Here is a 56,680-nt window from a genome sequence, read left to right on the forward strand (position 1 = left end):
GGAATCGGCGCCGTCGAAGACCACCCGGTTGAAGAAGGTCTCGCCGGCGCCGGCGTGGTCGAGCACCGCCAGGGTGTGGGCTGTCGGGAACATGGTGTTGGGGGGCAGTTCCATGTCCTGGGGCTCCGGCTTGGAGAAGGCGGCGGTGCCGCTGCCGTCCTTGGCCAGCCGGGCGTCGCCGCGCACCTCCTCGTCCTCCTCCCCGTTGATCAGCTTGCGGACGTTGAAGCGGTAGCGCTGCCCGTCCTTGGCCTCCCACGTCGTGTAATTGGTGGTCATCGCCATCTCATCGCCCTCGGCGTAGACGAAGCGGAGCTGGAAGCGCTGCTCCGTCGTCCAGCCGTCGCAGGCGTCGGCCCATTCGAACAGCATGCGGCCCCGCACGTCGCTGACCTTGGAGCTGTTGCGGGCGGACAGCAGCGACATCTTGTAGACGGCACGATGAGGCAGGATGTTCGCCGCGGCACCGGCCGCCGCCCCCACCGCCGCGCCGGCCGCGTTGGCCGGGGCCGCCTGGGCCGCGCCGGTGACGGGAAGGGCGGTCAGGGACACCAGGAACGCGCCGAAGGTCGCGCAAAGGGCGAGGCGGGCGGCGGAGCGGCGGTTCTGCAAAGCGACATCCACAGGTGATTGGCAGCGTCGGATGGATTATGGGTGTTTCGGCGTCGGAGCGGAAGGCCCGACCCCCCGAATAAACGGAAGGCTGAGGACAGTTTCATGCGCAGCGACCCTCCCGCATCACGGCCCGTACTCCTGGTGACCCGACGCCTGCCCGACGCGGTGGAGGCCCGCGCCGCGCGCGATTTCGACACCCGGCTGAACCCGCAGGACCGCGCGCTGTCCGGCGCCGACATCGCCGCCCTGGCGGGGGAGACCGGCGCCGAGGGCATCCTCTGCACCGCCGGGGACCGGCTGGACGACGCGGCGATTGCGGCCTTGCCTGAGGGCGTGCGGATTGTCGCCACCTTCTCCGTCGGCACCGACCACATCGATCTGAACGCGGCCAAGGCCCGCGGCCTGATCGTCACCAACACCCCGGACGTGCTGACCGATGCGACCGCCGACATCGCGCTGCTGCTGATGCTGGGCGCGGCGCGCCGCGCGTCGGAGGGCGAGCGGATGATCCGTGCCGGCGCCTGGACCGGCTGGACGCCGACCCAGCTTCTCGGCACCCATCTGGGTGGAAAGCGGCTGGGCATCATCGGCATGGGCCGAATCGGGCAGGCGGTGGCGCAGCGGGCGCGGGCCTTCGGCATGACCATCCACTACTCCAACCGGCGCCGCCTGCCCGCCGAGCAGGAGGCCGGGGCCGTCTATCACGCCGATCCCGAGGCGATGCTGGCGGTCTGCGACGTGCTGTCGCTGCATTTCCCGGCGACTCCGGAAACCACCCATTGGCTGAACGCGGAGCGGATCGAGCGCCTGCCGCCGGGGGCCATCGTGGTCAACACCGCCCGGGGCTCCGTCGTCGACGACGAGGCCCTGATCGCCGCCCTGGCCAGTGGGCGGCTGGCCGCCGCCGGGCTGGACGTGTTCGAGAACGAGCCGAACCTGCACCCCGGCTACCGCGGGCTGGAGAACGCCTTCCTGCTGCCGCATCTGGGCAGCGCCACGGTGGAAACCCGCAACGCCATGGGCTTCAAGGCGTTGGACAATCTGGACGCCTTCTTCGCCGGGGCGGCGGCGCCGGACCGCGTGGTGTGATGACGTCGCTTGCGGGCCTGTCGGGAGCCCGACGGACCGTTTGTTCGAAAGCCGTTCAAAAGAGAAAATAAATCAAAAATAGATAAAATTTTCCGTAATGGGCTGTTCTCCGGGCAGAATCTGCCCAGGGGGCGGCCTTGCCCGGCAGAAGTTGCCGGGACGAAAGGCCTAGGCTCCTGGAAATCCTCATGTGGCACGGCGATTGCTGTGAATTCGGCGCAGCCAGTGCCGATCATGTGGAGAAAGCCCATGAGCGCCGTCGTGACCACCCAGGACCCGGACGTCATTGCCGCCGAGCATCACGACGGACTGCCTTTCGACCGTGGGACCCACGACCGTCTGCTGCGAATGCCCCCTTTGCGCGGCTCCCGCATCGCCCATTCGGCGGTGCCCGTGATCGTGGACGCTTCGGCCCTGGAGAGCCAACTTGCCGAAGCCCGCGCCACCATTGCCGAGCAACGTGAACGGATCGCCTATCTGGAAAGTCTGTCCATGACGGACGAGCTGACGGGGCTGCTGAACCGCCGCGGCTTCTTCAGCCATTTCCGGCGCGAGATCGCAGCCGCGCGGCGGCAGCGGGCCAAAGGAAACGGCAAGGGCGGCGGGGTGCTGGTCATCATCGATCTGGACGGCTTCAAACGGATCAACGACACCCATGGCCATATGGCCGGCGACGCCTATCTGCGCCAGATCGCCCGGTTGCTCGTCGGTGCGGTCCGTGAGGAGGACGTGGTGGCCCGCCTGGGCGGGGACGAGTTCGCCCTGCTGCTGACGAACACCGACGCGGCCTGCGGCGCCGCCCGTGCCCGGCAGATCGCCACGACGGCGTGCCGGCGCGGCGTCCCGTGGAGCAACGCCGAACTGCCGATCCGTTTCTCCTTCGGGGTGCAGCCCTATGGGGCCGACGACCGTGAGGAGGAGGTGGTCCGCCTTGCCGACTCCCACATGTACCGCAACAAGGCCGGACGTCGCCCACGCTCGCCGGGGCGTAAGGCTGGTCAGGCCGTCGCACGTTCCACGGCGAACCGGCGGGCCACCGCCTGAGCCGGGCCGGGGCGCGCGACGGCCGGATCGGTCAGCCTGTCGCACCCCCCAGGCCGCGCTTGACCGGACGGTGATCCCACCGCAGCATCTGCACCTTTCCGTCGCAAAGGTGCCCGCTCTGAACACGTCTTCGGATCGCCCGAATCCCCCGTCGCCCCACCCCCCGGCCGAGCAATCTTCCATCCACGCTGCCGCCGACGCGATACAGCCGCACGGCGCCCTGGTGGCGTTGCGCAGCGATGGCGCGACGATCCTGGCCTGCAGCGCCAACACGGCGGAATTCCTCGGCTTGGCTCCGGAGCGGCTGTTGGGCCGCAGCGTCGACGTGCTGGAACTGCCGGAGCTTGCGGCGCTGCTGGAGGGATTGGCCGCCTTGCCGCCGGGCCTGCGGGCTCTGGGGCTGCAGGCGGTCGTGACGCCGCCGGGTGGGGAATCGCTTCCAGCGTTTCTTCACGAGCATGGCGGGCGGGTGATCCTGGAGGTGGAGCGGCCGTCCGCCGGACCGGAGAGCCGCGGCGCCGCGGCACCGCCGCCCGGCCCGATGCCGGGGATTGCCACCCTCCGCGACGCCGCGGGGCTGGAGGCGATCGCCGCCCACACCGCCCACACCGTCCGCCGTCTCACCGGGCTGGACCGGGTGATCGTTTGCCGCTTCGACGCCTCGGGCAACGGCGAGGTGGTTGCGAAGGATCAGGCGCCGGATTGGAACCAGGCTGCCCCGGACCTCCATCCCGGAGCGGCTCTGCCGGCGGCCGCCCTCGATGGCGCCCCGGACGCGAGCCCACGGGTGCGCGTGATCCCCGATCATGCGGCGGAGCCGGTTCCCCTGCTGCACGCCGACGCCACGGTTCCGCCGCCCGATCTGGCCCACGCGCAGTTGCGCAGCCCGGCGCCGGCCCGGCTGGATTTCCTGCGGCGGATGGGGGCGGGGGCGGCCCTGACCGTGCCGGTCGTCCATGGCGGAAAGCCGTGGGGAGTGATCTCCGGTCATCACCGGCGCCCTCATGGGGTGCCGCTGGCCACGCGGATGCTGGCGGCCATGGCCGCCGACGCGCTCAGCCTGATGCTGGACACCGCCGAACGCGCCGTGGAGCGCGAGCGCCGCGTCGCGCAGGCGGCGCGGCAAGCCGAGGTGAACCGGGCCAAATCGGACTTCCTGACCGGGATGAGTCATGAGCTTCGCACTCCGCTGAACGCCATCATCGGCTACGCCGACTTCCTGCTTCATCCGGGAATCGGCCCGCTGACCGACCGGCAGCGCGATTGCATCGGCAACATCCGCGCCTCGGGAGCCCATGTTCTGGAACTCATCAACGACGTGCTGGACCTGTCGAAGATCGAAGCGGGGCACGTCGCGTTGCACGAGGAGGATGTGGACGTCGCGGTCGTGGTGGGCGAGGTCTACGCCCTTCAGGAACTGTCGCTGACGTCGGCGGGGTTGACCTTCGACGCTTCGTTTCCCCGGCCGCTGCCGCGCTTGCGCGCGGATCGGCGATCGCTGCGGCAGATCCTGCTGAATCTGCTGTCCAACGCGGTAAAGTTCACCCCGGCGGGCGGGCGCATCGCCATCGACGTGATGCGCGCGGAGGATCTGACCGGAACCGGCCTGCGCATCGCCGTGATCGACACGGGAATCGGCATCCCGGAGGAGCACCGCCTCACCGTGCTGGAGCCCTTCCGTCAGGTGCCGGGCGAACGCATCCGCAACGGCGCCGGAACCGGTTTGGGCCTGTCGATCGTGCGCTCCCTGGTGGAGGCCCATGGCGGGCGGCTGGCACTGTCCAGCACGCCGGGGCAGGGCACGCGCATCGACCTGCACTTCCCGCCAGAGCGGGTGATCGCATGACGGAATCTGTGGAATCATGGGGTCTTCGCGGCCGGCGGCGGATCGCGGGCGGCATCGCTAACGACAATTTAACCGTCGCGGCGGGACAGTGAACGGGCTATACCGGTCTCTCCGGGTGTGGTCGCTGCAAGCAGGAGCGCGGGTGGCACGATGCTCGCGGAACCGAACAGCCCCAAGAAGGCGCCGATGGACGACCGAACCGTGAAGCGTGTCCTGATCGTCGAGGACAACGAGCTGAACATGAAGCTCTTCCACGATTTGCTGGAAGCGCACGGCTACGCGACGCTTCAGACCCGCAGCGGGATGGACGCCCTGGCCATGGCGCGGGAGCACCGTCCGGATCTGATCCTCATGGACATCCAACTGCCCGAGGTGTCAGGGTTGGAGGTCACGCGTTGGATCAAGGACGATCCGGCGCTCAAGTCCATTCCGATCATCGCGGTGACCGCCTTCGCCATGAAGGGGGACGAGGAGAAGATCCGGGAAGGCGGTTGCGAGGACTATATCGCCAAGCCGATCTCGGTGACGAAGTTCCTGGAAGCCGTTCAGAAGTTCCTCCGCTAACCTGTTACGGGATCGGTCGCACGTTCCATGTCCGCTCGCGTCCTCGTCGTCGACGATGTCCTTCCGAACGTGAAGCTGCTCGCGGCGAAGCTGACGCGCGAGTATTTCAACGTCATCACCGCCAGCAATGGTCCCGAGGCGCTGGAGATGGTCCGGCGGGAGTCGCCGGACATCGTTCTGCTCGACGTCATGATGCCCGGCATGGACGGGTTCGAGGTGTGCGAGAAGATCCGCTCCGATCCCACGACCATGCACATCCCGGTGGTGATGGTCACCGCCCTGTCCGACGGCGCCGACCGCGTGCGCGGGCTGGAGGCCGGAGCTGACGATTTCCTGACCAAACCGGTCAACGATGTCGCGCTGTTCGCGCGGGTGCGGTCGCTCGTCCGCCTGAAAATGATGATGGACGAGTGGCGGCTGCGCGAGACGACCTCCGGCCAGCTGGGGGTTCTCGAGCCGACGGGCACGTTGAACAGCGAGTCCTTCGAGAGCGCCCGCGTTCTGGTGCTGGAGGATTCGCGTCTCGATCTGGACAAGGTCACCGAGACGCTGAGACGCGACCACGCCCACGTGATGGCCGCCGACACCTGCGCGGCGGCGCTGGAGCGCGCGCTGGGCGACGATCTCGACCTCGTGGTGATCAGCCTGACGCTGATGAACGAGGATGGCCTGCGGCTGTGCTCCCAGCTCCGCTCGCACGAGCGGACCCGGCAGCTACCGATCTTGCTGATGGTGGAGGAGGGCGACCTGACCCGCGCCGCCAAGGGTCTGGAACTCGGCGCCAACGACTACATCAGCAAGCCCATCGACCGGAACGAACTGCTGGCCCGCGCCCGCACCCAGATCCGGCGCAAGCGCTATCAGGAACGTCTGCGCGCGAATTACGAGCAGAGCCTGTCCATGGCGCTGACCGACAGTCTGACGGGCGTCTTCAACCGCCGTTACATCAACGCGCATTTGCCGCGGCTGCTGGAGCGGGCGATCGACAACCACAAGCCGGTGGCGATCCTGCTGTTCGACATCGACCATTTCAAGGTCGTCAACGACAGCTACGGCCACACCGTGGGCGACGAGGTGCTGAAGGAGGTGTCCAACCGCGCCAGCCGCAACCTGCGCACCTTCGATCTGGTGGCGCGGCTGGGCGGCGAGGAGTTCGTGGTCGTCCTGCCGGACACCGATGCCGAAGCGGCGCTGACGGTGGCGGAGCGGCTGCGCGCACGGATTGCCGACACGCTGTTCAAGGTGTCCGCCGACGTGGGCGAGATCCCGGTCACGGTGTCCATCGGCGTGACGGTGGGCGGCCGGCTGGGCGACACCGCCGAGGGGCTGATCCGCCGTGCCGACGAGGCGCTGTACGAGGCCAAGCGCGCCGGGCGCAACTGCACCATCGCCGATCCTCCCGCCAAAGCCCTGCTGTCGCCCTGACGGATACCGCCCTGACGGAAGTGGGCAGGCCGGGGAGGCGAGGCAGCATACGGACAAGCAAAAGGCCGCCAGAAGGCGGCCTTTCTGATTCCGGCAGTCCGGGAAACCTTACTTGATCTTGGCTTCCTTGAACTCGACGTGCTTGCGCGCCACCGGGTCGTACTTGCGGAACGACAGCTTCTCGGTGGTCTTCTTCGGGTTCTTCTTCTTCACGTAGAAGAAGCCGGTGTCAGCCGTGCTCACCAGCTTGATGAGGACGGTGTTCTGCTTCGCCATGATCTCAATCCCGACTAAAAATCCGTGACCCGCCAGCCCGGCGGGGCGGCGTCGTAGCGGGGGAAGATACCCGCTACAGCCGCGATGTCAAGCCTTTGTAAAGTGGTCGGAAGGGCCGATCCGAGTCCTTTTTTTACCGCAATTCGGGGCGGAAAACGACTTAGCGCTCCGCCACCGTGTTGGTGGAGGACAGGGCGACCGCGCGCTGGTAGAGCGCCGGTTCGGCGAGGAGGCGCAGCGCCACCTTCAGGTCCAGTTCCGGCTCATGCTCCTTCCAGGGACAGGCTTCGCGCAGGCGGGCCAGCGCCTCCTCGTCGTCGGCGGCGCGGGCGCGCCAGCCGGCGAACTGGGTCATCGGACGCGCCCGCCCGTCGCGCAGGTCGGACAGCAGGGCGATGGGGTCGTCCTGGCCGGTGCGGCTGGTGCAGACCGTCGGCTGCACGCCCTGGCGGTGCAGGGTGTAGCCGGCGGGCGTGTAGATGCGGCTCCAGGTCAGGAACAGTTCGCCGTCGTTGGGCAGGCGTGTCACCGTCTGGACGCTGCCCTTGCCGTAGGAGGAGGCACCCACCACCACCGCGCGGCCCGAATCCTGAAGCGCCGCCGCCACCACCTCGGCGGAGGAGGCGGAACGCCCGTCCACCAGAACCACCAGCGGCATGCCTTCGGCGATGTCGTCGGGGCCGGCCTCGAAGCGCTGGCGGCTGTCGGGGTGACGGCCCTCGGTCGTGATGATCTTGCCCTGGGCGATGAACAGGTCGGCCACGGCGACCGCCTGGTCGAGCAGGCCGCCGGGGTTGCCGCGCAGGTCGAGCACGAAACCGCGCAGGCCCTTGCCCATGCTCTGCCGCGTCGACAGCACGGCCTCGCGCAGATTGGACGCGGTGGCGGCGTTGAAGCGGTCCACCTTCAGCACGCCGACCTGCTCGGACACGCTGGCGTTCACGGTGTTGGGAACCACGCGCTCCCGCCGGAGGGGGGCGCGGCGCGGCGGGGTGTTGTCGCGCGCCACGGTCAGCAGGACCATGGTTCCGGTCGGACCGCGCAGCCGGTCGCGCATGTCCGCCTCGCTCAGGCGCGCGGTCAGATCCCCGTCGATGGCCAGAAGCTGGTCGCCGCTGCGGATGCCGGCGCGGTCGGCCGGGCTGCGCGGCAGCACGTTGCGGATCAGGGTGCGCCCGTTTGCCGTCTCCAGCGACAGGCCGATCCCGCCATAGCCCTCACGTTGGGCGCGCTCGCTGGTGGCGCGCTGGGTGCCGGTGTAGCGCGAGTAGCCGTCCAGATCCGTCATCACGGAATCGAGGACCACCTGATAAACCCGCTCCGGCACCGCCTGATAGAGGGTGGGGGAATAGAGGCGGGTGCGCTCCACCGCCTTGGTGGTCAGGGCGGCCCAGCCGGCGGCGTCGGACAGCGACGGGGCGGCATACTCCCCGATCAGGCTCCCGGAGACGTACAGGCGTACGGTGTTGCCCTGGCGCTCGGCGCGGGCGGTCGGGTCGATGGTCGCGAGCCCCTTCAGCCCGTCCAGGCCAAGCCGACCGAAATCGACCTGTTGAAGATAGACTTCGGCGATCTTGCCGTACGCGACGGCGAAGACCTGCTCGCTGATGAAGGCGGGCTCGGTCGCGGCGGCGACCGGACGGGGCAGAGTTCCGCCGAGGCTTCCGAGGCCAACGGCGAACATGGCAGCCGCGAGTGGGACCGACAGACGCCCTCGCGGAGAAAATCCTCGTTTTCGTATGCCCATGGCGCGCCGTACGCGGCCTCCTTTCCCACAGGCGGACCCGGACGGTTGCCCGCCGGATTCGAATGGATAAGGGATAGCACTTCAGAAATGAGGGCTGGCGGGACAAAAGACGGGGGCAAGACTCTTTGTCGTGGAATGTCCACCACTGTGACTCAGCGGCCACGCTTCCGTTGCTTTTGGGTTGCGCGTCCCGCGAAACGGGCATTTCCCAGGGGACGATCCGGGTGGCCGGACTGCAACGGATGATCGGTGCCGCCAACCAAGCTTCCGGTCAGCTCGCCCTCGGTGCGGGACAGGGCGAACAGGGTGCTGCCGGTCAGCGGGTCGGCCTCCATCAGCACCACCCTCACCGCGGCGCCCAGCCGGTAGCTGCGGCCGGTGCGCTGGCCGACCAGGGCGTGGGCGCGCTCGTCGTGCTCGTACTGGTCGTCGGGCAGGGTGCTGGCGGGGATCAGCCCGTCGGCTCCGTTCTCGTCGAGCCGGATGAACAGGCCGAAGCGGGTGACTCCGGAAATCCGCCCGGTGAACAGGGCGCCCACGCGGTCGGCCAGGAAGGCGGCGGTGAAGCGGTCGATGGCGTCGCGCTCGGCCGTGGCGGCGCGGCGTTCGGTCATCGAGATGTGCTCGCCGATGTCGGCCAGACCGGCCATGGCCGCGTCGTCCAGCCCGCCCGGTCCCAGCCCGTGCGCGCGGATCAGCGCCCGATGGACGATTAGGTCGGCGTAGCGGCGGATCGGCGAGGTGAAATGGGCGTAGCGGTCGAGCGACAGGCCGAAATGGCCGATGTTCTCCGGGCTGTACTCCGCCTGCGATTGGCTGCGCAGGATCACTTCGCTGACCAGCTGCGAGTCCGCCGTCCCGGCGGCGCGGTCGAGGATCGCGGTGAAATGGGCCGGGGTCAGCCGCGGCGCGCGCGGCAGCGTGTAGCCGATACCGGTCAGGAACTCCCGCAGCGCCTCCTGCTTGTCGAGCGACGGCTGGTCGTGGACGCGGAACAGACCAGCCATGCCCGCCCGTTCCAGGCTGTCCGCCGCCGCGACGTTGGCGCAGATCATGAACTCCTCGATCAGCCGATGGCTGTCGAGGCGCTCGCGCGCCGCGATCTCCGCCACCCGTCCGCGCTCGTTCAGCCGCACCCGCCGTTCCGGCAGATCCAACTCCAGCGTGCCGCGGCGCAACCGGGCCGCCCACAGGCGAGCGTAGGCACCGTAGAGCGGGGCGATGACCGCCTCCATGAGCGGCTCCGTCGCCTCGTCCGGCGCCCCGTCGCGGGCCGCCTGCACCTGCTCGTAGGTCAGGCGCGCGGCGGAGCGCATCAGGCCGCGCACGAAGCGGTGCCGCAGGAGCGCGCCGTGGCGGTCGATCCATAGATGCGCCGCGACACAGGCGCGGTCCTCGTGGGGGCGGAGCGAGCAGAGGTCGTTGGACAGCGCCTCCGGCAGCATCGGCACGACGCGGTCGGGGAAATAGACGGAGTTGCCGCGCTCGAAGGCCGCCCGGTCCAGTGCCGAATTGGGACGCACGTAGAAGGCCACGTCGGCAATGGCGACCACCATGTGCCAGCCGCCTTCGTTCGCGGGGTCGGGGTCCGGCTCGGCCCACACCGCGTCGTCGAAATCGCGGGCGTCGGCGCCGTCGATGGTCACCAGCTGCAGGTTGCGCAAGTCGGTGCGCCCGGTCAGGGCGGGCACTGCGGCGTGCGACGCCTCGCGCAGGGCGGCGGGCGGAAAGTCGGTAGGCAGCCCGTGGGTGTGGACGGCGATCAGGCTGACCGCGCGCGGCTCCGCCGTGTGCCCCAGCCGCTCCGCGACGCGGGCCTGCGGCAAGCCCATCCGGGCCGCGGGCAGCAGATCGGCCAGCACCAGCTCGCCCGGCTCGGCGTCGTTGCGGTTGGCCGGCAGGACCAGCAGTTCGGTCTTGTTGCGCTTGTCCGTGGGGACGATGCGCCCGCCGTCCGCCGCGGGATAATAGACGCCGAGAACGCGCCCCACCGTGCCGTCCAGCCGCCGGATGGTGCGCGCCTCGTAGAGCCGGTCGTTGATGCGGCTCAGCTTCGCCAGCACCCGGTCGCCGGTTCCCAGGGTGGGATGGCCCTTCCTCTCCGGCATCATGAAGATGCGCGGCGGGTTTCCCTCGCCCGTCCAGGTGACCGGGCGGGCGCTGACCTCACCGTCCGGATCGACGCCGGTCACCTCCAGCACGGCGACTTCCGGCAGCGACTGCGGTGGGGCGACGCGCTTGTTGCGCCCACGTTCCACGGCGCCGTCGGCCTCCAGTTCCTTGAGAAGCTCCTTCAGTCTTTCGCGGTCGTCGCTGCCCGACAGCTTGAAGGCACGCGCGATCTCGCGTTTGCCGACCGGCGTCGTGCTGGAGCGGATGAAGGAAAGGACCGTGTCCTTATCGGGAAAGCTGCCGGAGCGGCGGGGCGTGTCGTTCAAGGAAATTCGTGCCGTGGAAGGTGGACCGCATAAGTAAGTCTTGGAGCCGGCAAATCCAACCGCGCCACCATGGCGCCACGACAACAACGCTTCAAAAGCGCTCGTTGGCCGCTTTAAAATGGCTAGGTGTTGCGGAAGGCGATGCCAACCGGCCTCTGGTTCGGCGCGAAAACAGAAAGATGAAGGAGAAAGTTGGTTGGGGGACTAGGATTCGAACCTAGGCTGGCGGAGTCAGAGTCCGCTGTCCTACCGCTAGACGATCCCCCAGACCGTCACCGGGAGTGGCGCTGCGCCGCGTCCCGTCGTGGGCCGCCCTTTTAGCAAAGCAGGCAGGGCTTGTATAGCCCTTTTTTCACCTCCGGTACCTTGGTGTGAGCGCGTGGACACAAATCAATGCCATTCGTGGGCTTTCGCTGGGACGTGAAACCGGGTTAAGATGACTCCCTTAAGCATGGCGGGGAGGAGACGTGGACCTTCAGGTGCACAGTGAACGGCAGAACGACACCGGACGGTTGCGTTCGTCGGCCCCTGCGCGCCCGGTCTTCGCGGCCCTCGATCTCGGAACCAACAATTGCCGCCTGCTGATCGCACGCCCGATTCCCGGCGGCTTTCGCGTCATCGATGCCTTCTCCCGGATCGTCCGGCTGGGCGAGGGGTTGACCCGCAACGACCGGCTGTCCGACTCGGCGATGGAGCGCACCCTCGCCGCCCTGAGGATCTGCGGGTCCAAGATCGAGCGTCGCGGCGTCACCGCGGCGCGTGCGGTGGCGACCGAAGCGTGCCGCCGCGCCCGGAACTGCAGCGAGTTCGTCGATGCGGTGGAGCGGGAGACCGGCATCGCCATCGAGATCATCTCCAGCCAGGAGGAAGGGCGCCTTGCGCTCGCCGGCTGCGCGTCCCTGCTCGATCCGAACGTCCCCTATGCCGTGGTGTTCGACATCGGCGGCGGCTCGACCGAGCTGATGTGGCTGGCGGTGGAGCGCGGGCGGCCTCCGCGCATCCTCGACCAGACGTCCATCCAGTGCGGCGTCATCGGCCTGACCGAGCAGTTTGGCGGCGCGGACGCCGACCGCGGCATGTACCGGCGCATGGTGGAGGAGGTGGCGTCGGCCATCGCCTCCTTCGAGGCGCGCAACGGCATCCGGGAACGGGTGCTCGCCGGGCAGGTGCAGATGCTCGGCACCTCCGGCACGGTGACAACGCTGGCCGGGGTGCATCTCGGCCTCTGCCGCTACGACCGGCGGGCCGTGGACGGCAGCTTTCTGCGCATCGACCACGCCCGCGCGGTCATCGAACGTCTCGTCGCGCTGGACTTCGACGGGCGGGCGCGGCATCCCTGCATCGGACAGGACCGCGCGGATCTGGTGATCGCCGGATGCGCGGTGCTGGACGCGCTGTGCGACTGTTGGCCGGTGGAGCGCCTGCGCATCGCCGACCGCGGCCTGCGCGAGGGCATCCTCGTGGAGCTGATCGGGTCGACACGGCAGATCTATTAAGGAAATGTGAGACCATGGTTGGAAAGCCTCCGTCCTCCTCGACGCCGGGTGGGCGCCGCGCCACCGTCCGCGTGAAGTCCGCGGCCAAGCGCACCACCTCCTCGGCCCGCTGGCTGGAGCGGCATCTGAACGACCCTTACGTGCACGAGGCGACGAAGCGCGGCTTCCGCTCCCGCGCCGCCTTCAAGCTGCTTCAACTGGACGAGAAGTTCCATCTGCTGGGGCCGGGCAAGCGCGTGGTCGACCTCGGCGCCGCTCCCGGCGGCTGGACCCAGGTGGCGGTGGACAAGGTGCAGACCGCGCGCGAGGGCTGGAAGGTCGTCGGGCTGGACATCCTGCCCATGGACCCGGTGCCCGGCGCCACCACCATGCAGGCCGACTTCCTGGAGGAAGGCGCCGCCGAGCGGCTGAAAGAGGCGCTGGGCGGCCCCGCCGACGTGGTGCTGAGCGACATGGCGGCGCCGACCATCGGGCATCAGTCCACCGACCATCTGCGCATCATGGCGCTGGCCGAGGCCGCCTACGACTTCGCGGAGGAGGTGCTGGCACCCGGCGGGGCGTTCGTCGCCAAGCTGTTCCAGGGCGGGGCGGAGAAGTCGCTGCTGGAGCGGCTGAAGCGCGACTTCGCCACGGTGCGCCACGCCAAGCCGCCGGCCAGCCGCGCGGAATCCTCCGAAACCTATGTGGTCGCCACCGGTTTCCGTGGGGCCAACGCGAACGACTAGGTTGAGCTCCGGCTGCGGCCCGTTCGCGCAGGTCATGGCTGGCTTGCGCGGATGAGGCCCGGCACACGACAGTTTGTGGTTCAGGCGCCTTCACAAGCCCACGGTCTTGTGTATAGTGCGCCAAATTTTTTTCCGGCCCCTTTTTATCTCCCGGGAGACCGCCGATGGCCCGCTCGTCCACGATTCGCGAAGCTCTGACCTTCGACGACGTCCTCTTGGTTCCGGCCGAAAGTTCGGTCCTGCCGAACGAGGTGGACACCCGGACGCGCCTGACCAAGACCATCGAACTGGGCATCCCCCTGATGTCCTCGGCGATGGACACGGTGACCGAAAGCAGCCTCGCCATCGCCATGGCCCAGGCCGGCGGCATCGGCGTGGTCCACCGCAACCTGACCATCGAGCAACAGGCCGAGGAGGTCCGCAAGGTCAAGCGGTACGAGTCCGGCATGGTGGTCAACCCGATCACCATCACGCCGGGCCAGACGCTGGCCGACGCGCTTCAGCTCATGGCCGACTACCGCATCTCCGGCATTCCGGTGGTGGAAAGCCGCGACTCCCGCGGCAGCGGCAAGCTGGTCGGCATCCTGACCAACCGCGACGTGCGCTTCGCCACCAACCCGAACCAGCCGGTCAGCGAACTGATGACCAAGGACGTGGTGTCGGTACGCGAGGGCGTCAGCCAGGACGAGGCCAAGCGCCTGCTCCACCAGCACCGCATCGAGAAGCTGCTGGTGGTGGACGAGGCCCATCGCTGCATCGGCCTCGTCACGGTCAAGGACATGGAGAAGGCCCAGGCCTATCCCAACGCCTGCAAGGACGCCCAGGGCCGCCTGCGCGTCGCCGCCGCCACCGGCACCGGCTCGGACGGGCTGCGCCGCGCCGAGGCGCTGTTCGACGCGGGCGTGGACGTTCTGGTGGTCGACACCGCGCACGGCCACTCGCTGAAGGTGCTGGATCAGGTGCGCGCCGCGCGCAACATGTCCAACTACACCCAGGTGATCGCCGGCAACGTAGCAACCGCCGAGGCGGCGAAGGCGCTGGTCGATGCCGGCGCGGACGCGGTGAAGGTCGGCATCGGCCCCGGTTCCATCTGCACCACCCGCATCGTCGCGGGCGTCGGCGTGCCGCAGCTCACCGCGATCATGGATGTGGTCGAGGCCTGCGAGAAGATGGGCATCCCGGTGATCGCCGACGGCGGCATCAAGTTCTCGGGCGATCTCGCCAAGGCCATCGCGGCGGGCGCCAGCGTGGCGATGCTGGGCAGCCTGTTCGCCGGCACCGACGAGAGCCCCGGCGAGGTCATCCTCTACCAGGGCCGCTCCTACAAGAGCTACCGCGGCATGGGCTCGGTGGGCGCCATGGCCCGTGGTTCGGCCGATCGCTACTTCCAGCAGGAAGTTTCGACCATGAAGCTGGTGCCGGAAGGCGTCGAAGGCCGCGTGCCCTACAAGGGTCCGGTGTCGGCGGTGATCCACCAGCTCGTCGGCGGCCTGCGCGCGGCCATGGGCTACACCGGCAGCCAGTCCATCGCCGAGATGCAGACGAAGTGCGAGTTCGTCCGCATCACCAACGCCGGCCTGCGCGAGAGCCACGTTCACGACATCACCATCACCAACGAGTCCCCGAACTACCGCCAGGGCTGATCAGCCGTTCCTTGGAGTGAGGTTCGAGAAGGCGAGGGGGCGTTCCCCTCGCCTTTTTCATGTCCGCGTTTCAGCGGTTGGCGGCGAAGTGGCTGAACAGTGCCACGCTCGCCGCGACGGTGGCGTTGAGGGATTCCACGGCGCCCGTGGTCGGGATCGACAGGCGCTGGACGGGCAGAGTAGCGGGCACGCCCTGGCCTTCCTCGCCCAGGACGAGACGGACGTCGTGCGGCCAGCGGAAGGCCGCCATGTCGGCGCCCCCGGCGTCCAGGGCGACCATCGGTCCGGCGGCCCGCGTCACATCCTCCCATCGGCCGCCGCGCAACAGGGTCAGCTCGAACTGGGCGTTCGACGCGGCGCGCAGACATTTGGGGTGGTAGGGGTGCGCCGCTCCATCGAGCAGGATCACCCGCCGGGCGCCGAAGGCGGCGGCGCTGCGCAGCAGGGCGCCGAGGTTGTTGGGATCGCCGAGCGCGCAGATCAGCTCCAGCCCTTGCGGCGATTGCGACAGGTCGATTGACGGCGTGTCCGGCACCGTGCCGACGAGCAGGGGGAAGCCGGTGCCGGAGGCGTCCAGCGTGCGGAACAGGGCGGGAGCGAGTTGGACAATCTCCAGCCCAGCGGGAAGGCGCCAGCCCTCGGCCTGCGCCGGATCGGTGACGAGCAGGGTGGAAAAGCGGTCCGGCCAGCGGGCCAGCGCCTCCGGCACCGTCTTCAGCCCGGCCAGCAGGAACTTGCCCTGTTTTTTCAGGCCGCGGCTTTCCAGCAGCGACTCCCACAGCTTGAACTGCGGATTCTGCAGGCTTTCGATCAGGCGCGGCGGGCGGGTCATGCGGGGCAGGCTTTCCAGGGCGGGCGTTCGTCGTGATCGCGGACCTTACGGCGCGGGGCGCCGCGATGGGAAGGCCGATCCGTCGCCTCCCATTCTCCCGCCGTCGCGCGGCTGCTATCATCGCGGAACCACGGAAAGGCGATGCCCATCATGCTTGCGCTGCGGCCCAACTGCGAATGCTGCGACCGGGATCTGCCCCCGGACTCCCGCGATGCCTACATCTGCTCCTTCGAATGCACCTTCTGCGGCGATTGCCGGGATGAGGTGCTGAAGGGACATTGTCCGAACTGCGGGGGTGAACTGGTGCGGCGGCCCGTCCGCCCGGCGGCGAAGCTGGCCAACAACCCGGCGTCCACGCAACGGGTGCTCAAGGCCGGCGGCTGCGCCTCCGCCTTTTGAAAGGCGCTCAATCCAGGCGCCGGCCCAGGAACAGCAGCGGCCCCCGCTGGATCGCCGTGGTGAAGCCGGCACGCTGGTAGAAAGCGACGTTCCGCGCGAAGACCCCGGTCACCAGATGCAGGCCAGGCAGGCCATCGGCGCGGCAGTCTTCCGCGAAGCGGTCCACCAGCGCCCGCCCGATCCCATGATCACGGAAGCCGGGCCGGACGTTGACGTGGAGATGGGCGGGAAAGGCGGCGAAGCGGTCGGTGAAGACCTCGTACTTCGGAATGATGCGGGCGAGATCCACCGCCCCGGCGCTGTCCTTGCAGCCGGTCAGATAGCCGATGACGGTGCCGTTGTCATCCAAGGCGAACCACACGTCGTTCGGTGCCCGCTCCACATACCAGCCCGTCCAAGTGCGGAAGAAGGCCGCGCGCTCCTCCGCCGAGGCGAAGTCCTTGCGCAGCGTGGACAGGAAGAAGATGTCCTCCAGCGCGGCGAGGGCGGCCCCGCGGTCGGGCAGGGCGGACAGACGAACCAGCATCGACAACCAGACCTCAGCGGCGTTGCGCCAGCGTGAAGGACGTGGTGCGCGGTGCTAGCATTGTGTAGCGGCCCTTGGCCTTCATCACGCCGGCGCCCTCGGCGGCCTCCGCCCCATGACCCCAGAACAGGTCGCCGCGCACCGCCCCCTTGATGGCACCACCGGTGTCCTGGGCGACGACGATGCGCTTGATCTCGCCCTGCGGCACCGGGGCCTCGCGTACGTCCAGCCACAGCGGCACGCCCAGCGGGACGTAGCCGGGGTCCACGGCGAGGCTGCGGCCCGCCGTCAGTTCCATGTTGCGCGCGCCGCGGGCGCCAACATCCGAGCGGAGCTGGAAGAAGACGTAGGACGGGTTCATGTTCATCACCCGCCGGGCCTCGCCGGGATGCTCGGTCAGCCAGCGGCGGATCAGCGGCATGGTCACCTGCTCCGGCGTGGCGTAGCCGATGTCGATCAGGTGCCGCCCGATGGGGACGTAGCGGTGGCCGTTCTGCCCGCCGTAGCCCAGAGCCACCACCGACCCGTCGGTCATCCGCACCCGGCCCGATCCCTGGATTTCCAGGAAGAAGGCGTCGATGGGGTCGTCCACCCACAGGATCTCCAGCCCCTTGCCCTTCAGCGCGCCGTCGGTGATGCGGGCGCGGCTGGGCAGGCCACGCTTGGTCCGCTTGGGCGCCTTGTAAAGGGGAACGTTGTAGCGCTCGGTCCGGGTCCAGCTGCCGCGCAGCTCGACTTCGTAATAGCCGGTGAACAGCCCTTCCTGCCCCTCGGACAGGGCGACGGGGGTGAAGTGATCCTCGAAGAAGCGGCGGGCGGTTTCCGGCTGGGCGTCGGGCAGGCCGCGCAGCGCCTCGCAGATCGGGCGCCAGTCCGAGGTGGTGCCGGCGGCGGGGTTGGGACCGAGCGGCTTGCCGGCGGGCTGAGCCGCCACCCAGCGGCAGGTGCGCTGCAACGCGGGCAGGGCCTGCGCGTGGTCGTCGTCGATCCAGCCCGGCAGGCCGCGGAAGTCCGCGGAGACCTTCTCCATCCCCGGCCGCCAGGACGCCGCGGTGACGCCGCCGCCCGGTCCCGAACCGGTCGCCGCGTCGCCGGCACAGCCCGCCAGCAGGCCGAACGCAAGAAGGGTGGAGACGCGCGCCACCGCACGCGCCATGACACTGCTGACCGCAGCCGCCATCGCGGACCCCGCACCAAGATTCAAGGAAGACGATAAAGACGAGGGATGGCTGGACTTGCCGCGGCCAAGATGGCTCGAACAAGAACAACTACCCCTTTTTTGCCTCATTCGCAGGATTGCGGTCAACCGCTCTTCGCGCGGATGGTTTCAATTCGGTCGTCTTGTCACAGGGGCTGCGCCTGGATCGGCGACTCGAAAGGCTGCCGCGCGTGCGCGGGGGATGACAAGCGCCCCCCGCTCGGGTTATCGAGCAGGGAATCTATCCGAGGATCATCCCATGACCCCCGCCGCCCGCCTTCAGGCGGTCATCGACCTGCTGACCGAGATCGACGAAACCCCGCGCCCCGCCGACGCGGTGATGAGCGCCTATTTCCGCGCCCGCCGCTACATCGGGTCGAAAGACCGCACCGCGGTGGCGCAGACGGCCTACGCGATCCTGCGGCGGCATGCCCGGCTGTGCTGGTGGCTGGAGCGTCAGGGCCACCCGCCGACCCCGCGCGCCCGCGCGCTCGCCAACGAGATCCTGGCCGAGGGCAAGGCCGCGGCGACGGTCAAGGCGCTGTTCGGCGCCACCAAATTCGCCCCGGACCCGCTGGCGCCGGAGGAGGCGAAGCTCGCCAACGAGCTGGACACCCACACGCTGGAGCATCCGCAGATGCCGGAAAGCGTGGCCGTGGAATGCCCGCCCTGGGCCGAGGAGCCGATGCGCGCCGCCATGGGCGACCGCTTCGCGGTGGAGATGCGGACTCTGCTGGACTCCGCGCCGCTCGACCTGCGCATTAACCCGGTGAAGGCCAACCGCGAGAGCGCGATCAAGGCGCTGGCCCGCGCCCACATCACCGCGGAGCCGACGCAGTGGTCGCCGCTGGGCCTGCGCGTCCAGGGCCGTCCGCCGCTGGGCACCGTGGACGCCTTCAAGGACGGCTTGGTCGAGATCCAGGACGAGGGATCGCAGCTCGTGGCGATCGCGGTGGCGCCGAAGCCGGGGCAGCAGGTGGTGGACTTCTGCGCCGGGGCCGGCGGCAAGACGCTGGCCATCGCCGCGCTGATGAAGAACAAGGGCCGCGTCGTCGCCTGCGACGTGCTGGCCGGACGTCTGAAGCGCGCCGCCGAGCGGTTCCGCCGCGCCGGTCTGCACAACATCGAGGCGCACCCGCTGTCCAGCGAGCGCGACCCCTGGGTGAAGCGGCACAAGCGCAAGTTCGACCGTGTGCTGGTCGATGCGCCGTGCAGCGGCACCGGCACTTGGCGCCGCAACCCCGACAGCCGCTGGCGCCAGCTCGGCCCCGGCCTGGCGGAACTGGTGCCGCTCCAGGCGAACATCCTGGACAGCGCGGCCCGGCTGGTGAAGCCCGGCGGGCGGCTGATCTACGCCACTTGCTCGCTGCTGCCGGAGGAGAACGAGAAGCAGGTGGCCTCCTTCCTGGAAACCCACCCCGACTTCACCGTTCTGCCGGTCGCCGAGGTCTGGGCGGAGGAGGGGGCGGGCACCCCGCCGGCCGAGGGGCCGTACCTGCGCCTGACCCCGGCCCGCCACGACACCGACGGCTTCTTCGCCGCCGTGATGGTGCGCAAGGCGGAGGAGGACGCTGTGGCGGAGGTGGACCAGATGGCCGAGGCTGATCCGGCGCCTTCGGAGGGGTAACATCGGCGGGGGAGCCTTCCCCGGTGGGATGCGTCAGGCCGGCGGTGTGTCGCCGGTCTGCGCGTTTCCGGTTGGCGGCTTTCCCGCTCCGGCCTTCAGGGCTTCCAGCAGGCCGCTGGCGACCGTGTTCTGGCCTTCGTTGGCGTTTCCGGCAACTGCGCCCAGGACGCCGGTTCCGCCTTTCGACGCGCCCGACCCAAGCGCCGATTGGAGCATGGACAGCGCCGCCTGCGCGTTGCCAGGGTCGTTCGAAGCTGGCTTGCTGGTATCCGATGGCGGCGGGCTTTCGGCGGTCGGCTTGTTCGTGACGACTGGCGTCTCCGTGGCAATCTTGCTTTCCGCGGCGGGCGCCAAGGGCGGAGCGACGCCGTCAGCCTTCGGGGCAGCGGATTTGGGCCCGATGCCGGGAATGTCCACGGTTTCCGCAAATTTCTGGAACGCGTTGCCGAAGACGGTCCGATCGAAGCCGAGTTCCTGAAGCTTCTGCTCGGCGGCCTCGCCGTCCGGCGCGTACAGTTCCGCGAAGCCAGCGTCTTCCCCCATGGATGCCAGCGCGGATTTGAAGCCTTGCATGTTTTTCGTGAATCCGCTGGCGTCGCTGAGAATGGCCGTCTGATCGGTCGGCTTTCCATAGGCGCCACGGGTCGCCGCGATCTCGCCCTTGAACGCGTCCCGGACCGGCTTCAGGCGTTCGTTCATCTCGTCCGTCGAGATTTCGCCGCGCTGCTGGGCTTCCTGAATCTCCTGGGTTTTGCGCCCGACCTCGGACAGCACGCCGGACATCCGGCTGCCATAGGCCTGCAGTTTCTGCCAAGCGGCCTCCGAGTCGGCGAGCCGTTGCTTGTCCTCCTCGTCACGGGGGCGTTCGGAGACGTAGCGGTTGAAGGTCGCCTTGGTCGCCATCGATTTCAGCCCGGTTACGACGTCTTCGGCGCTGATCTCGCCCGAGTTGACGAGTCCTTCCAACATGCCGCGCGCCTTTGAGTCGAGTTGCTTGAACACATCGGCGGCGGCGCCCTTCAAGGCCTGCCCAAGCTTGCTCAGGGACACGGCATCCGTCTTTTCGCCGCTCCCGACGCTTGAAGATTGATGCCCAAAGGAACCGGTTCCGGACTGTACAGGCTTCCAGTATCCGGTGGCGGATAGAGGAAGAGAGGAGCTGATTGTGCTGCTGGTCATTGATCTGCCTCCTGGCCGTCATCGCCCATCATTTCCGGGCATCCGTATGGAGTAGAGGAAAATATTATTTCAAGTTAACGATATCTATACTTTTAAAAATTTCAATATTATTGCAAATATGATTGCGTTTCCTTTGGTGATGTAGATTTGTGAAGGGTCTTATTTACTTTTTGTACAATTAATCTATGAGGGAATTGGCGGCGAAAGACATGAGCCTAACGGTAATCGAAGGCCCCATTGCCGATCAGACGACGGACGGCGTCGCCGAAGGCGGCAAACGGACTCAGGTTGATGCCGAAATCGGCGATCTTCTTTGACGCATCGTCGCCACCATCCTCAACGGCGAGGAAGTAGGCGTTGGCCTGAGCGTCCCTGCTCGTCGCCGGGGAGGGCGATGCCGAAGATTTGTCGACGCGGATCGGGGAATTGTCCGGCTGTGTCGGCGTGTCGGCGTGTCGGACCGGCGCTGGCCGCGCTGAAGGAGCACCGCTCCGCCGAGAGCGCGGTTGGCGGCCTCCGAATCGAAATCGACGGTGGCGACATCGACACCGGACTGCGCGAAGCCGATGCGTTTCAGACGTGTCGTCAAACCCTTCGCCACCTCATCGCCGGTCAGAGTGCCGGCGCGCACGGCGTCGTCCAGTTTCCGACGGTCCTCGTCGCCCAGCGCCTCGTTGAACATCGTAAGAGCATTGCCTTTTAGGGCCGTTGCCAGAGCGCTGAGATCCACGCTGTCGTTGGCTCCGCCATTTCGGACGGTCGTCGTGGCAATGGAAGGTGTCGATGTGTTCGTTGAGCGCGATGCCGATCCAGTGCGGAAATATGCGGGAACATCGGCGGGTGATGTGACGCTTGTCGGAGCCATTGGAAAACTCCATTGATCGATGGTCGATGTCATCGTGGTAGGAAATAGATATTTTTGACCTGTTGATTTAAAAGTTTCAGCGAAGATCAATAATGAAATATTAAAGTTCGAGTCCGAAGCATTCGCTCGATAATGAACTATACGAATACTGGGGTATGAGGTGGGTATTTGGTGTCCGGACTCGCGTCGGAAGGTGACCGTTGGCGACCCGCTAAGAATTTGGCGAAACCAACATGGTAAGAGAGATCGATGGTGGGCCGAAAAATCGGCGAATGCGCGGCGGCCCGAGAAAGGACGAGCGCCGCCACTCATGCGGGGACACACGGACCGGCCTGCTGATTTCGTGCGGGTCAGAGCGCGAGGTTTGCGGCTAGGGTGCAACCTTTCCCCGCATGTTGGAGCGCAATGATGTGGAACACGTCCCGCTGGCGGAGCGCCGCCCTGTCCGCCCTTTTCCTGCTGGGGCTGGGCACCTCCGCCGAAGCGGCTGAGCCGGTCAAGGTCAAGGTGTTCGTCGGCGCCATGTTCGAGATCGGCAAGAACACCGGCGACCGCGCCGGCGAGTTCCAGAACTGGTACGAGCGCTACTGGCAGTCCGCCGAACCGATCGCCGTGAAGGGCGCGTTGAACCCGGTCTACTGCAACGCCGACGGCGTCTGCGGCGCGGTTCTGGGGATGGGCAAGGTCAGCTCCTCCGCGTCCATGCAGGCGATCCTGCTGAACCCGCAGCTCGACCTGTCGCAGGCCTATTTCATCATCTCCGGCGTGGCCGGCACGCCGCCGTCACGCGGCACCATCGCCGAGGTCAACTGGGCGACGTGGCTGGTGGATTACGATCTGGGCCACCGCTGGGCGCCGGAGGAGGGCAAGCCGGGCGAGCCGACCTTCATGCCGCGCAAGGGCTACGAGTCCGTCCGCCTGTTCCAGCTGAACCCGGCCCTGGTCTCCTGGGCGATGAAGCTGACCGGCGACACGCCGCTGAAGGACTCCGACAGCGCCCGCGCCTACCGCCAGCGCTACCCGCAGGACGCCGCCCGGCGCGCGCCCTTCGTCGGCACCGGCACGCACATGACCGGCGACACCTTCTTCCACGGCCCCGGCATGTCCGAGCAGGCGCAGTACATCGCCAAGCTCTACGGCGCCGACGATTACGTCATCACCGAGATGGAGGCCGCGGCGATCACTCTGGTCATCAAGCGCACCCTCGGCTCGGACCGGGTGATGAGCCTGCGTGGCGCCGTCAACTTCGACCAGGGCAACCCCAAGGAAACCACGCTGGAGCATCTCGACCCGAAGCCGGGCGAAACCGCTGGCGGCTTTGCCGAGACGGTGGAGAACGTGGCGCTGGTCGGCTCGCGCATGACCGACCACATCGTTTCCCACTGGGACCAGTGGCAGGCGGGTGTTCCGGCCCTTCCGGCCCAGTAACCCGAAGGCCGGTGGCGCGGCGGCCTTCCACCGTCGCCCCGTCCCGGCCCTTTTGGCTGACTGGACATCCTCCGGCCCGGCTCCCAGTTTCCATTGGGGTGGGCAACGGGTCCGGAGATGTCCCATGGATGAAGCGCTGGTGATTCGCGACGCGCGCCCGTCGGACGCGGTGGGCATCGCCAAGGTCCATGTCGCCACGTGGCAATCCACCTATCCGGGCCTCGTCCCCGATGCCTATCTCGCCAACCTGTCGGAAGCCGCCGCGGCGATGCGCTGGCACAACGCCGTCCAGGCGCACGGGCCGGGGCAGGGCGCCCTGGTCGTGGTGGACGGTGCGGACTCGGTGGTGGGATTCGCCACCTACGGCGGGCGCCGCATTCCCGTGGAAGGGTACGAGGGGGAATTCTACGCCCTCTATCTGCTGGACGAGGCTCAGGGGCAGGGGTTGGGCCGTCGCCTGATGGCGACCATGGCGGAGCGGCTCCAGGAGGGCGGCAAGCGCACCGCCGTGGTCTGGTGCCTGCGCGACAACCCGGCCCGCTGGTTCTACGAGCGGCTGGGCGGTGTCCGGGTGGCGGAACGGCCCATCCGCTTCGCCGGGGCGGAGCTGGTGGAGATCGCCTATGGCTGGCGCGACCTCGCCCCGCTTGCACGCTTGTCCGCGGGGCCTGAAATGCGGTAGTCAGGGGCTTGTCCCCCCGCATCAGGTTGTCGTCCATGTCCGCCGAGCGCGTTCTCATCCTCGATTTCGGGTCGCAGGTGACCCAGCTCATCGCCCGCCGCGTCCGTGAAGCCGGCGTCTATTGCGAAATCCATCCGTTCAGCATGAGCGAGGAGCGGATTCGCGACTACGCGCCGAAGGCGATCATTCTGTCGGGCAGCCCGGCCTCCGTCACCGAAGAGAACGGTCCGCGCGCGCCGGAGGTGGTCTTCACGCTGGGCGTTCCGGTCCTGGGCATTTGCTACGGTCAGCAGACGATGTGCCACCAGCTCGGCGGCGCCGTGTCGGGCTCCGACCACCGCGAGTTCGGGCGCGCCTTCATCGAGGTGAAGCAGACCTGCGCGCTGTTCGACGGCCTCTGGGATGTGGGTTCGCGCGAGCAGGTGTGGATGAGCCACGGCGACCGCGTCACCGCCCTGCCGGACGGCTTCCAGGCCGTGGCGGTCAGCGACGGTGCGCCCTTCGCCGCCATCGCCGACGACGCCCGCCAGTTCTACGGCGTGCAGTTCCACCCGGAGGTCGTGCACACCCCGCACGGCGCGCAGCTCCTGGCGAACTTCGTGCACCGCGTCGCCGGGCTGAAGGGCGACTGGACGATGGCCGCCTTCAAGCAGCAGGCGATCGAGAAGATCCGCGCCCAGGTCGGCAGCGGCAAGGTGATCTGCGGCCTGTCGGGCGGCGTCGATTCCTCGGTGGCCGCCGTGCTGATCCACGAGGCCATCGGCGACCAGCTCACCTGCATCTTCGTCGACACCGGCCTGATGCGCGCCGGTGAGGCGGAGGAGGTGGTGACGCTGTTCCGTGACCACTACAACATCCCGCTGGTCCACCGGAGCGCATCCGACCTGTTCCTGGGCAAGCTGGCCGGCGTCACCGACCCGGAGCAGAAGCGCAAGATCATCGGCGGCCTGTTCATCGAGGTGTTCGACGAAGAGAGCGCCAAGGTCGGCGGGGCGCAGTTCCTGGCCCAGGGCACGCTGTATCCCGACGTGATCGAGAGCGTATCCTTCACCGGCGGTCCTTCGGTCACCATCAAGTCGCACCACAACGTCGGCGGCCTGCCGGAGCGCATGAAGCTGAAGCTGGTCGAGCCGCTGCGTGAGCTGTTCAAGGACGAGGTCCGCGCGCTCGGCCGCGAACTCGGCCTGCCTGCCGCCTTCATCGGGCGCCATCCCTTCCCCGGCCCGGGCCTCGCCATCCGCGTTCCTGGCGAGATCACCCCGGAGAAGCTGGACATCCTGCGTAAGGCCGACACGGTCTATTTGGAGGAGATCCGCAACGCCGGCCTCTACGACGCGATCTGGCAGGCCTTCGCGGTGCTGCTGCCGGTGCGCACCGTGGGCGTGATGGGCGACGGGCGGACCTACGACCATGTGCTGGCCCTGCGCGCGGTGACCTCCACCGACGGCATGACCGCCGACTGGTACCCGTTCCCGCACGACTTCCTGGCCCGCGTGTCGAACCGCATCGTGAACGAAGTCCGCGGCGTCAACCGCGTCGTCTACGACATCACCTCGAAGCCGCCCGGCACCATCGAGTGGGAATGATCCGCGGCGGTCGCCGTCGATAAGGATTGAACACGGAAGGCCGTCAGGAGCAGCGAAGCTCCTGACGGCTTTTTTTATGCGCAATCGGCGCCTGGAATGGTCCGGTGGAGGCGGCTCGTGCGCCCTTGTGAGGTACGCCTCCGGTAAGCACCGCCTTGGCAAAGTAGGGGCCGGCGTCTGAGGTTTGCGTGGCGCGTCATCGCGCGGACGCAAACGAGTTGCAAACGTCATGGCTTATCAGCGGGTCGAGGTTCTGACAGGAACGGAGCGGCGGCGGAATTACACGCCGGCGGAGAAGGAGCGGATGGTCGAGGAGGCTTTCCGCCCCGGCGTGGTGGTGACGGAAGCGCCCCGCCGGCTGGGCGTGCACGAAAGTCTGCTGTACCGCTGGCGGGGGCTGATGAAGGCCACGGGAGCCGCCGTGGCCGAACCGTCCAGCTTCGTCGCGGTGACCATCACGCCGGAGCCGACCGTAACGGAACCGCCGGTCGCGGAGCCCCCTGGACCATTGCTTCCTCCGGTGCCGCCGGCCACGAGCCCGGCGCTCCTCGAGGTCATCCTGCCCAGCGGGGCACGCCTGCGTCTGGAAGGGCCGGTCGACCCCGCCCTGGCGGCGGCCGTCGTCGGTGCCCTGGCATGATCCCGGTGCCGAGCGGGGTGCGGGTGTGGCTGGCCACCGGGCACACCGACATGCGCAAGGGTTGGGCGAGCTTGGCGTTGCTGGTTCAGGAACGCTTCTCCCAGGACCCGCACAGCGGCCATCTCTTCATCTTCCGCGGGCGCCGCGGCGATCTGGTGAAGATCATCTGAACACCTCGATAAACCGGCCTTGATCAACGGTTGAAGCCGCTGAAAGGGTGTGCACCGATGAGAATCCGGCGATTTTGGCCGCCGAAGTACCAATTTCGTGCGAGAATGCGGAAATATGCAGCGGTGTTGGCGCTATGCGGGCGCAGTTCGCCCCTCGAGCCAAGCCAAGCGTCGGAAGTTGTAGGCGAGGTTGGCGATGCCGATCTTCACCGTCGCGCGGCCGAGGCCGATGGTGCGGATGAACAGCCCCATGCGCGCCTTCTGGTCGGCGAACACATGCTCGACGGCCGAGCGCACCGCCGAGCGGGCGCGGTTGGCACGCTGGTGGGGCTCCGGCATCGGCCGGCCCTTCGGCTTGCGGAAATGCACCATGCTGCGGCGCCCCGCCGCCGTGATGGCCGCTTCGTTGGTCTTCGAGCGGTAGGCGCTGTCCGCCCATACCCGGCTGTCGAAAGCGTCCGGGTTGAGCAGGCCCGGCAGTTGCGCGCCGTCGTGCCGCGCCGCGTCGGTGACGATGAAGCGCCGGATCAGACGGAACCGGCGGTCGATGGTGATGTGCGACTTGTAGCCGAACGCCGGGATCAGAAGTCCCTCCACGATGGAAGCGTCGATGATCTGGCCACCCAGAGCAAAGTAGCCACGCTCCTTCAGGTCCGCGTCGAAGCGGGCGAACAGACCCTCCATCGCTCCCGCTGTCACCAGCGCCTCGCCGAACAGCCAGATCGTCGTCCGGTCCGGAACCCGGTCGCCCAATCCCAAACCGAGGAACCGCATGAACGACAGCCGGTCGCGCACCTGATACTCCGCCTGCTCGTCCGACAGGCCGTACAGCGCCTGCAGCACCAGGATCTTGAACATCATCACCGCGTCCAGCGGCGGCCGTCCACCCCGGGAGCGATCCTTGCGCCCCAAGGCCGCGTCCAGCGTCGGGCGGAAAACCTCGAAGTCCACCACTGACAGCAGCCGCTCAAGCGGATCGCCGCTCTTGCTCAGTTCTGCGTAGCGATCCTGCAGATCGAACAGTCCAGGTTGCCCAGCCATGCTCCCTCCACATCCCACTTCAAACCAAGGGAATCACGGGAACACCGACTGCGCTACCGTTTTTCGAGGTATCCATCTGCTCTCATGATTAAGGGACGAATTTCAGAATGCGCAAGGACGATTTGCAACGATGATGATGGCCGCCGCAGCGAGCAGCGCGAGTATGATCCGCCCCAACCTGTCCTGTCGTCGATCCAAGCGCTTGTTCGCCTGCAGCCATGAGTAACCATGCCGGCCACCGCTCCGGCCAGCCTGGAGGGCCAGGGGACGGCGCCAAGCACCCCGATCCCATCGGGACACTCATCCGCCGACCTGAAGCTTTCGCACCTGCATTGTGATAATCGGAACGCAGGTCGCCAGCCGGGCAAGAGCGCTGTCCCGCCCCACTGGCGCTGGGGATCGTCTCGACCTCCCGGCTGGTTGCTTCTCATTTCGCTCCGCTCAATGTGGCCCCTGTCCTAATGATCGGATATTCAATGGTTGCTACTCCATGCCAAGCTGATTAGCGGGCCGAAGGGAATATCGCCGTGGCCGACCATCCCCTACGGTACCGAATCGTGGCCCCAGCCGGGCTGCAAGTGGACGGAGCCGGCTATGATCACGCTGTACACCTACCCCCATCTTTATGGCTTAGCGGACAACAATCCCTACGGCCTCAAGGTTGTGGCGTTTTTGCGCCTGTGTGGATTGTCCTATCAGCAAAAACATATCATCGACGCCCATGACGCCCCTCGCGGGCAGCTGCCGTATATCCTGGATGACAGCACTGTGATCGGAGACAGTGATCTCATCATCGCGCACCTGATCCGACAGCATCACTTGTCGATCGACGACGACCTTAGTGAGGCCGAACGACGCATCGTCCATATGATCCGGCGCACGCTCGATAATCTGTATTGGGTAATGTCCTTCTCGCGGTGGTCCGATGAGCGTTTTTGGCCCTTGTTTCGGAGCCAACTGCTCAACACGCATCCAGACCTCACTGAAGCACTTCTAGAGGCAGCACGGGAATACAACCTGAAGCGCTACTATTTCCAGGGTATCGGCCGTTATGATCGTGACCAAGTCTACAGCCGCGGTCTCGCTGATCTGAATGCCATCGCTGGCGCCTTGGCAGACCGGCCCTTCCTGTTCGGCGACACCCCACACAGCGTCGACACGGCGCTGATGGGCTTTCTGCCCAACATTTACTGGTACGAAATCGATACCCCGTTGCGCGCTTTTGTTACGGCACAGCCCAACCTAGTCGACTTCTGCCATCGCACGGCTCCGTTGGTGAGTTTGGCGCAGCCCGTATAGGGGAAGCCTTGGCTGGCGAATCTGGACGGGAACCAGCGTCACGTCGGCGTGGCCGTTAGATGGAGGCAATCCGTGCCCTTCGCTCGTGCTTTGGCCTATATGGTCTACACGCTGTGGGTTTCGGTTTGCGCTTTCGCCCCGGAGTTGCTCTGGCAAGGGTTTGTGTTGATGCGTGGCCATTTCGGGGCCGCAGAACTGTTTTCCGCACTGTTCATTGGTACGCTCTTCGCCTTCTTCGTCGAACCGCTGATGGAACGGCTCAAGGCCGGGCGATGGCATTTGGCGCACGCACCATCCGGTGGAATGCTGCTTGGTGTTCTGGTGTCGCTGGCCTTTGGGATTGTCGTCGTGTGCATCCACGAAGCGATGATTGCGTATATCGGCGCTGAACACGCCGGTGACGAGGCTAAGAAAGCCAGTTTGGCACGAGCGATCGACAGCGCTTGCGAGTGGGCTTCGATTCCGGCAGCGGTCACGGCCGCTTGGTTCGTCTCGGGCACGTCTCGCCGGCTGGCTCTTCCGGCGACGGGCTTAGCGTGCGTATGGATTGTCTTCATCGGCCACTCTTATGGATGGGGTTGGCCGATCGTGGTGACGAGCGCAGTGCCGGGCTTTTTGATCGCACTGATTGGCAGCAGAATCGTTCTTCGCCGTTGGGATGCGAGCACCATTCCGGTGTTAGCGCAGCTCACGGCGTGGGTAGCAGGGAGTTGGATGCTACTGGCTTGGGGAGTTCAGGCGGGTTCCGAATTGATCGACAGCCCAGGCCTACAGCTTTACACGCCGGAGGCCTTCTACGAGGATCTTCGCTTTTACCTTGGCTGGTGTCTGGGCCTCTCGGTCGCCCCCAACCCGGTGCCGGACAATGGGGCACAAAACGGTCGCGCAACCTGAAGCGTCCACTGGCTTACGGTCGAGTTCGGAGCCCCAAACATCCATACCACGAGCACGCTGGTCGGGAATTGTCAACTCGTCGTGTCGGCCGTCGACGATTTCGCCGGCTGGTGCACGGCGAGGCCGGTCCGGCGGCTGAAGAGGGGATGTTGATTCGCCCGCGGTGCAGCTGAACGCCCGATTCGCTCAACGTCGCCGCTCAGGCCTAGACAAGTCCAAATCAGGCTGCTCCGTGTGCACATGGTGTGCACGGGAAATTTTCGTACAAAATTGGAAAGTGAGGATTCTCAAGGGGTTCGATTACCATGTGTGCACAGCCTTGTGCACACGAAAAAGGACCCCAACCAACCCAAAAGCAAGAATAAAAACAGTGGGTTAGGTTGGCTGGGGCGCCAGGATTCACAGCTGGATCGGTCGCACGGACGCGATCCCGCGGAAACATTGGAGTTCCGAACGGTTCGTCAAGGACTGTAGCACCGGAAAGTGCTACAGTCGAGGGTACAATCCGTGCGGCGGCGGGAGACGGTCTGCGCACCGGTGATCCGCTCGGTGCCGCCGGCGAGGGACCCGGCCCGCCGCTGGAAAGGCCGTCACCGCTTCGGGCGAACGGCCGCTCGATCCCGCACCCGGCGTTGGCGGCCCGGGCGTCACGGCGTGTCGCGCCGCCCAGCGCAGACGCCTGGACGGACGGACGACAGCGCGCATTCTGCCGCGGCGTGCACTTGCTGTCCGCCCGGACGGTGAAACCGGAAGCGGCCAATCCGGATACCCAGACGTGCCACATGACGCCATCGCCGGGCCGCGTTCATCCAAGGAGCGATTCAGGGCGGAGCGATTCAGGAAGGCTCTGTTATCGAAATATGTTGAACACCGCTCCTCGCTGCAAGGCACCTTAACAATAGCCAACATGTTACGTAACATATTCCGTAAGATCGATATGGAGGTGGCTATGCCGCAAGTGAGTTCGGGGGACGTGCAAAAGAACTTTGGCGAGTACCGGGTGCTCGCCGAGAAAGAGCCTGTATACGTCTCGCATTACAACAAGCCGTCAGTCGTCATCGTGTCGGCCGAAGAGTACGCGCGCCTGAAGAAGCGCGACAAACAAGTCATGGCAACCGATGATCTGCCTGAATGGCTGGTCGAGCAGATCGCAAATTCGGAGATGGAAGCGAGATTTAATTACCTCGACGAGGATGCCTGACCATGCCGCTGCCGAAACTGGATCTCGGCTTGGTCGCTCAGTACGAATACAAGTGGCACCAACGAAAGGACGCCCCGACCGCCGATAACGACCATCCGGCGTGCGTTGTTGCGACATTCAAGAAGAAGTCGCAGGACGATACCGACCCGAATGCCGAACAAGATCAGTATGTTGTCTATCTGCCAATTTCCCACACGCCACCATCCGGTGACGAGGTTGGGATCGAACTTTCCGATCATGCCAAGCGAAAGGCTGGACTAGGTTCCGCCCCACAATGGCTATTGATCTCGGAGTGCAATCTCGACCTCTGGCCGCAAGACTTGCGGAACCTTCCGCGCCAGCCCGGTCGTTTTCACTACGGCCATCTGCCGCCGAGCGAGTTCCGTCGCATCCGGGACGAGTTCGTCGAACGCTACCAAGCCAAGAAGGTCTTGCAGATGCGACGGTACTGATGTCTGGTCAGGCCATGGCCGCCGCGAGAACACTCAGCGGAGGCGCTCCGTTGCCGTGCCGGTCCACCATGCGCCGCCAGCCCAGGCAGTTGGGCAGGTGCTTGGTGGCGACGCCGCGGAAGCGGCGCATCCAGCCCTTCAGGCGCTCGTGGCAGGCGTTGACGTGTTGGATGTGGAACACCCGTTCCTTGACCCGCGTCCCGGCCTTCACGTTGAGCGGCTGATGGGCGAAGCCCTCGGCCTTGGCTGCCGCCTTGTAGAACGCCGCGCCGTCCGTGCAGAGGAGCGTGTCGCGGTTGAGGATCGGCTTGAGGACGGGCGTCACGCTCGCTTTGCTCAGCGACGGCAGCATAGCATCGGTGGTCGCACCGTGGCGGTCGCGAACGACGATTACTGCCACCTGCTCAGCGGACAGGCCCCGTTTCGACGCCTTGCCGCCACGCTTGCGCGGCTTGCGGTCGGGCGGCGGCGTGGTCGGCTTGCCCTGTTCGGCCCGCGCCCATGCCTTAGCCTTTGTGGCTCTCCAGGAAGAACGTCTCGTCGGCCTCGACGATGCCCGTGAACGTGGCGTCCTTCTGGTCACGCGGCGCGGCCAGCCAGCGATGGCGCCAACGGAAGGTGGTGGTGTAGTGGACGCCGCGCTTTTCGGCGGCCTTGCGCACGCTCAACCCGTCGCGCAGCGCCTCGCCATAGGCCGACCACGCCTCGCGGTGGTGCAACCGCGCCAGCGGCGTGCCGGTCAGCGCGTTGAAGGTCTTGCGACAGCCCTTGCAGCGGAACCGTTGGATGCCCTGCGACTGGCCCCACTTCTGGATGGCGTCACCCTGACAATGCGGGCAGCGCGGCGCGTCAGCGACGCGGGCGTTGACCGTGCTCACCACCTCGTCCAGCGCCGTCGTCTGCGTCAGCGTTCCGACCACCGTCCGGCGCTACCGAGGCGTGTGGTCGCCCAGCCGCGCCACCATCGCCCTGAACTTGCCTTCCTGCATATCCAGCTCTCCTGGCGTCAGATATGTGGAGGTAGGGAGGCGTCAACAATGACTGCTGACAGAGCCTTCAGGAATGTCGCCTCTCCGCGGATGACCGCAGCTGTCGGGCTGTGCTCACAGTCGCTTCAGGGTGCACTGATTGAAGGCTTGGATCGCGTCTCCGGCGGTTCGGGTCGGCACGTCGAGCATGCTGCCGCGGCCATCGCTCAACGAGATGTTGGTCGAATTGCCGAGGTGACGCATCAGGCTGGATGCGTCGAAGCTGCCCGGGGGGATCCAGGCAACGTGCTGGGCCACGGCCTGAAACTGCTGCCGCATCGTGATCCCGTTGCTGACGCGGACGGTTCCGGAAAAAAGCGGGGCTTTCTCGCTGAAAGACCGCTTGTTTGTCTCAAGAATTACGCGCAGACCACTGTCCTGGCTGACCTGAAAGGTGACGCCACCCGCACCGCCGGCGGTCCAATCCATCGCGCAGTATCGAAACGGCGGCTTTCCCGGATTCCGGATGTCGGCATAAATCACCTTCCATCCCTCACCGGTTTGCGCCAGGAGCGTTTCTCCGGGTTTCATTGGCGCGGATGGTGCCGCCGTGGGGGTGGAGGCGTCGGCGCGTTCGAGCATTTGGGCGAGGGTGGGCCCCGTCGCCGGCGTGGCGCCGTTCTGGTGGGTCTGGCAGGCGGTGAGCGCCAAGGCGCCTGCCGCCACCGCGATCAGACCGGAAATGCGCTGCATGGGGGTACTCCGTAAAACGACATCGGTGGCGGAATTTTTTGAACCGGGCAGGCGCGGAACGCGCGGTGTCTTCGTGCCCGGTGATCAAGAGCCGTCTGCGGTGGTGACGTGGAAGACCCCGTCCGTTTCGTTGCGGGCCAGGACCGTTCCGCCGTGGCTCCAGAACTCCAGGCATTCCGTATGGGAGGCGCCCGCAAGGCAGAGCCGGTTGTCCTGAAGGAACCAGCGCTCCGGCCTCGGTTCAGGCGGCGCGGCGAACAGCGAACGGCCGGCACGGTGGTCCGGAGCGAGATGGATCGTCCATCCGGGCGGGTTGCACATCGCCGACCGGCACAGGGCCGACGAGATGAAGAACCACGTGGGCCGGTCGGTCGGTGCGAAGGTTTCGGGGGAGACGCGGGTAGCGTCCGCGGGAATTCCGCCGAACAGAGACTTTGGAGCGACGGATTGCGCCCCGGTCGTCTGACGGTTGCAGGCGACAAGACCCACGCACAGCGCCAGCAGCGCGGCGCGGCGGATCACCCTGAGACGTGTCACCGCCTTCTCCTTGCAGTACGTGCAGGGACAGGACGGGTGGGCTGCCCCCGTCCTGTCCGCCCCCTATTTGCCGAGCTTCGCCTTGGTCGCGCCAGCCGTCATCCGATCGCCATCCACCCAGCCTTTGGCGGTCTGGAAGAGAACCTGCGTGATCTCGGTCGGCTCGTGCGTGTCGAGCGAGAGGTTCAGGATCGACGCCACGGGCGAAGCCGCGACCCAAGCCGGAACATCCTTGGCGTAGAGTTGCGCCGTCACCATGGATGCCTGCACGCCGTCGCGCGCGGCCGGCACCGTGTAGTTCGTCACCACGGCCCGGACGCCGCCGAAGCAGAAGGCCTCGCGCGCCGCGTTCCAGCTTTTCTGCCCCTCGGCGGTGAGGTCGATGTTGACGACTTGCTGCGTGTTGCCAAAGCCGGCGTTGCGCTGTTCGGTGCCGGCCACGCGGACCAGACCGCCGGCGGTCAACGCCTCCAGCTTCGACGTGTTCTGACTCCAGGGTCCTGAGGCGACCACCGGCAGAGGCCACTGGTTCTTGGGGTGGGTGTACCCCGTGGTGGCACAGACGAGCCGCCCGTCCTCGATCCCGGCGGCCATGTCGGCCTTCGTCGCTTCCTCGCTGTTCGGGTCGAGCAGACGGGGAAGCCGCCGCCAGTCCTCCATGAGCGACTGCCAGACAGCCGGCTGCACGTCCACCGACTTGCCGGCGGCCTCGACCGCGACGCCAACCAAACCCTTGCCCTTCTCAAGCTCCTTCAGGCTCACCCTGGCAGGCGTCTTTCCGGACAGGGTCAGCGTGTGGGTCCGGCCGAACAGGCCGGGCGCTTCGTACCCGGCGACCTGCACCGGGGCGGACGGATCGGCGGCCAAGGCGCAGGTCAAATCCCGCAGCGTCCGTGTGCCGTCGGTGACAGCCAATGCAACGGCGGGCGCGCCATCCTTCAGGTTCGCTTTGCCAATGGCCTTGTCGCAACTCGCCTGCTTCTGCTGGGCGCGAATGGCGACGATCCGGTCGTTGGCCGCCATGGCGAAGCGTTGCGCCACCGGATCGGGCAACTCGTTCCCTGTCCGGTCGCGCAGCTCGACGATCTGCGACACCCCCTCGTCGGAAGCGGGAATCTCGGCCAGCTTGGCGCGGATTTCGGCGTCGAGCTTGGCCAGGATCGCGTCCGCCCGGTCCTTGCCCGCCTTGCGGACGGCCGCAATTGTCGGCGCGTCCAAGCCGACGATCGGGCCGCCGGCGAGGTCCATGGCGTCGGTGTAGCCCTCGGGGGTTTCGGGCAGCTCGGCCAAATTCTTCAGGATGGTGGCGTGAAACTCCTTGCCGATCTCCGCCTTGCGCCGCGCGATGGCGTCGGCAATCCGGGTCGCCGCGTCCTTGGGCAGCGTCGCGGCATCCGCCGACCGCGCCAATTCCTCGATCCTGCCCAGCCCGATCCCGTCCGCGCCGACGGCGGCGATTTCCTTGCCCAGCACCTCCTCCATGACGGTTGTGCGGCGCTGCGATGCGGCCTCCGCGAAGGGCTTGGCGATCGCTTCGGGCAGGGCGGCGATGCTCGGCCGCGCCATGAGACCGTCGATGATCTCGAGGCCGTTCCTCTCGGCCGGAACGGCGGCAACGGAGGCCCGGAACTCGTCGACGGCCTTGCCGGCGATGATGCCGCGCCGATCCTCGAATGCCTTTTCCAGACCCTGCGCGGTGTCGGACCACAGCGCCGGGGCGGAGGAGCGAACACTGTGCGCCACGGCCTGAAGCCGGTCGAGGCCCTCCAGCGTCTCCGGAATCTGCGCCAACTGCTCCTTGATGGCCGCGGCGACGCGGGCGGCGTGGACCTCGCCGAACGCCTTCAGCTCCGCCGTGGCCGCCTTGCCCTCCTCGATGGGGAGAGCGGTGAGGATCGGGCCGGTGCGGCCGCCGTCACGCAGTTCGGCCATCGCCTCAATGGTCGGCGGCAGTTCCTTCAACCGCGCCAGTTCGCCGGCCAGCGCGGCGCGCTGCTTCGGGATGTCGCGCAGCCGTTCGATGTGCGGGGCGAGCGGCTTCAGAAGCTTGATGTTTCCGGCGATGAGGTCGGCACGCCGGGTTCCCGTCATGCCGCGCGCGCAGATGTCCAGCTTCTGCTCCACCTCGGTCACCTGCGCCGGTTCCCAGTTGGTTGCCGGAACGCCGAAGCTGGCGCTTGAGAGCGGGTCGAGCACGCCCTTCGGAATGGGCGGCTTGCCGCCGAGCACCAGGTCCAGCGGAACGCCGTCCAGCGCCCAGGACAGGGCGGAGGCGCAATCGCCGCTGCCGAAGCTCCCTGCCGCGGGCGGCTTGCCCTTGGCGAGGTCGGGTTCCGGCAGGGCGGAGGCGAAGCTGCCCAGATCCTGCCCCTGATACACGAAGCCCGTCGGCTTGTGGCTTTGGAAGGCGTCGAGCAGCGCCGCGCGCTCCTCCACCGTGACGTCGGGCGTGAGGTTCGGCAGCAGGATGGGGATCAGCGTGTGGATGTGGTCGTACTTTACCCCGCGCAGGATCGCCGCGAACTCCTTGGCGGGCAGCGGCTTTTGCAGCGCGGGAACCAGATGGAGATACGCCTGCCGCCGGTGGTGCTCGTCCTGCGGCAACCCTCCGATGTCCAGGAACTCCGCGGCGGACAGGCCGCTCCGCCGCGCCGCGATGGCCTTGATCAGGTTGGCGCGCGCGTCGGCGTGGAACGGCTGCATGTACAGCGCCAGTTCGTTCGCCTTCAGTCCGGGGTCGAGCCGGGCGGCCAGCGCCGCCAAGGCGGAGAGGCGCGGGTGGTCGGACAGATTGCCCAGCAGCGTCGGAAGGTCGCTGGGCTTCAGGTTGTCGACCATGACCGGGGCAAGGACGTCAATGGCCTGCGCGCGGCCGTGAGCCTGCAGCGCACCCAGAATGGTGGCGGCGTCGGCCACCGTGAGGTCCGGCCTGAACAGCGGGGCCAGCGCCGTGATGGCCTCGATCCGCTCATGGTCCTTGATGCCGCCGAGAAGTGAACGCGCCGCCTCGGGCCGCTCACTCGACGGTATCGGTAGCATCAGCGGCGCCAGCGCCTTGATCCCCTGCGAACGGTTCCGTTCCTGCATGGAACCCAGCGCCGTGCTCACCTCCGCGACCGTGAGGTCCTGGCCGAGCTGATGAAGGATGGTGTGCAGGGCGTTGTTGCGATCACCGTCCTTGAGGTTGCCGAGGAGGTCCCGAACAACGGCGCTGCGTTCGGCGCCGGGGATCGGCGCCATGATGGGGGCGAGCCCCCGTTGCAGGGCCTGCACACGCTGATAGCCCTCGATACCCTGGAGAAAGGCGATGGCGGTTCTCGCCGGCAGTTCGCCGCCAAAGGCGGGCGCAAGCTGTTCGACCGCAGGGACGCGGTCGCCTTCCTTGATGCCGGCCAGAAGGGTCGTCGCCGCGGCCACCTGCTGATCCACCGGAACGGGGCTGAGCTTCGTCACCAGCTCGCGGATCGCCCGCACGCGGCCGTACCCCTGGATCCGATCCAGCAGCGCGGCGATCTCCGCCGGGGGCAGGCCGCGCTCGGGCAGGCGCGGAGCCAGCAGGGCGATGAGGTCCAGCCGGGCGTCGCCCGCAAACTCACCCAGCACGAGGCTCAGGTCGGCGAAGGACAGCCTGTTCGGAAGCTTGTCCACCCCCTGGCGGATGCTGCGGTGGCGTTCGGAGTCCTTGGCCGGCAGCGTGGCGACGAACTGGCGGATCTCGTCCGACACGGCGGTGGCTGGAGGCGGCAACGGCGTGTCCTTGGGCGCCGGAGGCACCGCCGACGCTTCGGCCGCCTTCGGCTGGGGCTTCGCCTCGGCTTTCGGCTCCGGCTTGGCTTCGGCCTTCGCCTCCGCTTTGGGTTCGGGCCTCGCCTCGGCCGGTGCGGCGGCTTTGGCCTCGGCGATCAGGCGCTCGATGTCCTTCGGGTCGAAGGCGCCGATCTTCTTGCCTTCGGCCAGCAGCCTGCCGAGTTTGGTCTCCGCGTGTTCGGCGACGATGCGTTGGACGTCGGCCTGTGCCTTCGTCAGCAAGTCCAGACGCTTGGCCGCGTCGGTCTCGGCGCGCGCTTTGGCGGTCAGGTTCATCGCTTCCACGAAGAGTTCCTGCGCCGGGTCGGCGGCGAGAACGGTCTGGATCGGCGCACCGGCCGCGGCGGCCAGCAGGAACACCGCCGTCCCCCGGCCCAGCCATTTCTTGCCCAGCGGTGCCTTGCTTCGCGTGGTCATGGGTTTGTTGTCTCCGAACTTGGGGCGGCGCGGATCAGGGGCGCTTCTTGGGGATGAGCGTTTCCCAAGGGGTGTTGTTGATGGTGATGCTGCCATCGGGGTTGATGTCGACGCGGTACGCGTGCGCGCTGCGGTCGCCGAGCTTCGACGGTTCGCCCAGGCCGCGCAGCCCGACGACGACCGGCACCATCTCGGCAAGCCGCGGCTGGGTGGCACCGTCCTTGTCGAGACGGGCCTTGATGAGGTCCAGGCCGGCGACCTGCACGTCGAACCCGCCGGACACCATCAGCTTCGCCATGGGATTGATCATGACGGCACCGGTCGTGCTGATCTCCGCCTGCTTCGCCGCGACCGTCAGCGTTTTGACTCCCAATTCCGGCTTCGCCTCGAACACGGCGTTCTGCATGGCGGAGAGGGGGTTGGCCGCGGCGGTCTGTCCCGTGCTGCCCAGGAACCACGACTTGGCCAGTTCGGCGACGGTCTTGGCGGGCAGACGATCGAGCCGCATCGAAGCGGTCAGGCCGTGGGGAAGCAGCTCGTCCGGGACCTCCTTGACCTCCTGAAGCGCGGTCGTGACCTTCTGCACGTCCACGCCGATCTCGATGGCGGCCAGGGCGGCCTTGTTGTCGTAGCCTATGTCGAGGCCCAGGCGCTCCGCCGACAGGATGGTCTGCGCTCCCTCGGCGACGGCGAACCCGTCGACCGTGTAGCTCAGCTTCATGCCGTCCCATGCGGCCTGCGCGAGGATGTCGAGAAACTGCGAGGCGGCGTGGTCCTTATCCTGCTTTGCGCCGATCGCCTGAAGACCGCCGAGGTCCTGAAGCCGCTTCATGGTCTCGACGCTGATGCCCCGGCCTTCGCTCCCGATGACGAAGCGCTTCACCGAGAGGCGCCGATCGCCGGGTTCGGGCGGAGTCACGAGGAGGGCATTGATTTCCAGAAGGCCGGTCATCGACAGGGTGCCGTCGGCCTCCTTCGTCGCCTGCCGCCCTTTCAGCGAGTCCAGGCGGTAGATGTCAACGACCGCGTCGCCCTTGTGGGCGTGGGCGCGTAGGTCCATCAGGTCGAGGTCGCCGTCGGTCAGGAAGCCCAAGTCCGTGCGCCACGTTCCGGACGCCTTGCCTTCTCCGATGGTGAAGGACATCAGCTTCTGCGTATGGCTGACGAACATCGCCACTTCGGGCGGGACCTTGAAATCGACGAGGTAGCCTTTGTCTCCGGCCAGGCGCTTCACGCCGACGTCGACGTCGCCGAACTCGAGCCGCGTGCTGCCCATTTCCACCTGAAAGCCGCGGAGTTGGACGACGATCCGGTCTCCCTGCTCGACCGCGCGCAGCGGCTCGCGCACGCTGGGGGAGAGTGGCACTGTCCGCGTTGCCAGGAAGGTGTCGATCCCGACGGCGATGTCGGACAACATTCGGCCAGTCGGGGTGGCTGGATCGGCGTCGATGGGCAACCCGCGCACGCGGGCCGGACGCGGCGGTTCCGAAGCCGCCGGTTCCGGAGCCGGGGCGGTTGCCGGTGCCGCATCCGGCGCGGCGGCGACCTGCGGCGCCGGATGCGGCACCGGCTGGCGTTCCGCGGGCTGCGGCGCGGTCTGGCCGCCGGCCTCCGCGAGAAGCTGTTCGACCTGCTTGCGTTCGAAGGCGCCGATGCGCTGGCCGTCGCGGAGCAGGGCGGCGAGCTTGGTGTCCGGGTGCTCGGCGACGATCTTGTCCAGGTTGCCGATGACGCGCTTGAGCATGTCGGCCCGCTTGGCGGCGTCCGGCTCGTTGCGGGCCTTGGTGGTCAGCGTCAGCGCTTCGGAGAACAGGGTCTGCGCCGGTTCGGCCGCCGATGCGGCCATCGGTTCGCCGACCGCGGCGGCGGCCAGAATGAACACCGCCGCACCCCGGCCCAACCACGTCTTGCTTTGCGTTTTCATCAGTCGTCTTCTCTCTGCTTCTGGCGTCCTGGGCTGGACGGCGGTTCAGTCGTCACGGTTGGCCGGCCGAAGCGGCGCCGTCGGATCGGTGGCGTCGTCGTGGGCCGGTGGTGGGGCTGCAGCGGCTTTCGACGGGACCTTCGGAGCGCTCCGCGTGGGCGCCGGGCGCGTGATGGCAGCCGGGGAGACGGCTGCCGGGGCGGCCGGCGGTGCGTGGCGCAGGTCGAGCGGGCTCGTGACGGTTCGGGCCTGCTCGCGCCGCACGGCGGCGGCGGCGGCGGCGGGCAGCGGCGGCATCAGGCACAACTGCCCGCCGCCCGGCCCGTTCAGCACGACCGGCCGCATCCGGCCGAGGCCGTTCTTCCAGCCCAGTTCGTCTTCCGCCTGCGGGGCCGCCCGGCGGTCCGGCAGAGGGGCGACCCGGCACACGACCCGCGCGTCGTCGAGGAAGGCGTCGAGCGTGCGCAGCACCTGCGCCGTGTCGTGGATGTTTCCGGCCACCGGCAGGTCGGGGTTGAGGCCCTTGCCCGCGCAGTCCACACCGGCGGGGTCGAGGATGCGCGCCGTCGTCAGCACCAGCCCGCCGCCGTCGGGCAGCGGAAAGGTTTTCTGGGCCACGCACTTGCCGTAGGTCGTCTGGCCGATGGTGAAGCCGTACCGCCAGTGCGTCAGGGCGCGGACGAAGACCTCGGCGGCGCTGACGGTCTGCGGGCCGACCAGGAGGTAGACGACCGGGGCAACCACGTTCTGGCCGGTGCGACTCCGGAACGGTGTCTCCTGGCCGGTCGCGTCGCGCGTCACGGCGACCGGCACGGCGCGGTCGAGGAGCAGCGACACGGCGTCGATGGCTTCCAGCAGGTCACCGCCCTTAGCGTACCGCAGATCGAGAATGGGGGCGCCGGGTCCCGCGGCGGCGCGGGACAGCGCGGCGCGCAAGGCCGGCACCGTCCGTCCGCTCTCGAACACGTGCAGGCGGATGATGGTGCGCCCGTTCATCATCAGGGTCTCGACCGGCGGTATCTCGAACGCGCGCAGGGGAACGCGGCGCGTGGCGCGCTGGCCGGTCACGAGATCGCGCAGCGTCAGTTCCACCTCGCCGAGGGTGTCGAGCAGGATGCGCAGATCATCGACGTCGGCGGGCGGTGCCCGCCCGTTCACGGCGAGAAGGAGCGACGGGCCGGAGATTCCGGCCGCCGCCGCCGGGCTGCCCTGGAGGGGAACGACCAGCAGGCCGTCCGGCGTCTCCGTGACCAGGGCGCCCATGCCGCGGTGCGTGGCGCCCACCGGCTTGCGCGCCGCGACGTCCTTCGGTGTCAGATAGCGGGAATAGGGGTCCAGCGTCGCGAGATAGTCCTGGAACGCCGCCACGGATCGGCGCGGGATGCGCGCCGGCTCCGGCTGGGCCAGATGGTTGGCCGACACGATCAGCGCCGCCGAGTCCAAATCGACCCCGGCCCCGGCCAGGACCGGGGGCGCACGCCACGCCGGAGCGGCGGCCAGCAGCAGGCTGGACAGCAGGATGGCACGCTTCACCGCGCCACCTCGCCCGAGCGACCGCATTGCTGGACGATGAGGGCGGCCAGCTGGTTCTCCCAGGACCCGTTTCCGGACAGGATGCGGCTGGGGTGGAAGCCGACCACGGCGCCCGGCCGCTGCTTGCCACCCCAATCGGTGAAGCTGACGGGGCTGTGGCAGATGCGCCGGTGCGGGACGCACCACCAGTCCGTCGAGTCGACGCCGTCGGGCGCGTCAGGATGATGGCGGAAGCCCAGCCGCCGGTCGATGCGGACCGGAACCAGGCCGTTCGGCGCGGACAAGCCGGCCGACCGTTCGCCCTCATAGATCAGCGCCCAGTCGCCGGACGTGTCTTCGCAGCGAAGCTCCTCGACGACCATGACCCGGTTCTCCCGCGCCGCGCCGGGCGACGGCGCGCTGCCCAGCCGGCGTTGCAGGGCCTCGTCCACCAGCGGTCCCTGGGTGGGCAGGCCGGAGTCGAGGCGGAAGGCCCGCACCGCCGCAACCAGACGGGCGGCGTCCGGGCTGTCCGTCGCTCCACCGTAATAGCCCAGCCGGGCCATCTCCTCGGCCAGCCAGCGCAGGGTGGCCGCGTCCATGCGGTCGGTCTGGTGACCACCGGCCGCCGGTGTTGCGGCTGCCTGCGCCGGCCGGTTCGGCGTGACCCAGGTGATGGTGCGCGATGCGGCCCCGTCCGGAGCGGCAGGGGCCGCTCCGGGGTCGGAGCAGGCAACCACGCCGCCGGCCAGGAGACCGCCGGCCACGCCGGCGAGGATCCGCTTGCGGAAAGCGCGCATCATTGCCCCTTGAGCGCCGCCGCGATGTCGTCGCTGAGGGCGTCGCGCTGCCGCGTGAGGCGTTCGACCTCACGCTGCACCTCCGCGTCGTCCGCTCCGCCGGCGTTCGCCTTGGCGCGGGCTTCGCCGATGCGGCGGTTGATGTCGGCCAACTGCTGGTTGAGCGCCTTCTTGCGGCTGGCCTGCTCCTCCGTCGATGCCTTGAGGCCGTTCAGACGGCGCTGGAGCGTCGCGTTGTCCTTGTCCAGCGAGGCGAGCTGGGCCTGGGCCCGGGTCCGCTCGCCGGCCGAGGCGGTCTTCTCGCCCTGAAGGCGGTTGTTCTCGGACTGAAGCTGTTGGGCGATGCTCTGCGCCGAGGACAGGGTCTGCTTGCGCTCCTCGACGCGCTGTTCGTAGCAGCCGCTCATCAGGCCGGCGGCCCCGCCGATGAAGCCGCCCTGCCGCGGATCGCATTGCTGGGGCGTGGACTGGCAGGCCGAAAGGGCGAGCAGGGCGGCGCTGGCGGTCAGCAGGACGCGCGTCCGGGTCGCGATGCGAACGAAAACCATGTCGGATTCCTTGGAGTCGTGGGCTTACAGGTACTGGCCGAGGGTCGCGCTCTGCGTGCCCATGTCGTTGACCATTTTCTGAAGCTCGCCGATTTCCTTCTCCAGCGCGGCGACCTGGACCTTCATCGCCTGCGCGCGCGGGTTGGCGGCGCCGCCCGGCGCGCTTTCGGCCTTGGCCAGCACTTCCTTCTGGACCAGCAGTTCCTTGTCCAGTTCAGCCATCACCTGTGTGTTCTTCTGGCGCCGCTCGTCGAGCGAGGACTTCTGGGCGACCAGCTGGTCCTTGCGGGCCTTGCCGGCCTTGGCCTGGGCGGCCAGACGCTTGGTTTCCTTCTGGTCCAGGGCGATTTCCTCGCGCAGAAACCCGTTGCGCTTGCTGACTTCGGTGTTCAGGGCGCGGGTCTGCGCGATCTGCCCGTCGTAGAAATCCTCGTCCGACGCATAGGCGTTCCGGCGCTCGTCGATGACCGAGCCGGCGACCAGACCGACGCCGCCGCCGATGGCCGCGCCGATCAGGGCGCCCTGCCGGCCGCCGACCAGCGCCCCGATGAGGCCGCCGATGGCCGCGCCGCCGACGCCGCCCTGGACGGTGGCGTCGTTCTTGCCGGAGGTGGCGCAGGCGGTGAGCAGCAGCGACCCGATCACGGCCGTGCAGACGGACATCTTCAGGGTGCGTTTCATGAGAATTCTCCTTCCGACCGGGCTGCGGTCAAAGCTGGTTGAAAACGTTGGTGTCCTTGAAGCGCTGGATGATGGCGTCGCGCCACGCCTCGAAATCGGCCTTTTTGGTCGTGAGCGCGGCCAAGTGGTCGGCGAAGAGGTCGAAGGCGACCTTGCCGGCCAGGTTGACCTTGCCGGCGGCGATCTGCGCCTTGAAATGGTCGGCGCTGGCGGACGCCAGACGGTCGCCGCAACCGCCGACCTCGCTCAGCTTCTCCTGGTACTTGGCGAAATAGATGTCGGCGTCGACGCGGTTGCTGGACGCGTTCTTCAGGATGTCGGCGACCTGCTGCTGGTCGGTGGCGCTGAGATCGGTGCGCTTCGACCGCAACGCTGCGAAGCGCTCGTAGAATTCGGCCTGACGGACGGCGCGGCCGTACAGCGTGGCGAAGAACACGCCTTCCTCGAGCGACTTGGAGCAGACCTCCTGGTTGCGCAGATCGAGCTGCTTGGAGGCATCGGTCAGCGCCGAGCGGACCTGGGCCAGTTCGCGTTCGAGCTTCGGGTCGCGCGTCTCGTTCATGGTGCTGGAGATCTGCACGAGGCTGGTCTGTGCGGTCTGCAGCGCGTTCGACGCCTGCGCGCCGCCGTTCAGCAGGGATTGGCCGGCCGGAGTCTTGGCGCGGATCGTCTCCATGTAGGCTTGGTGCTCGCGCTGGAGCTGTTCCATGTAGCCCTTGGTCGGCAGCACCGGGCTGCCGATGGCCAGACGGAAGCCGGTGGTGGGCGAGCGCACCTCGACGATGGCGTCGCCCTTTTCCTGGTAGAGACCGACCTCCGACCGCGCCGCGGAACGGATGCTGCGGTCGGTGTCGAGGAAGCTGCCGCCGCGCGCCACCAGCGCGCCGGCCTTGCCCTGACCAAGCTCGGCCTGGAACAGGTTGGCGGTCAGCTCCTGCACGTTGCCGAACATGTCGTGCAGCCCGCTCACGCCGTCCAGCGAGCCGATGCGCCGGGGCTTGCTCTTCGCGTTGGGCTTCACGAAGGCGTAGGTCTTCCATTCCTTGCGGTCGAAGGGCAGGGCGGCGGCGAAGTTCGGGTTGTCCACGCCGCCGCGCGCCGCGTATTCCCACTCCACCTCCGTCGGCAGGCGCAGGAAGCCGGGCATGCGGTAGTTTTCGCCCTGCGCGCCGATGGTTGGCAGCTTGGACCGGCAGTTTTTGTCGGCGTAGCACCAACGGTTGTACTCGGCGAGGACGTTCTGGACGTCGTACCAGGAGATCCAGGCCATGGGCATGGACAGCTCGCGGTCGAGGTCCTCGCCGGTGAGCTGGGCGAGGTCCTTTTCGTCGGGGTTGCCGGAGATCTCGATCAGGCGCTGCACACCCTTGGCCATGTCGCCCTGGCCGAGCACGGCGGCGACCTGGGCCTTCGACACCTCGTACTTGCCGATGTGGTAGACCCAGCGCTTGCCCTGGTCGTCCTGGAACGAGCCGCCGACCATGGCCTTCTGCGGGGCTTCGAAGATTTCGCCTTGCGGATCGCCGATCTGCACGACGCGCTCGAAGCTGCCCCAGAAGTTCTCGCCGGGCACGGCGATCTTGCGGAACACCATCTGCAGGCCGCCAGGCATCGGCAGCAGGAAATCGTCCGGGGCCGGGCACGGGTCGAAGCGGGAATCGCCCTCGCCCTCGTGGGCGCATTTCGCGAAGGCCGGCGCCGACAGGCCGGTGACGACGGCGGTCAGCGCGGCCAGGACCGCGAAGCGTTTATTCGACACGAATTGCCTCCGCAGGATCGATGCGGGTGGAGCGCCACGCCGCGTACAAAGACGCCAGGACGGCGCCGACAACGGTGGCCGACGCGGCGCCGGCCAGGATGGACGGGGGCAGGTGGCACAGCCGCTCGCCCAGCTCGAGATCGCCCGCGAACACCCCGTTGATGACCGACGCCAGGGCGTAGAAGCCGCCGATGGCGAAGCCGGAGGCCAGCAGCGCCAGGACGGCGCTCTGCCACACGGGGAAGCCGAACACGGAGCGTGGCGGCAGGCCCATCAGGCGGATCAGCGACAGGTCGCGCCGTTTGCGCTCCACCGCCGCATAAAGGCTGGCGACCAGCGCCGCCATGCCGCCCAGGATGCCGACCACCGCCACCAGCCAGAAAATGCGTGTCAGGCCGCGGTCCAGGGTGCGGATGCGCTCGATGGCCTGAACCTTGGCGTTGGTTTCGATCCCCTGGTCCCGCAGATGCCGGTGCAGGCTGGCCACGTCGTCGATGCTGCGGGCGTAGAGCCGGAAGCCGCGGTAGCCCGCGGGGGCCAGGAGCAGCGCCCCCTGCGCCGGGTCGTGGGCGACCTGACGCTGGGTGGCGGTGCGCAGCGCGCCCAGAAGCTCGGACGGAACGATGGCGCGCGGCCCGGCGACGACGCCCTCGACACGGACCGGCAGGTCGGCGACGGTGACGCCGGAGATTCCCCCCGCGGACAACCGGACGCCGACCGTCCCGGTCGCGGCGATGCCCCGGGGCAGCAGGATACGGGCGTACTCGTCAAAGCGGCGGGCCTCGCTGGCCGGCCCCCAGGGCAGGTCCGGCAGGCCGAGCGCCGCCGCCTGCTCCGGCGGCAGCGACAGGCCAAGCACCGGCACCGCCGCGCCGCCCAGTTGCAGGGTGCTGTCGTGCAGGAACGGGATCACGACGGCGTTGCGGCCGCGCAGCTTGTCCTTGACCGACCGCACCGCCTCCCAGCCGACGGGGGTCTGGACGACCTCCAGCGTCAGCGCACCCCAGCCGTCCGGCAGCGCGATGCCGGTCCGCGCGGCCAGCGCTTTCGCGGGCAACGGGTCCATGCGGGTGAAGCCGGTGCCGATGGTCAGCGTCCGCGCGGTCAGCGGATCGATCCGCTCCGGCGTCAGCACGTAGGCGCCGTCGAAGCTCTGGTGGGCGTGGGGCGTTCCGCCGGGCCAGCCGCGGGCGGGCACGGCAAGCCCCTCGCGGTAGTTCTCCACGTCCATGGCCAGCGGCAGGGTCGTGTAGACGCGCGGCAGCGGGTCCGCGCGCGGCGGCAGCACGGCGGCCACGGTCAGGAGCTGCGTCGCCGTCTCGCGCCGTCCCTGGCGGACGCGGGCCACCTGAAGCTCGACGCGCTTGCCGGTGACGACCTTCAGCTTGTCGGCGGCGTCCGCGGACAGGACGGCCTCGTCGGGGCCGGGGATCGGCGTGTTGTTTTCCAGAAGCAGCGGGTCGCCCCCCGCCGTCGGCAGCAGGTCCAGCGGCTCGCTGCGGTCGCTGCCTTCCGGCGCCAGGCGGACGATGGAAGAACCGCGCAGGATCGTCGGCACCACGAAGCTGACGCGCGGGTCGCGCGCGGTGCCCGCGAACCAGGATTCCGGCAGGGCGAGCGTGCCGTCGGGCTTCAGTTCCCGGAAGACCGGGTCTTCCACCAGGCGGTTGCGCAGCGTCTCGATGGTGCCGTTCTTGAGCCCGAGCAGAAGCAGCAGCGGCGCCAGGATGGCGGCCAGCGCCAGCACCATGCACAGGCTGAGGATCCATTCGTGGCGCAGGTCGGCCAGGGCGAGCCGCCCGATGGTCCAGCGTTCGGGCGTGCCGGCGGGGCGCGAGGGGGCGCGTCTGGTCATCGGTGCGCCCTCATGAGAGGCGGTGGCAGACCGAGCGGACTTCGGTCGGCGACGGGTGCGACAGGGTGAAGCTGTAGGTCGCGTCCGCGAAGGGACGGACGAGGTCGTGGTCGTGCGTGACCATGACGATGGTCGTGCCGCGGTCGCGGGCCAGGGCCGCGAAATCGGCCACGATGGCGCCGGCGCGGGCCTTGTCCACGGCGGCGGTCGGCTCGTCGGCCAGGATGATGCGCGGCTTGTGGATCAGCGCGCGCAGGATCGCCGCCCGCTGGCGCTGGCCGCCGGACAGGTGCTGCGGCTTCTTGGACAGCATGCCTTGGATGCCGATGCGCTGCGCCAGGGCCTGGATCTCGTCTCGGCCGGCGGTCGCTCCGGCAAGGCGGGTGGGCAGGCGGATGTTTTCCTCCACCGAGAGGAAGGGCAGCAGCCCACCGGTCTGGAGCACGTAGCCAAGCTGCGTGCGCCGGATGGCGGCCAACCTGTCCTGGTCGCCGAGCGCCCAGAGATCCTGAAGATCGGCGGCGGGGAAGCCGTGCCCGGCGCCGAGCACGAAGCCGGCGCAGGACGTCGGCCGCAGCACCAGGGCGAGCGTGTCGAGCAGCGTGCTCTTGCCGCAACCGCTGTCGCCGACGATGGCGACGAACTGCCCGGGCGCGACGGCGAAGTCGGGCACGTGCAGTTCGAAGCGCGCGTCGGCCTGGCTGCGCGCCTTGCGCAGGTCGCGGACGGACAAGAGGGCGCCCGCCGCCGTGGCGACGGGCGCGGGCTTGCGGATCGTGGTGGTCATGGACCGGACGGCGCCTTGGATCAGGGCAGGGCGTCGAGCGGCAGGGCGTAGACCTTCGCGCCGTCGGTGCCGCGCCCGTCCAGAACCTTCCAGGCGTCCACGTTGGCGTTCACCTCGACGTAGTACTGGAGCTTGGACTGGAGCGACTGCTCCAGGGTCACGCGCTCGTCGGGGGTCAGCGCCTCATAGGTGGCGTTGTTCATCTCCATGATCGCGCTGCGGTACGGCAGCTTTTCGATCCACTTGGGCATCAGCTCGGTCTGCGCCAGCTTTTGCGCCTTTTCGAAGTCGATCGGCGTGCCGGTGGTCGTCTGGGCCATGACCGACTGGAGCGCGGTGAAGAACTCCAGCTGCGCCACCTCCGCGGTGGACAGCGCATCGGTGACCTTCTGGAGGGCGCCGATCAGGTCGTTCAACTCCGTCTTGCTGACCAGCACGCGGACGTCCAGCGCCTTCTTGCGCGGGTCAATCAGGTCGCGGTCCATCGCCCAGAAGGTCAGGTCGCGGACGGTCTCGCCGCCCAGATAGTTGATGAGGGCGGCTGCCGCGACCTCGTTGATCTTCTTGGCCTGCTCCTTCACCTCGGGCCGGTCGGCCTGGGCGCCCAGAAGCTCCTTCTGGCGGGCTTCCGGGTTCCAGCCTTCGTCCTTCAGTTCGGCGTCCCCGCCGGCCGGGGCCGCCGCGGCGGAGGGCGCCGAGGAGGGGACGCTCACCGATTCGCTCAGCGCGTCCGGAACGACCTCACGGCCCTTGCGCGCCGCGTCGACCAGTTCCGAGAGTTGGCCGGAAATCTGCTTGACCACCGTCGCGTATTCCTCGGGCTTGTCGGCGTCGAAGGAGAACAGGGCCGGCGCGTTCGTACCGGGGTTGTTGGCCAGCGTCGAGAACTGTTCTTCCGCCTTCGGGTGATCCTTGGCGTAGCGCTGCGCCTTCAGATGGATCGAGTAGACGGACACATGCTGGTCGTTGGCCATGTGGCGCAGTTCGGCCGCGCTGAGGCGCGTGGTGCTCTGCTTGTGGCCCGGCTCATGAGCCGAGGCGTCGCCGACCATGACCATGAAGCGCAGGGCGCCATCGGTCCAGGCGGTCTCGTTCAGCGCGGTCTTGACGCCCGCGTAGCCTTCCTCGGCGTAGTCGTCGCTGCTCACGGCGGAAGCGCGGACCTGCTGGTCGATTACCGACACGAAATCGGTGTCCTGGAGCAGCTTCGGCGTGAAGTTCTTCGACACGAACTCCAGCTTCGGTTCGACCCGCAGGTCGTCGCGGTAGCCCACGAGACCGAAGCGCACGGCCTCCTTCAGCTTGGGATCCTTGGTGATGGCGCGTGTGAGGTCGGTGATGGCCGTCTTTGTGCTCTCCACGAACGGCCCCATCGAGCCGGTCAGGTCCATGACGAAAACGATGTCGACCTTCAGCCCCTTGGCCGCGTCGCCGGACAGGGTGGCCTTTGCGGTGCTCGCCTGGGCGTAGGCGGCGTTGCCCAGCGTGGTCTGGTTCTTCTCGTCCGACCGCTTGCCCGGAACGGCCGCCGCGAGCTGGAGCAGCCGCGCCTCGTCGTCGAACTTGGTGACGGACTTGAAGTCCAGGACGGGCAGCACATAGAAGTTGTCTTCGATGTCGGCGAAGCGCTTGGGCTCGATCGACACGACCGACTTCGGCTTTTCGCCCTTCTCGACCGACTCATAGATCTTGCCGGCTTCGGACTCCCGGTCCTTGCCCAGGGCGATCCGCTCCAGCGCCGCCTGGTCGTCGAACATCAGGACCGGATGGCGCGCTTCCTTGCCGACCCCCGGGTGGGTGTAGGCGACAACCAGCGCCTGCCGCCACTCCATGACATCCTTCGCCGGCATCCAGCCCTCCGGCTTGGCTTCGCCGCCGCCGACCTGATACCAGCCCTTGGCGTTGGTCGGGTCGGTGTAGTCCACCTCCTCGCGCGCGAAGACGAACAGCGGGCGGAAAGCCGGCACGTTCTCGACGGCGAGGTTGCCGGGGGAGGCGTCCTTGGACTTGAAGATGCTGGCGCTCGGACGCGGCAGCACACGCAACGGCAGCAGCGTCTCGGTCTCGCGGCAGGGCTTGCCCGCCTCCTGGCACTGGATCTGGTAGCTCGTGCCGGCGGAGGCCGGCAGGGCGGTCAGCAGAGCGGTCGGCATGGCGGCGAGGAGCGCCCAGCCTGCAACCGAAGAGCGCAGGCTGAGTTTCGCGAGGGAGGGCATTTGCAATTACCTCTTGCGCGTCTTGAGAGTGATTCGCGGCGCAGGTCGCCTGCGTTGCGAAAGACAAAACAAATCAGTCCAAGACTCGCAAGTGGATTTTCCGCTGTGTGAAGGCGTTGATCGAGGCGCAGCAAAAAGAAAGTGATTTTTAACCATAAAACACAACAGTTTCTTACGGTGAGATTTTGGGTGTGTTGAAACCGCTAAAGATGCACGTTCGGCCCGATTGGCTCAACCGCCAACCACTGCGGCGGTTTGGCGCAGCGCTGCCGACGGTTGAAAGTCCGCGGCTTAGCGTCTTGACGTTGCCAGATTGCCCGTGTATGCCGGAAAAATGCTACCGATTTCGATCGGAAATCCATCGGTTTGGCCAAGCGCCAAAGCGAATGGCTTGACTGCGGCCGGCGCGCAAAATGCTGATTTTCATTGCTCCGGACGCAGCGAACATTTTGCTTTCCGCACAGGATTTCTTGAAATAGAAAGTCGGCTTTGAACGTTTTCAGAAGCAAACGGGCCTGCGCGTTTTACGGGTGTATTCCCCGCCCGGTTTCCTGCTGCGGCTCACAGCCTGAAGGTGCCTTATGGATGAACAACTCATTCCCGATGTCGCGCTGAAAAGGAACAAGGCGGAGCGTCTTCCCTGCGTCGTGGTTGTGGACGGATCGCTGTCGATGGGGCAGAGCGGGGCCATCGCCGACCTGAACGAAGGCCTGAAGCTGCTCGCGGCGGACCTGAAGGACGACGACGACGCCTGCGACGCCGTGCAGATCGCGATCATCCGCATGGGCGACGACGACCAGGTCGAAACGCTAATTCCTTTCACCGATGCCGCGGATTTCCTGGCTCCGGCGGTCCGTGCCAACGGCTCGACGCCGCTGGGCAAGGCCGTGGACATGGCCATGTCGATGATCGAGGACCAGAAGCAGCGCTACCGGCAGGCTGGCGTCACCTACAAGCGGCCCTGGCTGTTCGTCATGTCCGACGGCGAGCCCACCGACGAGATCCAGGAGGTCGCGTCGCGCGCCCGTCAGGCTCAGGACGACAAGAAGTTTATCCTGTGGGCGATCGGCATCGGCCGTCAGGTCAACCTGGGGCCGCTGTCGCAGTTCTGCACCCCCGATCGCCAGCCGGTCCGCCTGGAGCAGAGCAAGTTCAAGGAGATGTTCAAGTGGATGTCGGAGTCGGCCAAGTCCGGCTCGAAGAAGGCGTCCGGCCAGCAGGTCTCCATGGCCAATCCGAGCGGCTGGATGTCTGCGACGCTCTGACCCGGCCGATGGACTTCCACCAAACCGACAGCGAAGGCGCGCCCGGTGGCTTGATCGCAGCCGGGTGGCGCCTTGTCGGGGCCTGCGTGCGCGGCCCCGCCCACGAAGCCAAGAACCAGGAGGGACAGGACGCGCTGGCGTTCGGTGCCGAGGACGGCCGCGCCGTGGCGGTGGTGTGCGACGGGGCGGGGTCGGCGCGGCACGCCCGCGCCGGGTCGACGCGGGTGTCGTCGATGGTCGCCTCGGCCTTCCTGGCCGCGCCGGCGGCGAGTTTCGATGGCGTCGAGACCTTTCGCGCGCTGGTTCTCCAGGCGGTTGATTTCGCCCGCGGATCGCTGCTGGCCGACGGTCTGGATCTGGAGGACTGCCACGCCACCCTGGTCGCTTTGGTGGCAACACCGGAACGGACGCTGCTCGCCCATGTGGGCGACGGCTTGGCCGCGGTGGCGCCGGCCGCCGCCTGGGACGACGTCGTCCTGTCGGAGCCGCGCAACGGCGAGTACGCGAACCAGACCTGGTTCGTGACGATGGAGGACTGGCGGGACCAGCTGCGCGTCACCGAAGCGCCCCCGCTGGCTGAAGGCGGCGTGGCGGTGGCGATGACCGACGGCGCCATGCCTTTCGTGATCTCCGCCGACGGCACGGCGCTGGAACCGGACTTCATGGGCCCGGTGTCCCGCTTCCTGTACTCCAGCGATCCGGAGGCGGCGGCGCGGGCGCTGCAAGGCACGCTCGGCAGCAAGGACGCCCGCCGCATCAGCGGCGACGACAAGACTCTGATTTGGATCGGCCGCGAACCGGCCGGCTGACCGCATGGACATCGTCTACGAAGGCCTTATGGGGCAGACCGTTCTGCGCGACTTCACCGCCGCGGCTGTGAGGCTGGGAGGGGGAGGCGCCGGCACCGTTTACCGCCACCCGGCTTTGCCGAACCTCGCGCTGAAGCTCTACAACGATCCGGCGACGGCGGCGGAGCACGCCGAGAAGGTGCGGGCGATGGTCGCCCGGCCGCCGCGCAACGTCAAAACGCCGGATGGCACGGTCCAGATGGCCTGGCCGGAAGGCATCCTCACCGAAGGCGGGGGCTTCCGGGGCTTCGCGATGCCGGTCGTTGACTTCGGCCACGCCTGGACGTTGCAGCAGGTGACCCGCCCGACGCAGCGCGCGCGCCGGGGGATTCCGGACAGCCTGCGCCTGCGCCTGTACGCGGCGCTGAACCTGTCCATCGTCCTGGACGGCCTGCACGAAATCGGCCACTACGTCATCGATCTGAAGCCCCAGAACGCGCTGGTTTATGACACCAGCGACTCCAAGCGTTCGGCTTACGTCGTGCTGGTGGATTGCGACGGCTTTCAGATCCGCGGACCGGACGGCCGCCGCCATGACGCGACGCTGGCCACGCCGGAATTTCTGCACCCCAAAGCCGCCACGCTGGGTGCCGACGGCAGCGTCTCGTTCGATGGCACATCGATCAACGACAGCGCCGGACTTCAGGACCAGTTTGCGCTGGCGATCATCATCTTCCAGCTCCTCAACGAATCGCTCCACCCAATGTCCGGCCGGGAGACCGGCATCGCGACGCTGCCGGCGGAACTGGGCGCCCGCCTGATGCACGGGGGGCGGTATTATCCCTATGGGGTGAAGGACAACCCTTACATCAAGCCCGACCCGGACAGCATCCACACGTGGTTTTCGCCCAAGCTGCGGGGTCTGTTCGACCGGGCCTTCTCCGGCGACACGACGCCGCCGCGCCCGGGCGAATGGGTTGCGGCCCTGCGCGAACTGACCGACCCACGGACGTTCGAATGCCGGAACGACGAGAACCATTGGAGGCTCGGCGACACCTGTGGCCTGTGCGCGAGGCTCGGCCATACAGTCAAACCCCAGCCGCCCACGGCGAAACCGGGGCCCGTCGGGCAGGTGCCCATGCCGCCCAAGCTGCCACAACCACCAAAAAAGCCGGTGCCGATCAGGATGTGGCGCCAGCGCCTGGAGAGGACGATGTTGCGTGGCACCGTGGCGACCAGTGTGGCACTCGGCGCTTGGCAGTTCATGCCGCCGGCCATGCGCGCGGAGGTCGAAGACGGGGCGATCGCTGTGGTGGAGCAGGCTTCGGATGCGATGCCTGTGATCGAGCAGACGCTGCGGCCGGCTCTGCAGGGCATGATCGAACAGGTCTATGCCCTATCCCGCAACGCCGAGACGACAGAAGTCGCGCCAGTCCCATCCCCGTCGCCCGCGGAGTCGTCTCCATCGCGTCCGCCTGCTGCCCCGTCGGCATCGACCGGTCTGAGGCCTGCGGGGCAGCCGCCTGCGCAGACGGTGGCGTCCCATCGCACAGCGCCGCAAGATCTTCCCATCGTGGCGCTTGCGGTCAAGGATCTCAGTGTCTTCAGTGGCCCCCGTTTCGCCGACAAGGAGGAACTCGGCAGGTTGGAGAAGGGGGCGAAGGTGTCGGCCCGGGTCCATGATTCGGGGTGGTACCAGATCAGTCTCTCCGGCGTGTCCGGTTATGTGCCCCGCAGCAGCTTCCGCGTCGTCGGGTATCGCGACATGGACGACTGCCGCATGGGCTGGGATGCGCGCACCGCCAAGCCGAGCCTCTCCTGCCAGACCAAGACCGGGACCCGCGAAACCGTCGAATTGGATTGAACGTCGAAGCGGAGCCGCTCCTTGCCGCGACGACGGCAAGGGGCCCAACCGCAAAGGAAATCCGTGCGCTGCCTTGTGAGCCGGTTTGCGACGAGCCTTCGGCCTGGACGCCGTCCTCGCCCGGTCGGCCCGCGCGGCTGCGCCGCCGCCCTGCCACGGACCATCAGCCAGCCCTGCTGGCGGTGAACCGCATCGCAGGCCTGGCATTTGATCAGGCGATTCTTCGGGCGGGGGCTGCGGTGTCGGTGAGCGGGGGGGCTGGGTGCGGCGTGAGCAATGATTGGAGCGGAAGTGGAGCTTCCGCCTGCGCCCTGCCATCCGCCTTCGGGGCCGTGGCTCCTTCGTGCGGCGCGCCCGTTCACGGGCGAACCGCGACAGCCGGCAGCGCGAGCTTCAAAGGGGCGACGGTGCCCGTTCAGCCCGGCATCTGGAGATAGCGCCAGATGCCGGAGGTGCCGTGACAACCGACCCAGGACGCCGAGACCCCGGCGGCCTGTCCGGAAAACTGGCGGCACCATTCGGTGCCGGAAACGCCGTCGCGCAACGGCGTGACGGAGACCGGCGGGGCCTGCCGGTCCGGCATCACCGGGACGTTCAGCGGTGCCCCGTTTTGCGCGGCAATCTGCGCCGCGCCAAGGCGGCCAAGCACGTCACCGAGGCGCAGACGCTCCGGTTGCGTCGCCTTGACGAAAGCGAGAAAGGCGCTCAACGACGCTGCATCGCGGGCGTCGCGCGGCACCGGCATCGGCCCTGGCGGCGGCGGCAGCGGCGCCTTGCCACCAGAGGACGGCTGCGGCGACGGCGGCGATGATGGCCGCGCATTTCCGCCGACTGACGGCGGCGACGCATTCTCTTTCACCGGCTTTGAGTCAGAAAGACCCTTGGCCGAGACCGTCACCCGAAAGCGCTGCAGCGTACGCGGGCAGCAGTAAGGATCCGTCGGTCCCATGATCGTGCCCGTGTATTCGACGAAGCCCGGCCCGATCACGAAGTCGTGGGGACTCACCCCGACAATCTGCTCGCGCACGCCGGCCGGCTTGTAGCCCATTCCGGTCCCCTTCATGACGAGCATGTGCTGATACTCGCCGGAAGCGCCGCCGGCGTGAACATTGAAGATGGCGACGACGTCGTCGTTCCCGTCGCCGTCGATGTCGCCCTTCACCGCTTCGGCGTGACGCAGCCGGCCATGGTAGTGGTTGTCGATCCAATCAACCACGTCCGCGTAGGCCGGGTCGTCCAACGCCACCCGCTCCGTCGCCCAAGCGGCGCCGGCGACCGTTGCCAGTTCAGCTACGGCGAAGGCCGCGGCGAGGCCGTGGCGGAAGAAAAAGCTCATGCGTCTGTCTCCTCGGGAAGAGCGCGTCTGGAAGGACGCGCGTCGGTTCGCGCCGTCCATGCAGGTTTATCGTCTCCGGGCGACGCGCCGATGGGCCGCCCGGATCTCTCACTTCACTCGCGGGCTGCCGACATAGCCTTGACCGCTGTTGGGCAGGGTGCTGCCGACATAGCCTTGACCGCTGTTGGGCAGGGTGCTGCCGACATAGCCTTGACCGCTGTTGGGCAGGGTGCTGCCGACGTAGCCTTGACCGCTGTTGGGTAGAGTGCTGCCCACATAGCCTTGGTTGACCGTGGGCGCGCCGTAGCCATTTGGCGCAGGCAGCGCACGATAGCCGTTTCCGATGCAATCCTGCACGTAACCGGGTGCGGCGTTCTGCTGCATCCAATCCCGGCAGGAGGAACGCAGGCCATCAATGGATGTGCGCTTTGCCGCTTCGATCTCCGCGTGATGAATACGGTCCATCTCGGCGCGGGCGCGGTTGAACTGGCCCCAGGTCATGCGGCCGTCGGCAAAATTCTGGCCGACCGACCAGAAACGGTCCCGGGATGTGCGGATGGCGACGACGAATCCTCCCATCGACGGCGATCCAGCGACAGAGTCGAACGCGCGATCACAGTTGCGCCCAATGGCCAGATAAGTCCTCATGGCCTGACGGTTCTGCCCGTCAGGGTAGGATGGATCGTTGTAGTTGGCCTGGCTCATACTGGAAATACGCTCAGGAGATCGCACGTTCAAAACGTCCATCCCCGACTGATTCTGGATCTGATCATCGCAGGCCTGAAACTGAGACAGGGCAGCATTGAATTGCCGTTCGTCCGGCGAAACACCGAACGGTGAAATGCCGTTGCCAACACATGCCGAAAGAAGGGCAATGGGAATAGAAAAGATGATACGCGGAAAGAGGTTCATTGATTTTCCCTTTCAGATTGGTGAGGTTGTGCGAGAACCGAAGTGTTCTGTTTGAGTTAAGATAATATGCTTTCAGTTTTAATTGAAAAAGACTTTTGAAAAAGCAGAGAACGAGTGATCTGTCTGAGTTAATTTGGTGTCGATAGGTTTCAATTTGCCCGCCTCGTTATTAATTGCCGACTTTGGTCGATGTAAGCGCTGGCAGGGGTTTCTGAGAGAGAAAGCTTGGGGATGTTCTTTTCTTTTGTATGAGGAATCTTTGGGATTCTATTTCTATGTCGCGTTGCTATCAGAATCTTCATTTTGGTTCGATGTGCCTTTTTGTCACACTTCTGCAAGTCTTGTAGAGTATTCTACTGAAGGGTGAGGAGATTCTCGGCTACAGCACCTTCAGGCGGCAGTCCCGAACAGGGCGATGATGAAGGCGGCCGGGAGCGGGCATAGCGGTGGCGGGAAGGGCGGTGATCTGGTCTTTGGGTGCCATGGCCACTGCGGGCTGCGCTCGAGGGTGTGCGGCTCGGCGAGGCGGCGCAGGTGCTGACCGCCGACATCCAGTTGCGCTGCTTCGATCAGGAGAACTTCACTGACTGGAATGTCGATCTCGACGATCCTTCGGGACCGTGGACCCGCCTGCGGCGGTTCTCGCCCAAGGACGCGGACGGTGTTCCCACCGTCGGCATCTGGTGCATCGACGTCATTCCCGAGGATGGCAAGAGCGTGAAGACCGCCACTTCGAAGCGGATCATTCCGATCCACCCGCTGCTGCTCGAGCTCGGCTTCCTCGACGGCGTCGCCGCCCAGAAGCGGGCCGGCAAGCGGGACCTGTTTCCCGGCCTCCGGTTGGAGAACGCAAACCGCGACGGCGAGAACCTCCGGCAGTGATTCCGCCGCTGCCTCGACTGCGTCGGCATGAGGCGGCAGCGTCTGCCGTTTCAATCGTTGCGGCACAGCGCCGGCCCGCTCCTGCTCAACCGCGAGGTTCCGGATGTCAGAAGTCAGCGAACTGAAGTGGCACGCGCAGCCG

The 56,680-nt window shown here is 67.4% G+C and carries 49 protein-coding genes and 1 tRNA gene (1 of these 50 only partly in view); 23 read left to right on the plus strand and 27 right to left on the minus strand.

The window, feature by feature from the left end; translation table 11 throughout:
* Positions 1-612, minus strand: the 5' portion of a protein-coding gene (locus H1Q64_RS13920) for a cell envelope integrity EipB family protein (protein WP_237905804.1). 267 nt of this gene lie to the left of the window's left edge; 612 of the gene's 879 nt are visible here — the first part of the coding sequence; it begins with the start codon at positions 610-612; the stop codon falls past the left edge of the window.
* Between the two features lie 105 nt (positions 613-717).
* Between H1Q64_RS13920 and H1Q64_RS13925 the strand changes: the two genes are divergently transcribed.
* The 5 genes from H1Q64_RS13925 to H1Q64_RS13945 all read left to right on the plus strand — a co-directional run bounded on the left by H1Q64_RS13925 (position 718) and on the right by H1Q64_RS13945 (position 6,583).
* Entirely contained in the window at positions 718-1,704 is a 987-nt protein-coding gene (locus H1Q64_RS13925; RefSeq protein WP_237905805.1) for a 2-hydroxyacid dehydrogenase, read from the plus strand.
* 249 nt (positions 1,705-1,953) lie between these two features.
* Positions 1,954-2,748 carry a GGDEF domain-containing protein gene (locus H1Q64_RS13930; RefSeq protein WP_237905806.1) on the plus strand — a complete coding sequence of 265 codons (795 nt, stop codon included), beginning with the start codon at positions 1,954-1,956 and terminating at the stop codon, positions 2,746-2,748.
* A 109-nt stretch (positions 2,749-2,857) separates the two neighbouring features.
* A complete protein-coding gene (locus H1Q64_RS13935) occupies positions 2,858-4,594 on the plus strand; it encodes an ATP-binding protein (protein ID WP_269145391.1) in 1,737 nt (578 codons plus the stop codon).
* A gap of 186 nt (positions 4,595-4,780) precedes the next feature.
* Positions 4,781-5,158, plus strand: a complete 378-nt coding sequence (locus H1Q64_RS13940; RefSeq protein WP_041812620.1) for a response regulator — start codon at positions 4,781-4,783, stop codon at positions 5,156-5,158.
* 27 nt (positions 5,159-5,185) lie between these two features.
* On the plus strand, positions 5,186-6,583 hold the full coding sequence (locus tag H1Q64_RS13945) for a PleD family two-component system response regulator (protein WP_237905808.1): 1,398 nt from the start codon (positions 5,186-5,188) through the stop codon (positions 6,581-6,583).
* Between the two features lie 108 nt (positions 6,584-6,691).
* Here the strand turns inward: H1Q64_RS13945 and rpmG are convergent, their stop codons facing one another.
* The 4 genes from rpmG to H1Q64_RS13965 all read right to left on the minus strand — a co-directional run bounded on the left by rpmG (position 6,692) and on the right by H1Q64_RS13965 (position 11,311).
* Positions 6,692-6,859, minus strand: a complete 168-nt coding sequence (gene rpmG, locus H1Q64_RS13950) for a 50S ribosomal protein L33 (protein ID WP_012974790.1) — start codon at positions 6,857-6,859, stop codon at positions 6,692-6,694.
* A 160-nt stretch (positions 6,860-7,019) separates the two neighbouring features.
* Positions 7,020-8,543 (minus strand): S41 family peptidase, encoded by a 1,524-nt coding sequence (locus tag H1Q64_RS13955; RefSeq protein ID WP_237905809.1) that lies wholly within the window; start codon positions 8,541-8,543, stop codon positions 7,020-7,022.
* Positions 8,544-8,758: 215 nt separating this feature from the next.
* Positions 8,759-11,044 (minus strand): ribonuclease R, encoded by a 2,286-nt coding sequence (gene rnr / locus H1Q64_RS13960; RefSeq protein WP_237905810.1) that lies wholly within the window; start codon positions 11,042-11,044, stop codon positions 8,759-8,761.
* Between the two features lie 193 nt (positions 11,045-11,237).
* Positions 11,238-11,311: transfer RNA gene (locus H1Q64_RS13965), tRNA-Gln, on the minus strand.
* A gap of 200 nt (positions 11,312-11,511) precedes the next feature.
* Between H1Q64_RS13965 and H1Q64_RS13970 the strand changes: the two genes are divergently transcribed.
* From H1Q64_RS13970 to guaB, 3 genes are all read left to right on the plus strand, one after another.
* Positions 11,512-12,540 carry a Ppx/GppA phosphatase family protein gene (locus tag H1Q64_RS13970; protein WP_145700596.1) on the plus strand — a complete coding sequence of 343 codons (1,029 nt, stop codon included), beginning with the start codon at positions 11,512-11,514 and terminating at the stop codon, positions 12,538-12,540.
* A gap of 14 nt (positions 12,541-12,554) precedes the next feature.
* On the plus strand, positions 12,555-13,265 hold the full coding sequence (locus H1Q64_RS13975; RefSeq protein WP_237905811.1) for an RlmE family RNA methyltransferase: 711 nt from the start codon (positions 12,555-12,557) through the stop codon (positions 13,263-13,265).
* Positions 13,266-13,429: 164 nt separating this feature from the next.
* A complete protein-coding gene (guaB, locus tag H1Q64_RS13980) occupies positions 13,430-14,908 on the plus strand; it encodes an IMP dehydrogenase (protein WP_059399267.1) in 1,479 nt (492 codons plus the stop codon).
* Positions 14,909-14,978: 70 nt separating this feature from the next.
* Here guaB and H1Q64_RS13985 read toward each other — a convergent pair whose 3' ends face one another.
* Positions 14,979-15,740 (minus strand): TrmH family RNA methyltransferase, encoded by a 762-nt coding sequence (locus H1Q64_RS13985; RefSeq protein ID WP_237905812.1) that lies wholly within the window; start codon positions 15,738-15,740, stop codon positions 14,979-14,981.
* Positions 15,741-15,890: 150 nt separating this feature from the next.
* Here H1Q64_RS13985 and H1Q64_RS13990 point away from each other — a divergent pair, with 150 nt between their 5' ends.
* Positions 15,891-16,139, plus strand: a complete 249-nt coding sequence (locus H1Q64_RS13990) for a DUF1272 domain-containing protein (RefSeq protein ID WP_237906502.1) — start codon at positions 15,891-15,893, stop codon at positions 16,137-16,139.
* Positions 16,140-16,146: 7 nt separating this feature from the next.
* Here the strand turns inward: H1Q64_RS13990 and H1Q64_RS13995 are convergent, their stop codons facing one another.
* Together H1Q64_RS13995 and H1Q64_RS14000 are read right to left on the minus strand one after the other, a co-directional pair.
* Positions 16,147-16,665 carry a GNAT family N-acetyltransferase gene (locus H1Q64_RS13995; RefSeq protein ID WP_237905813.1) on the minus strand — a complete coding sequence of 173 codons (519 nt, stop codon included), beginning with the start codon at positions 16,663-16,665 and terminating at the stop codon, positions 16,147-16,149.
* Positions 16,666-16,678: 13 nt separating this feature from the next.
* Positions 16,679-17,845 carry a murein transglycosylase A gene (locus tag H1Q64_RS14000; RefSeq protein ID WP_237905814.1) on the minus strand — a complete coding sequence of 389 codons (1,167 nt, stop codon included), beginning with the start codon at positions 17,843-17,845 and terminating at the stop codon, positions 16,679-16,681.
* A gap of 277 nt (positions 17,846-18,122) precedes the next feature.
* Between H1Q64_RS14000 and H1Q64_RS14005 the strand changes: the two genes are divergently transcribed.
* Entirely contained in the window at positions 18,123-19,490 is a 1,368-nt protein-coding gene (locus tag H1Q64_RS14005; RefSeq protein WP_237905815.1) for an RsmB/NOP family class I SAM-dependent RNA methyltransferase, read from the plus strand.
* Between the two features lie 33 nt (positions 19,491-19,523).
* Here H1Q64_RS14005 and H1Q64_RS14010 read toward each other — a convergent pair whose 3' ends face one another.
* Both H1Q64_RS14010 and H1Q64_RS14015 read right to left on the minus strand, forming a co-directional pair.
* Complete coding sequence (locus H1Q64_RS14010) at positions 19,524-20,669, minus strand: hypothetical protein (RefSeq protein WP_237905816.1); 1,146 nt, start codon at positions 20,667-20,669, stop codon at positions 19,524-19,526.
* 283 nt (positions 20,670-20,952) lie between these two features.
* Entirely contained in the window at positions 20,953-21,534 is a 582-nt protein-coding gene (locus H1Q64_RS14015) for a hypothetical protein (RefSeq protein WP_237905817.1), read from the minus strand.
* Between the two features lie 408 nt (positions 21,535-21,942).
* On the opposite strand from H1Q64_RS14015, the gene H1Q64_RS14020 reads away from it, so the two are divergent.
* From H1Q64_RS14020 to tnpB, 5 genes are all read left to right on the plus strand, one after another.
* Positions 21,943-22,962 carry a purine-nucleoside phosphorylase gene (locus H1Q64_RS14020; RefSeq protein ID WP_237905818.1) on the plus strand — a complete coding sequence of 340 codons (1,020 nt, stop codon included), beginning with the start codon at positions 21,943-21,945 and terminating at the stop codon, positions 22,960-22,962.
* Between the two features lie 124 nt (positions 22,963-23,086).
* Entirely contained in the window at positions 23,087-23,644 is a 558-nt protein-coding gene (locus H1Q64_RS14025; RefSeq protein WP_237905819.1) for a GNAT family N-acetyltransferase, read from the plus strand.
* A gap of 35 nt (positions 23,645-23,679) precedes the next feature.
* A complete protein-coding gene (gene guaA / locus H1Q64_RS14030) occupies positions 23,680-25,230 on the plus strand; it encodes a glutamine-hydrolyzing GMP synthase (protein ID WP_200528885.1) in 1,551 nt (516 codons plus the stop codon).
* Positions 25,231-25,459: 229 nt separating this feature from the next.
* Positions 25,460-25,870 (plus strand): IS66-like element accessory protein TnpA, encoded by a 411-nt coding sequence (tnpA, locus tag H1Q64_RS14035; protein WP_237905820.1) that lies wholly within the window; start codon positions 25,460-25,462, stop codon positions 25,868-25,870.
* Positions 25,867-26,040, plus strand: a complete 174-nt coding sequence (gene tnpB, locus H1Q64_RS14040) for an IS66 family insertion sequence element accessory protein TnpB (protein WP_330874553.1) — start codon at positions 25,867-25,869, stop codon at positions 26,038-26,040. The genes tnpA and tnpB overlap by 4 nt, the downstream gene beginning before the upstream one ends.
* 132 nt (positions 26,041-26,172) lie before the next feature.
* On the opposite strand, the gene H1Q64_RS14045 is transcribed toward tnpB, so the two are convergent.
* Positions 26,173-27,081 (minus strand): transposase, encoded by a 909-nt coding sequence (locus H1Q64_RS14045; protein ID WP_237905821.1) that lies wholly within the window; start codon positions 27,079-27,081, stop codon positions 26,173-26,175.
* Positions 27,082-27,675: 594 nt separating this feature from the next.
* On the opposite strand from H1Q64_RS14045, the gene H1Q64_RS14050 reads away from it, so the two are divergent.
* The 4 genes from H1Q64_RS14050 to H1Q64_RS14065 all read left to right on the plus strand — a co-directional run bounded on the left by H1Q64_RS14050 (position 27,676) and on the right by H1Q64_RS14065 (position 30,927).
* Positions 27,676-28,380: a glutathione S-transferase C-terminal domain-containing protein gene (locus H1Q64_RS14050; protein WP_237905822.1), complete on the plus strand. Its 705-nt coding sequence runs from the start codon at positions 27,676-27,678 to the stop codon at positions 28,378-28,380.
* A 72-nt stretch (positions 28,381-28,452) separates the two neighbouring features.
* Positions 28,453-29,274, plus strand: coding sequence for a hypothetical protein (locus tag H1Q64_RS14055; protein WP_237905823.1), 822 nt, complete (start codon positions 28,453-28,455; stop codon positions 29,272-29,274).
* A 775-nt stretch (positions 29,275-30,049) separates the two neighbouring features.
* Entirely contained in the window at positions 30,050-30,475 is a 426-nt protein-coding gene (locus H1Q64_RS14060; RefSeq protein ID WP_237905824.1) for a type II toxin-antitoxin system Phd/YefM family antitoxin, read from the plus strand.
* Between the two features lie 2 nt (positions 30,476-30,477).
* Positions 30,478-30,927, plus strand: coding sequence for a hypothetical protein (locus H1Q64_RS14065; RefSeq protein WP_237905825.1), 450 nt, complete (start codon positions 30,478-30,480; stop codon positions 30,925-30,927).
* A gap of 7 nt (positions 30,928-30,934) precedes the next feature.
* Here the strand turns inward: H1Q64_RS14065 and H1Q64_RS14070 are convergent, their stop codons facing one another.
* The 14 genes from H1Q64_RS14070 to H1Q64_RS14135 form a co-directional block, all read right to left on the minus strand.
* Positions 30,935-31,510 (minus strand): IS1595 family transposase, encoded by a 576-nt coding sequence (locus H1Q64_RS14070; protein ID WP_237905826.1) that lies wholly within the window; start codon positions 31,508-31,510, stop codon positions 30,935-30,937.
* Entirely contained in the window at positions 31,434-31,847 is a 414-nt protein-coding gene (locus tag H1Q64_RS14075; protein ID WP_237905827.1) for a transposase-like zinc-binding domain-containing protein, read from the minus strand. The genes H1Q64_RS14070 and H1Q64_RS14075 overlap by 77 nt, the downstream gene beginning before the upstream one ends.
* A 183-nt stretch (positions 31,848-32,030) precedes the next feature.
* Positions 32,031-32,648: a hypothetical protein gene (locus tag H1Q64_RS14080; RefSeq protein WP_237905828.1), complete on the minus strand. Its 618-nt coding sequence runs from the start codon at positions 32,646-32,648 to the stop codon at positions 32,031-32,033.
* Positions 32,649-32,732: 84 nt separating this feature from the next.
* The gene (locus H1Q64_RS14085) at positions 32,733-33,185 is read right to left on the minus strand and encodes a hypothetical protein (protein ID WP_237905829.1); all 453 of its coding nucleotides are present in this window, start codon (positions 33,183-33,185) and stop codon (positions 32,733-32,735) included.
* Positions 33,186-33,248: 63 nt separating this feature from the next.
* The gene (locus H1Q64_RS14090; RefSeq protein ID WP_237905830.1) at positions 33,249-37,409 is read right to left on the minus strand and encodes a hypothetical protein; all 4,161 of its coding nucleotides are present in this window, start codon (positions 37,407-37,409) and stop codon (positions 33,249-33,251) included.
* 34 nt (positions 37,410-37,443) lie between these two features.
* Positions 37,444-39,333, minus strand: coding sequence for a hypothetical protein (locus H1Q64_RS14095; protein ID WP_237905831.1), 1,890 nt, complete (start codon positions 39,331-39,333; stop codon positions 37,444-37,446).
* A 45-nt stretch (positions 39,334-39,378) separates the two neighbouring features.
* Positions 39,379-40,866, minus strand: a complete 1,488-nt coding sequence (locus H1Q64_RS14100; RefSeq protein WP_237905832.1) for a S41 family peptidase — start codon at positions 40,864-40,866, stop codon at positions 39,379-39,381.
* A complete protein-coding gene (locus H1Q64_RS14105) occupies positions 40,863-41,645 on the minus strand; it encodes a hypothetical protein (RefSeq protein WP_237905833.1) in 783 nt (260 codons plus the stop codon). Before H1Q64_RS14105 ends, H1Q64_RS14100 begins: the two co-directional genes overlap by 4 nt.
* Positions 41,645-42,193, minus strand: a complete 549-nt coding sequence (locus tag H1Q64_RS14110) for a hypothetical protein (RefSeq protein WP_237905834.1) — start codon at positions 42,191-42,193, stop codon at positions 41,645-41,647. Before H1Q64_RS14110 ends, H1Q64_RS14105 begins: the two co-directional genes overlap by 1 nt.
* Before the next feature lie 24 nt (positions 42,194-42,217).
* Positions 42,218-42,874: a glycine zipper domain-containing protein gene (locus tag H1Q64_RS14115; RefSeq protein ID WP_237905835.1), complete on the minus strand. Its 657-nt coding sequence runs from the start codon at positions 42,872-42,874 to the stop codon at positions 42,218-42,220.
* A 28-nt stretch (positions 42,875-42,902) separates the two neighbouring features.
* Complete coding sequence (locus tag H1Q64_RS14120) at positions 42,903-44,633, minus strand: formylglycine-generating enzyme family protein (RefSeq protein ID WP_237905836.1); 1,731 nt, start codon at positions 44,631-44,633, stop codon at positions 42,903-42,905.
* On the minus strand, positions 44,623-46,488 hold the full coding sequence (locus H1Q64_RS14125; protein ID WP_237905837.1) for an ABC transporter permease: 1,866 nt from the start codon (positions 46,486-46,488) through the stop codon (positions 44,623-44,625). Before H1Q64_RS14125 ends, H1Q64_RS14120 begins: the two co-directional genes overlap by 11 nt.
* Before the next feature lie 10 nt (positions 46,489-46,498).
* Complete coding sequence (locus tag H1Q64_RS14130) at positions 46,499-47,275, minus strand: ABC transporter ATP-binding protein (RefSeq protein WP_237905838.1); 777 nt, start codon at positions 47,273-47,275, stop codon at positions 46,499-46,501.
* A gap of 20 nt (positions 47,276-47,295) precedes the next feature.
* The gene (locus H1Q64_RS14135) at positions 47,296-49,491 is read right to left on the minus strand and encodes a vWA domain-containing protein (RefSeq protein WP_237905839.1); all 2,196 of its coding nucleotides are present in this window, start codon (positions 49,489-49,491) and stop codon (positions 47,296-47,298) included.
* A 581-nt stretch (positions 49,492-50,072) separates the two neighbouring features.
* On the opposite strand from H1Q64_RS14135, the gene H1Q64_RS14140 reads away from it, so the two are divergent.
* The 3 genes from H1Q64_RS14140 to H1Q64_RS14150 are packed head-to-tail and all read left to right on the plus strand — an operon-like array spanning position 50,073 to position 53,408.
* A complete protein-coding gene (locus tag H1Q64_RS14140) occupies positions 50,073-50,756 on the plus strand; it encodes a vWA domain-containing protein (RefSeq protein WP_237905840.1) in 684 nt (227 codons plus the stop codon).
* A gap of 50 nt (positions 50,757-50,806) precedes the next feature.
* Entirely contained in the window at positions 50,807-51,565 is a 759-nt protein-coding gene (locus tag H1Q64_RS14145; RefSeq protein ID WP_237905841.1) for a PP2C family serine/threonine-protein phosphatase, read from the plus strand.
* Positions 51,566-51,569: 4 nt separating this feature from the next.
* On the plus strand, positions 51,570-53,408 hold the full coding sequence (locus H1Q64_RS14150) for a hypothetical protein (RefSeq protein ID WP_237905842.1): 1,839 nt from the start codon (positions 51,570-51,572) through the stop codon (positions 53,406-53,408).
* A gap of 415 nt (positions 53,409-53,823) precedes the next feature.
* On the opposite strand, the gene H1Q64_RS14155 is transcribed toward H1Q64_RS14150, so the two are convergent.
* Positions 53,824-54,744, minus strand: coding sequence for a hypothetical protein (locus H1Q64_RS14155; protein WP_237905843.1), 921 nt, complete (start codon positions 54,742-54,744; stop codon positions 53,824-53,826).
* A gap of 108 nt (positions 54,745-54,852) precedes the next feature.
* Positions 54,853-55,656, minus strand: a complete 804-nt coding sequence (locus tag H1Q64_RS14160; protein WP_237905844.1) for a hypothetical protein — start codon at positions 55,654-55,656, stop codon at positions 54,853-54,855.
* A 534-nt stretch (positions 55,657-56,190) separates the two neighbouring features.
* On the opposite strand from H1Q64_RS14160, the gene H1Q64_RS14165 reads away from it, so the two are divergent.
* Positions 56,191-56,538 carry a hypothetical protein gene (locus H1Q64_RS14165; RefSeq protein ID WP_237905845.1) on the plus strand — a complete coding sequence of 116 codons (348 nt, stop codon included), beginning with the start codon at positions 56,191-56,193 and terminating at the stop codon, positions 56,536-56,538.
* The last annotated feature ends 142 nt before the right edge of the window (positions 56,539-56,680 follow it).

This window comes from Azospirillum brasilense (assembly GCF_022023855.1).
Classification (GTDB): domain Bacteria; phylum Pseudomonadota; class Alphaproteobacteria; order Azospirillales; family Azospirillaceae; genus Azospirillum; species Azospirillum brasilense_F.

Bases quoted from the DNA above. Each gene is read 5' to 3' on its own strand.
- H1Q64_RS14095 (WP_237905831.1), bottom strand. From the start codon at position 39,333: ATGAAAACGCAAAGCAAGACGTGGTTGGGCCGGGGTGCGGCGGTGTTC.
- H1Q64_RS14015 (WP_237905817.1), bottom strand. From the start codon at position 21,534: ATGGCTCCGACAAGCGTCACATCACCCGCCGATGTTCCCGCATATTTC.
- tnpA (WP_237905820.1), top strand. From the start codon at position 25,460: ATGGCTTATCAGCGGGTCGAGGTTCTGACAGGAACGGAGCGGCGGCGG.
- H1Q64_RS14130 (WP_237905838.1), bottom strand. From the start codon at position 47,275: ATGACCACCACGATCCGCAAGCCCGCGCCCGTCGCCACGGCGGCGGGC.
- H1Q64_RS14010 (WP_237905816.1), bottom strand. From the start codon at position 20,669: ATGACCAGCAGCACAATCAGCTCCTCTCTTCCTCTATCCGCCACCGGA.
- H1Q64_RS14155 (WP_237905843.1), bottom strand. From the start codon at position 54,744: ATGAGCTTTTTCTTCCGCCACGGCCTCGCCGCGGCCTTCGCCGTAGCT.
- tnpB (WP_330874553.1), top strand. From the start codon at position 25,867: ATGATCCCGGTGCCGAGCGGGGTGCGGGTGTGGCTGGCCACCGGGCAC.
- H1Q64_RS14065 (WP_237905825.1), top strand. From the start codon at position 30,478: ATGCCGCTGCCGAAACTGGATCTCGGCTTGGTCGCTCAGTACGAATAC.
- rpmG (WP_012974790.1), bottom strand. From the start codon at position 6,859: ATGGCGAAGCAGAACACCGTCCTCATCAAGCTGGTGAGCACGGCTGAC.
- guaA (WP_200528885.1), top strand. From the start codon at position 23,680: ATGTCCGCCGAGCGCGTTCTCATCCTCGATTTCGGGTCGCAGGTGACC.
- H1Q64_RS14020 (WP_237905818.1), top strand. From the start codon at position 21,943: ATGTGGAACACGTCCCGCTGGCGGAGCGCCGCCCTGTCCGCCCTTTTC.
- H1Q64_RS14160 (WP_237905844.1), bottom strand. From the start codon at position 55,656: ATGAACCTCTTTCCGCGTATCATCTTTTCTATTCCCATTGCCCTTCTT.
- H1Q64_RS14115 (WP_237905835.1), bottom strand. From the start codon at position 42,874: ATGAAACGCACCCTGAAGATGTCCGTCTGCACGGCCGTGATCGGGTCG.
- H1Q64_RS14050 (WP_237905822.1), top strand. From the start codon at position 27,676: ATGATCACGCTGTACACCTACCCCCATCTTTATGGCTTAGCGGACAAC.
- H1Q64_RS14135 (WP_237905839.1), bottom strand. From the start codon at position 49,491: ATGCCCTCCCTCGCGAAACTCAGCCTGCGCTCTTCGGTTGCAGGCTGG.
- H1Q64_RS13930 (WP_237905806.1), top strand. From the start codon at position 1,954: ATGAGCGCCGTCGTGACCACCCAGGACCCGGACGTCATTGCCGCCGAG.
- H1Q64_RS14105 (WP_237905833.1), bottom strand. From the start codon at position 41,645: ATGCGCGCTTTCCGCAAGCGGATCCTCGCCGGCGTGGCCGGCGGTCTC.
- H1Q64_RS14090 (WP_237905830.1), bottom strand. From the start codon at position 37,409: ATGACCACGCGAAGCAAGGCACCGCTGGGCAAGAAATGGCTGGGCCGG.
- H1Q64_RS14080 (WP_237905828.1), bottom strand. From the start codon at position 32,648: ATGCAGCGCATTTCCGGTCTGATCGCGGTGGCGGCAGGCGCCTTGGCG.
- H1Q64_RS13925 (WP_237905805.1), top strand. From the start codon at position 718: ATGCGCAGCGACCCTCCCGCATCACGGCCCGTACTCCTGGTGACCCGA.
- H1Q64_RS14005 (WP_237905815.1), top strand. From the start codon at position 18,123: ATGACCCCCGCCGCCCGCCTTCAGGCGGTCATCGACCTGCTGACCGAG.
- H1Q64_RS13940 (WP_041812620.1), top strand. From the start codon at position 4,781: ATGGACGACCGAACCGTGAAGCGTGTCCTGATCGTCGAGGACAACGAG.
- H1Q64_RS14025 (WP_237905819.1), top strand. From the start codon at position 23,087: ATGGATGAAGCGCTGGTGATTCGCGACGCGCGCCCGTCGGACGCGGTG.
- H1Q64_RS14140 (WP_237905840.1), top strand. From the start codon at position 50,073: ATGGATGAACAACTCATTCCCGATGTCGCGCTGAAAAGGAACAAGGCG.
- H1Q64_RS13990 (WP_237906502.1), top strand. From the start codon at position 15,891: ATGCTTGCGCTGCGGCCCAACTGCGAATGCTGCGACCGGGATCTGCCC.
- guaB (WP_059399267.1), top strand. From the start codon at position 13,430: ATGGCCCGCTCGTCCACGATTCGCGAAGCTCTGACCTTCGACGACGTC.
- H1Q64_RS14150 (WP_237905842.1), top strand. From the start codon at position 51,570: ATGGACATCGTCTACGAAGGCCTTATGGGGCAGACCGTTCTGCGCGAC.
- H1Q64_RS13955 (WP_237905809.1), bottom strand. From the start codon at position 8,543: ATGTTCGCCGTTGGCCTCGGAAGCCTCGGCGGAACTCTGCCCCGTCCG.
- H1Q64_RS13995 (WP_237905813.1), bottom strand. From the start codon at position 16,665: ATGCTGGTTCGTCTGTCCGCCCTGCCCGACCGCGGGGCCGCCCTCGCC.
- H1Q64_RS13975 (WP_237905811.1), top strand. From the start codon at position 12,555: ATGGTTGGAAAGCCTCCGTCCTCCTCGACGCCGGGTGGGCGCCGCGCC.
- H1Q64_RS14045 (WP_237905821.1), bottom strand. From the start codon at position 27,081: ATGGCTGGGCAACCTGGACTGTTCGATCTGCAGGATCGCTACGCAGAA.
- H1Q64_RS13945 (WP_237905808.1), top strand. From the start codon at position 5,186: ATGTCCGCTCGCGTCCTCGTCGTCGACGATGTCCTTCCGAACGTGAAG.
- H1Q64_RS14000 (WP_237905814.1), bottom strand. From the start codon at position 17,845: ATGGCGGCTGCGGTCAGCAGTGTCATGGCGCGTGCGGTGGCGCGCGTC.
- H1Q64_RS14125 (WP_237905837.1), bottom strand. From the start codon at position 46,488: ATGACCAGACGCGCCCCCTCGCGCCCCGCCGGCACGCCCGAACGCTGG.
- H1Q64_RS13985 (WP_237905812.1), bottom strand. From the start codon at position 15,740: ATGACCCGCCCGCCGCGCCTGATCGAAAGCCTGCAGAATCCGCAGTTC.
- H1Q64_RS14110 (WP_237905834.1), bottom strand. From the start codon at position 42,193: ATGGTTTTCGTTCGCATCGCGACCCGGACGCGCGTCCTGCTGACCGCC.